This is a genomic window from Pseudomonas sp. NBRC 111124, assembly GCF_001320245.1.
Lineage (GTDB): Bacteria > Pseudomonadota > Gammaproteobacteria > Pseudomonadales > Pseudomonadaceae > Aquipseudomonas.
In genome coordinates, this window is sequence record NZ_BCBA01000013.1 from 173015 (window position 1) to 229790 (window position 56776).

52 protein-coding genes and 1 pseudogene (2 of these 53 cut by a window edge) are annotated in these 56776 nt (G+C 62.6%); 13 read left to right on the forward strand and 40 right to left on the reverse strand.

Annotated features, from left to right (window positions below; all coding sequences use genetic code 11):
• The 32 genes from APH28_RS07405 to APH28_RS07555 form a co-directional block, all read right to left on the reverse strand.
• Positions 1-1241, reverse strand: the 5' portion of a protein-coding gene (locus APH28_RS07405; protein ID WP_060508305.1) for a sigma-54 dependent transcriptional regulator. 136 nt of this gene lie to the left of the window's left edge; the window shows 1241 of its 1377 coding nt (coding positions 1-1241); the start codon lies at positions 1239-1241; the stop codon falls past the left edge of the window.
• Positions 1241-2458 carry a PAS domain-containing sensor histidine kinase gene (locus tag APH28_RS07410; protein WP_060508306.1) on the reverse strand — a complete coding sequence of 406 codons (1218 nt, stop codon included), beginning with the start codon at positions 2456-2458 and terminating at the stop codon, positions 1241-1243. Before APH28_RS07410 ends, APH28_RS07405 begins: the two co-directional genes overlap by 1 nt.
• 202 nt (positions 2459-2660) lie before the next feature.
• Positions 2661-4136 carry a transcriptional regulator FleQ gene (fleQ, locus tag APH28_RS07415; protein WP_060508307.1) on the reverse strand — a complete coding sequence of 492 codons (1476 nt, stop codon included), beginning with the start codon at positions 4134-4136 and terminating at the stop codon, positions 2661-2663.
• Positions 4137-4303: 167 nt separating this feature from the next.
• On the reverse strand, positions 4304-4600 hold the full coding sequence (locus tag APH28_RS07420; protein ID WP_060508308.1) for a flagellar protein FliT: 297 nt from the start codon (positions 4598-4600) through the stop codon (positions 4304-4306).
• A gap of 17 nt (positions 4601-4617) precedes the next feature.
• Positions 4618-5013 carry a flagellar export chaperone FliS gene (gene fliS / locus APH28_RS07425; protein WP_060508309.1) on the reverse strand — a complete coding sequence of 132 codons (396 nt, stop codon included), beginning with the start codon at positions 5011-5013 and terminating at the stop codon, positions 4618-4620.
• Between the two features lie 153 nt (positions 5014-5166).
• A complete protein-coding gene (gene fliD, locus APH28_RS07430) occupies positions 5167-6573 on the reverse strand; it encodes a flagellar filament capping protein FliD (protein ID WP_060508310.1) in 1407 nt (468 codons plus the stop codon).
• An 80-nt stretch (positions 6574-6653) separates the two neighbouring features.
• The gene (locus APH28_RS07435; RefSeq protein WP_060508311.1) at positions 6654-7031 is read right to left on the reverse strand and encodes a flagellar protein FlaG; all 378 of its coding nucleotides are present in this window, start codon (positions 7029-7031) and stop codon (positions 6654-6656) included.
• A gap of 72 nt (positions 7032-7103) precedes the next feature.
• Complete coding sequence (locus APH28_RS07440) at positions 7104-7955, reverse strand: flagellin domain-containing protein (protein WP_060508372.1); 852 nt, start codon at positions 7953-7955, stop codon at positions 7104-7106.
• A 106-nt stretch (positions 7956-8061) separates the two neighbouring features.
• A complete protein-coding gene (locus tag APH28_RS28570; RefSeq protein WP_156340870.1) occupies positions 8062-8199 on the reverse strand; it encodes a hypothetical protein in 138 nt (45 codons plus the stop codon).
• A 7-nt stretch (positions 8200-8206) separates the two neighbouring features.
• Positions 8207-9142: a ketoacyl-ACP synthase III gene (locus tag APH28_RS07445; RefSeq protein WP_060508312.1), complete on the reverse strand. Its 936-nt coding sequence runs from the start codon at positions 9140-9142 to the stop codon at positions 8207-8209.
• A gap of 261 nt (positions 9143-9403) precedes the next feature.
• Positions 9404-12328 carry a TIGR00180 family glycosyltransferase gene (locus tag APH28_RS07450; protein ID WP_082432272.1) on the reverse strand — a complete coding sequence of 975 codons (2925 nt, stop codon included), beginning with the start codon at positions 12326-12328 and terminating at the stop codon, positions 9404-9406.
• Between the two features lie 37 nt (positions 12329-12365).
• On the reverse strand, positions 12366-13103 hold the full coding sequence (locus tag APH28_RS07455) for a cephalosporin hydroxylase family protein (protein ID WP_060508313.1): 738 nt from the start codon (positions 13101-13103) through the stop codon (positions 12366-12368).
• 33 nt (positions 13104-13136) lie between these two features.
• On the reverse strand, positions 13137-14015 hold the full coding sequence (locus tag APH28_RS07460) for an NAD(P)-dependent oxidoreductase (protein WP_060508314.1): 879 nt from the start codon (positions 14013-14015) through the stop codon (positions 13137-13139).
• Positions 14012-15238: a class I SAM-dependent methyltransferase gene (locus tag APH28_RS07465; RefSeq protein WP_060508315.1), complete on the reverse strand. Its 1227-nt coding sequence runs from the start codon at positions 15236-15238 to the stop codon at positions 14012-14014. Before APH28_RS07465 ends, APH28_RS07460 begins: the two co-directional genes overlap by 4 nt.
• Positions 15235-15795, reverse strand: coding sequence for a dTDP-4-dehydrorhamnose 3,5-epimerase family protein (locus APH28_RS07470; RefSeq protein WP_060508316.1), 561 nt, complete (start codon positions 15793-15795; stop codon positions 15235-15237). The genes APH28_RS07465 and APH28_RS07470 overlap by 4 nt, the downstream gene beginning before the upstream one ends.
• Positions 15792-16874: a CDP-glucose 4,6-dehydratase gene (gene rfbG, locus APH28_RS07475; RefSeq protein ID WP_060508317.1), complete on the reverse strand. Its 1083-nt coding sequence runs from the start codon at positions 16872-16874 to the stop codon at positions 15792-15794. The genes APH28_RS07470 and rfbG overlap by 4 nt, the downstream gene beginning before the upstream one ends.
• Positions 16856-17629: a glucose-1-phosphate cytidylyltransferase gene (gene rfbF, locus APH28_RS07480; RefSeq protein WP_060508318.1), complete on the reverse strand. Its 774-nt coding sequence runs from the start codon at positions 17627-17629 to the stop codon at positions 16856-16858. The genes rfbG and rfbF overlap by 19 nt, the downstream gene beginning before the upstream one ends.
• Before the next feature lie 139 nt (positions 17630-17768).
• Positions 17769-21335 (reverse strand): glycosyltransferase, encoded by a 3567-nt coding sequence (locus APH28_RS07485; protein ID WP_060508319.1) that lies wholly within the window; start codon positions 21333-21335, stop codon positions 17769-17771.
• Positions 21336-21409: 74 nt separating this feature from the next.
• The gene (locus tag APH28_RS07490; protein ID WP_060508320.1) at positions 21410-22981 is read right to left on the reverse strand and encodes a flagellar hook-associated protein 3; all 1572 of its coding nucleotides are present in this window, start codon (positions 22979-22981) and stop codon (positions 21410-21412) included.
• Between the two features lie 13 nt (positions 22982-22994).
• Positions 22995-25043, reverse strand: a complete 2049-nt coding sequence (gene flgK / locus APH28_RS07495) for a flagellar hook-associated protein FlgK (protein WP_060508321.1) — start codon at positions 25041-25043, stop codon at positions 22995-22997.
• Positions 25044-25055: 12 nt separating this feature from the next.
• Entirely contained in the window at positions 25056-26222 is a 1167-nt protein-coding gene (flgJ, locus tag APH28_RS07500) for a flagellar assembly peptidoglycan hydrolase FlgJ (protein WP_060508322.1), read from the reverse strand.
• Between the two features lie 11 nt (positions 26223-26233).
• Positions 26234-27343, reverse strand: coding sequence for a flagellar basal body P-ring protein FlgI (locus tag APH28_RS07505; protein ID WP_060508374.1), 1110 nt, complete (start codon positions 27341-27343; stop codon positions 26234-26236).
• Between the two features lie 12 nt (positions 27344-27355).
• Positions 27356-28051: a flagellar basal body L-ring protein FlgH gene (gene flgH / locus APH28_RS07510; RefSeq protein ID WP_060508323.1), complete on the reverse strand. Its 696-nt coding sequence runs from the start codon at positions 28049-28051 to the stop codon at positions 27356-27358.
• 60 nt (positions 28052-28111) lie between these two features.
• Complete coding sequence (flgG, locus tag APH28_RS07515) at positions 28112-28897, reverse strand: flagellar basal-body rod protein FlgG (RefSeq protein WP_027921148.1); 786 nt, start codon at positions 28895-28897, stop codon at positions 28112-28114.
• Between the two features lie 47 nt (positions 28898-28944).
• Positions 28945-29685 carry a flagellar basal-body rod protein FlgF gene (gene flgF, locus APH28_RS07520; protein WP_060508324.1) on the reverse strand — a complete coding sequence of 247 codons (741 nt, stop codon included), beginning with the start codon at positions 29683-29685 and terminating at the stop codon, positions 28945-28947.
• A gap of 179 nt (positions 29686-29864) precedes the next feature.
• Positions 29865-30050 (reverse strand): hypothetical protein, encoded by a 186-nt coding sequence (locus APH28_RS07525; protein ID WP_060508325.1) that lies wholly within the window; start codon positions 30048-30050, stop codon positions 29865-29867.
• A gap of 138 nt (positions 30051-30188) precedes the next feature.
• Entirely contained in the window at positions 30189-31535 is a 1347-nt protein-coding gene (flgE, locus tag APH28_RS07530) for a flagellar hook protein FlgE (RefSeq protein ID WP_060508326.1), read from the reverse strand.
• Positions 31536-31562: 27 nt separating this feature from the next.
• A complete protein-coding gene (gene flgD / locus APH28_RS07535; RefSeq protein WP_060508327.1) occupies positions 31563-32276 on the reverse strand; it encodes a flagellar hook assembly protein FlgD in 714 nt (237 codons plus the stop codon).
• A 15-nt stretch (positions 32277-32291) separates the two neighbouring features.
• Complete coding sequence (gene flgC, locus APH28_RS07540) at positions 32292-32735, reverse strand: flagellar basal body rod protein FlgC (RefSeq protein WP_060508328.1); 444 nt, start codon at positions 32733-32735, stop codon at positions 32292-32294.
• A gap of 3 nt (positions 32736-32738) precedes the next feature.
• Entirely contained in the window at positions 32739-33146 is a 408-nt protein-coding gene (flgB, locus tag APH28_RS07545) for a flagellar basal body rod protein FlgB (protein ID WP_060508329.1), read from the reverse strand.
• Positions 33147-33396: 250 nt separating this feature from the next.
• Entirely contained in the window at positions 33397-34224 is an 828-nt protein-coding gene (cheR, locus tag APH28_RS07550) for a protein-glutamate O-methyltransferase CheR (protein ID WP_060508330.1), read from the reverse strand.
• A gap of 51 nt (positions 34225-34275) precedes the next feature.
• Entirely contained in the window at positions 34276-35205 is a 930-nt protein-coding gene (locus APH28_RS07555) for a chemotaxis protein CheV (protein ID WP_060508331.1), read from the reverse strand.
• A 78-nt stretch (positions 35206-35283) separates the two neighbouring features.
• On the opposite strand from APH28_RS07555, the gene flgA reads away from it, so the two are divergent.
• The 4 genes from flgA (at position 35284) to APH28_RS07575 (ending at position 37845) form a co-directional block, all read left to right on the forward strand.
• Positions 35284-36036: a flagellar basal body P-ring formation chaperone FlgA gene (gene flgA, locus APH28_RS07560; RefSeq protein WP_060508332.1), complete on the forward strand. Its 753-nt coding sequence runs from the start codon at positions 35284-35286 to the stop codon at positions 36034-36036.
• 152 nt (positions 36037-36188) lie between these two features.
• Positions 36189-36503 carry a flagellar biosynthesis anti-sigma factor FlgM gene (gene flgM, locus APH28_RS07565; protein ID WP_060508333.1) on the forward strand — a complete coding sequence of 105 codons (315 nt, stop codon included), beginning with the start codon at positions 36189-36191 and terminating at the stop codon, positions 36501-36503.
• A gap of 50 nt (positions 36504-36553) precedes the next feature.
• Positions 36554-37021, forward strand: a complete 468-nt coding sequence (locus tag APH28_RS07570) for a flagella synthesis protein FlgN (RefSeq protein ID WP_060508334.1) — start codon at positions 36554-36556, stop codon at positions 37019-37021.
• An 80-nt stretch (positions 37022-37101) separates the two neighbouring features.
• Positions 37102-37845 carry a flagellar brake protein gene (locus tag APH28_RS07575; protein ID WP_060508335.1) on the forward strand — a complete coding sequence of 248 codons (744 nt, stop codon included), beginning with the start codon at positions 37102-37104 and terminating at the stop codon, positions 37843-37845.
• A 166-nt stretch (positions 37846-38011) separates the two neighbouring features.
• Here the strand turns inward: APH28_RS07575 and APH28_RS07580 are convergent, their stop codons facing one another.
• The 3 genes from APH28_RS07580 to bkdR form a co-directional block, all read right to left on the reverse strand.
• Positions 38012-39355, reverse strand: a complete 1344-nt coding sequence (locus APH28_RS07580) for an MFS transporter (protein ID WP_060508336.1) — start codon at positions 39353-39355, stop codon at positions 38012-38014.
• A 130-nt stretch (positions 39356-39485) separates the two neighbouring features.
• The gene (locus APH28_RS07585; protein ID WP_177334237.1) at positions 39486-40727 is read right to left on the reverse strand and encodes a glutamine synthetase family protein; all 1242 of its coding nucleotides are present in this window, start codon (positions 40725-40727) and stop codon (positions 39486-39488) included.
• A gap of 190 nt (positions 40728-40917) precedes the next feature.
• Positions 40918-41403, reverse strand: a complete 486-nt coding sequence (bkdR, locus tag APH28_RS07590) for a Bkd operon transcriptional regulator BkdR (protein ID WP_060508338.1) — start codon at positions 41401-41403, stop codon at positions 40918-40920.
• A gap of 198 nt (positions 41404-41601) precedes the next feature.
• Here bkdR and APH28_RS07595 point away from each other — a divergent pair, with 198 nt between their 5' ends.
• The 4 genes from APH28_RS07595 to lpdA are packed head-to-tail and all read left to right on the forward strand — an operon-like array spanning position 41602 to position 46554.
• Positions 41602-42834, forward strand: a complete 1233-nt coding sequence (locus tag APH28_RS07595; RefSeq protein ID WP_060508339.1) for a 3-methyl-2-oxobutanoate dehydrogenase (2-methylpropanoyl-transferring) subunit alpha — start codon at positions 41602-41604, stop codon at positions 42832-42834.
• A gap of 1 nt (position 42835) precedes the next feature.
• Positions 42836-43894, forward strand: coding sequence for an alpha-ketoacid dehydrogenase subunit beta (locus tag APH28_RS07600; RefSeq protein ID WP_060508340.1), 1059 nt, complete (start codon positions 42836-42838; stop codon positions 43892-43894).
• Positions 43895-45172: a dihydrolipoamide acetyltransferase family protein gene (locus tag APH28_RS07605; RefSeq protein WP_060508341.1), complete on the forward strand. Its 1278-nt coding sequence runs from the start codon at positions 43895-43897 to the stop codon at positions 45170-45172.
• Positions 45173-45174: 2 nt separating this feature from the next.
• A complete protein-coding gene (gene lpdA, locus APH28_RS07610) occupies positions 45175-46554 on the forward strand; it encodes a dihydrolipoyl dehydrogenase (protein WP_060508342.1) in 1380 nt (459 codons plus the stop codon).
• A 190-nt stretch (positions 46555-46744) separates the two neighbouring features.
• Here the strand turns inward: lpdA and APH28_RS07615 are convergent, their stop codons facing one another.
• Positions 46745-47743 carry a sensor domain-containing diguanylate cyclase gene (locus APH28_RS07615; protein ID WP_060508343.1) on the reverse strand — a complete coding sequence of 333 codons (999 nt, stop codon included), beginning with the start codon at positions 47741-47743 and terminating at the stop codon, positions 46745-46747.
• Between the two features lie 248 nt (positions 47744-47991).
• Between APH28_RS07615 and APH28_RS07620 the strand changes: the two genes are divergently transcribed.
• The gene (locus APH28_RS07620) at positions 47992-48711 is read left to right on the forward strand and encodes an AzlC family ABC transporter permease (RefSeq protein WP_060508344.1); all 720 of its coding nucleotides are present in this window, start codon (positions 47992-47994) and stop codon (positions 48709-48711) included.
• Positions 48708-49034: an AzlD domain-containing protein gene (locus APH28_RS07625; RefSeq protein WP_060508345.1), complete on the forward strand. Its 327-nt coding sequence runs from the start codon at positions 48708-48710 to the stop codon at positions 49032-49034. Before APH28_RS07620 ends, APH28_RS07625 begins: the two co-directional genes overlap by 4 nt.
• Here APH28_RS07625 and APH28_RS07630 read toward each other — a convergent pair.
• The gene (locus APH28_RS07630) at positions 49031-50872 is read right to left on the reverse strand and encodes a diguanylate cyclase domain-containing protein (RefSeq protein WP_177334234.1); all 1842 of its coding nucleotides are present in this window, start codon (positions 50870-50872) and stop codon (positions 49031-49033) included. The two genes, APH28_RS07625 and APH28_RS07630, sit on opposite strands and share 4 nt — an antisense overlap.
• 133 nt (positions 50873-51005) lie before the next feature.
• Here APH28_RS07630 and APH28_RS07635 point away from each other — a divergent pair, with 133 nt between their 5' ends.
• The 3 genes from APH28_RS07635 to APH28_RS07645 all read left to right on the forward strand — a co-directional run bounded on the left by APH28_RS07635 (position 51006) and on the right by APH28_RS07645 (position 53201).
• Entirely contained in the window at positions 51006-51962 is a 957-nt protein-coding gene (locus APH28_RS07635; RefSeq protein WP_060508347.1) for an endonuclease, read from the forward strand.
• Positions 51963-52110: 148 nt separating this feature from the next.
• Positions 52111-52878, forward strand: coding sequence for a 5'/3'-nucleotidase SurE (gene surE, locus APH28_RS07640; protein WP_060508348.1), 768 nt, complete (start codon positions 52111-52113; stop codon positions 52876-52878).
• 128 nt (positions 52879-53006) lie between these two features.
• Complete coding sequence (locus tag APH28_RS07645; RefSeq protein ID WP_060508349.1) at positions 53007-53201, forward strand: hypothetical protein; 195 nt, start codon at positions 53007-53009, stop codon at positions 53199-53201.
• A gap of 170 nt (positions 53202-53371) precedes the next feature.
• Here APH28_RS07645 and APH28_RS07650 read toward each other — a convergent pair whose 3' ends face one another.
• The 3 genes and pseudogenes from APH28_RS07650 to APH28_RS07655 form a co-directional block, all read right to left on the reverse strand.
• On the reverse strand, positions 53372-53767 hold the full coding sequence (locus APH28_RS07650) for an Imm50 family immunity protein (RefSeq protein WP_060508350.1): 396 nt from the start codon (positions 53765-53767) through the stop codon (positions 53372-53374).
• 10 nt (positions 53768-53777) lie between these two features.
• Positions 53778-54050 carry an HNH/endonuclease VII fold putative polymorphic toxin gene (locus APH28_RS28985; protein ID WP_371263069.1) on the reverse strand — a complete coding sequence of 91 codons (273 nt, stop codon included), beginning with the start codon at positions 54048-54050 and terminating at the stop codon, positions 53778-53780.
• A gap of 75 nt (positions 54051-54125) precedes the next feature.
• Positions 54126-56776, reverse strand: a pseudogene (locus tag APH28_RS07655) (RHS repeat-associated core domain-containing protein) (its annotated part continues 1185 nt past the right edge of the window); the annotation flags it as partial.

Consider the following 56776-nt stretch of genomic DNA (forward strand, 5'->3'; position numbering starts at 1 on the left):
ATGATCATCTGGAATTCATGGCGACGCATGTCATCACCCAGGCCACCCGAATCCACCGCCACCTCGGCAGGTGATGGCGAAACAATGGCTGTCGTTCCAGCCGACAATGGAATGGCGCCCGCCAGACAAAAATCCGCCGCCTCGATCACCCCGCCCTGCTGCAGGATCAACGCCCGCTGCAAGGCGTTGTCCAGCTCGCGCACGTTGCCCGGCCAGGCATGCGCCTGCAGGCAGGCGCATGCCTCGGCAGACAGCCGTACCGGCGCATGCTTCATCTTCGCCACGTGGCGCGCCAGCAGGCGCTCGGCCAGCGGCAGGATATCGCCACTGCGCTCGCGCAGCGGTTGCCAGGCCAGCGGGAACACCGAAAGGCGGTAGTACAGGTCTTCGCGGAAGCGCCCCGCCGCCACTTCGCCCGCCATGTCGCGGTTGCTGGTGGCCAGCACCCGGATGTCCAAGGCGATCGGCTTGCGCCCCCCGACCCGCTCCACCTCGCGCTCCTGCAGCACGCGCAGCAGCTTGGCCTGCAGCCCCAGGGGCATTTCGGAGATTTCGTCGAGCAGCAAGGTGCCGCCCTCGGCCTGTTCGAACTTGCCAGCCTGGGCGGCAATGGCACCGGTGAAGGCACCCTTCTCGTGACCGAACAGCGTGGCCTCGAGCATGTTGTCCGGGATCGCTGCACAGTTGATGGCCACGAAGGGTTGCGCCGCCCGCGGCGACTGCTGGTGGATATAGCGCGCCAGCACCTCCTTGCCGGTACCCGACTCACCAGAAATGAGCACGGTCGAATCGCTGCGCGCCACACGCGCAGCCAGCTCCAGCAACTGCCGGCTGGCGGCCTCGCAGGCCACCGGCCCTTCAGGGTCGGTCGCCGCCAGGCGCCCGGCGGCATGGCGCTCGACCAGGCTAAGCAAGGCCTTGGGTTCGAACGGCTTGACCAGGTAATCCACCGCCCCTTGGCGCATGGCCTCCACGGCACGCTCGACGGCCGCGTGGGCAGTCATCAGCAACACCGGCAACTGGGGATGATGACGACGCAGCTGCGCCAGCAACTGATGACCATCCATGCCCGGCATGTTCACGTCGCTGACCACCAGGCTGTAGGCCTCGCCCGCCACGGCCTCCAGCGCCTCCTCGGCACTGCCGACCGCATCGAAGGCGAAGCCACCGATTTCCAGGGTATCGCCCAGCGCCTGGCGCAATACGCGGTCATCCTCGACCAGCAGCACCTTGATTGCCATCACACGACCTCCGTTGCCTGCCCGTCGATCAACGGCAACTCAACTTTTACACAGGTGCCACGCCCGACCTTCGAGCGCAGCTGCAGCTTGCCCTGGTGCGCACGCACCACAGCCTTGACCACCGCCAGCCCAAGCCCGGTTCCAGTGGCTTTGGTAGTCACGAACGGTTCGCCCAGACGCCCCAGCAATTCGGCATCGATGCCACTGCCCGCATCGCTGATATTCAGGTGCAAGGTACGTTCACGGCGGAACAGGTGCACCTTCAGCCGCGCCGGGCTGTCACTGGCCTGCAAGGCGTTCTCGACCACGTTGAGCAAGGCGCCGACCAGGGTGTCGCGATTGCACAGCAACTCGCCCAGATGACTGTCGCACTGCCAGCGCACAGCATGCCCTTGCACGTGGGGCTGAGCCGCTTGCTGCAGCGCCTGGAACAGCGCCTTGGGGGTCAAACGATCACCCAGCGGCAGTTCACCACGGGCAAACACCAGCATGTCACGCACCTGGTGCTCCAGCTCATGCAGGCGCTCTTTGAGGCTGCCGGCGAAGCGCTGGCGGGTTTCTGGCGCGAGCTCACGCTCGCCATCAGCCAGGTGACTGGCATAGAGCATGGCCGCCGACAGCGGCGTACGGATCTGGTGCGCCAGCGAGGTGACCATGCGCCCGAGCGAAGACAAGCGCTCGTGCCGGGCCAGCTGGTCTTGCAGACGGCGGGTTTCAGTCAGGTCGTTGAGCAGCACCAGCTGGCCGGGCTCGGCATCCAGCGAGCGGGTGGCGATGGACAGGCGACGGCCGTCGCGTAATGAGACCTCATGGCCGTCGTCCTTGCGCGGGGCGAAGCTGCGCGCGATCACCTGGCGCCATAGCTGACCAACCACAGGCTCGCCGAGCAATTCACAGGCGGCCGGGTTGGCTTCACGCACCAGGCCCTGGTCGTCGATCACAATCACCCCGCCTGGCAGCAGGTCGAGCAGGTTCTGCAGGCGGTTGGCCAGGCGCTCCTTTTCGTTCAGCTCGGCCATGCGCTGCGCGCCGACCACCGCCAGCTCGCCTTTGAGCTCGCTGACACGGGCTTCGAGCATGCTGTAGGACTGGTTGAGCTGGGAGGACACCTGATTGAACAGGGCGAATGCCTGCTCCAGCCCCTGTCGACTCTCCTGTTCGACCGGGGTACGCCCCTGCGGATCAGGGACTCGGGAAAAGTGGGCGGCCTGGGGCATCGTGCTCTCTCGCATGGCTGACCGTCATAAAAACGGTGTGGTGCCAGCGGTGTAGCAATAGCCGTGCCGGGGAAGGGGATTTGCGTCTACAGGCCAGGCCTCTTCGCGGGCAAGCCCGCTCCCACAGGGACTCCACAATGTTCGCCTTTGTGGTGATCCTGTGGGAGCAGGCTTGCCCGCGAAGAGGCCGGCACAGGCGCAATCAGTCTTCCACCTGATCCTCGCCGCCCTGGCGGCTCATGCCGTACTTGCGCATCTTCTCGACCAGGGTGGTCCGGCGGATACGCAAACGTTCAGCCGCGCGAGCAACGATACCGTTGGCATCGTCCAGCGCCTGCTGGATCAGGCCCTGCTCAAGGCTACCGAGGTAGTCCTTCAGGTCCAGGCCTTCTGGCGGCAACATCGCAGGGTTGCTGAAGTTCGGCGTGTGGCCGTTGATCGCCACGCGCTCTTCGAGGTCGCTGCGCAGGCTGTCGACCAGCTGCTCGTCCTCGTCATCGATGTAGCGGAACTTCTTCGGCAGCTCCGACACTCCGATCACCCCGTACGGGTGCATGATCGCCATGCGCTCGACCAGGTTGGCCAACTCGCGGACGTTGCCCGGCCAGCCGTGGCGGCACAGCGACATGATCGCGGCCGAATTGAAGCGGATCGAACCGCGCTTCTCGTGCTCCATGCGCGAGATCAGCTCGTTCATCAGCAGCGGGATGTCTTCCACGCGCTCGCGCAGTGGCGCCATCTCGATGGGGAACACATTGAGGCGGTAGTACAGGTCTTCGCGGAACGTCCCGTCCTCGATCATGGTTTCGAGGTTCTTGTGGGTCGCGGCGATGATGCGCACGTCGATGCTCTGGGTCTTGTTGCTGCCCACGCGCTCGAAGGTGCGTTCCTGCAGCACACGCAGCAGCTTGACCTGCATCGGCAGCGGCATGTCGCCAATTTCGTCGAGGAACAAGGTACCGCCGTTGGCCAGCTCGAAACGCCCGGCACGGCTGGTGATCGCCCCGGTGAACGCGCCCTTTTCATGGCCGAACAGCTCGCTCTCGAGCAACTCGGCCGGGATCGCCCCGCAGTTGACCGGCACGAACGGCGCTTCGCGGCGCTTGGAATGGTAGTGCAGGTTGCGCGCAACCACTTCCTTGCCGGTGCCGGACTCGCCGAGGATCAGCACGCTGGCGTCGGTATCGGCCACCTGCTGCATCATCTGCCGCACATGCTGGATGGCACGGCTGGTGCCGACCAGGCTGCGGAAGAGGTTGGGCTCGCGCTGACGACCGCGCTCGCGGGCCTGGTCGTACATCTCGCGGTAGACCTGGGCACGGTGCAGCGAATCGAGCAGCTGGCTGTAGCTCGGCGGCATCTCGAGGTTGGACAGCACCCGACGCCTCAGCTCATCCGGGAAGTCCGCAGAAGAAATTTCGCCAATCAGCAGAACCGGAAGGAACTCATCCCACCCAGCCACTGTCTTAAGCAACCCAAGCACACTGCCTGGGGCATTGACGGTACCGATCAGCACGCAGAGCACTTCACGACTCGAAGACAGGTTCCCTACTGCCTGCTGCCAATCCTGGCTGGAGCATGGGAGGTTATCTTCGCCGAGAAAGTTCAGGACCACCGCCAGATCGCGGCGGCGGGCGCTGTCGTCATCGATCAGGAGAATCTTGGTTTCACGCCACATGCAATAGCAACTTCCCTAGTCATATCGGCGCCCTTGTCAGGGCATGCTCGACATCTCCGACTGAATGGTCAGTGTTCGGACGTCTGAAATTCGAAAACAGCCACTAGTAAAGTCAAAAAAAACCATGCAGTCAAATTAATGGCGCACGCTTTTCTGTACATCTGTGGTCAGCTGAACAGATGGTATACCTTAGCGGCGTTTTTCGCCTGACGGATTTGTGTCATCTCGTCGACTATCGATTGACGCTCGCCACTTGCAATGTCGATTAATTGCCGATAAACGACCAGTAACTGCTCCAGACTGTCGCGAACATCGGCTTCTTGCCCCTGCGCTTCGCCCAGCACATCGTCGATGCGCAGGCGGCAATCGAGATCCAGTTCTCCCACTGCATCCCAGTCGCGTTTCTCCAAGGCCGTCAGCAACAGCTGACGCGTCTGTTCGATCCGGGCGATTACATCGCTCATGACACCCTCCTCTTGGCTCAGGAAGCCGACGTTTGGTCGCCGATGGCGTCCCAACCTTCCTTGACGGTAATCAGCAGGCGCGCAACTTCGTCAATGATCGCCGGGTCGCTCTTTGCGTTGGCCTCGATCAGGCGGCGGCTCATGTAGGTGTACAGGCTGTCCAGCTCGGCCAGGCTGTCAGCGTGGTTTTCCAGGTCCAGGCCTTCGCGCAGGCCACCGATGATGTCGATGGCCTTGCCGATCAAAATACCCTTCTGGGCGACATCGTTGCGCGCGATGGCACCTTTGGCCTGGGCCATGCGATCGAGTCCGCCTTGCATGAGCATCTGTACCAGGCGGTGCGGGCTGGCTTCGGATGTCTGGGCCACGCCGTTGACTTTCTGGTATTGCCGAAGGGCCAACATCGGGTTCATGGATCTACCTCGTTGCAGCGAAAAAGGTTGCTTGTACCCTGTGTATCGCCGAGACGTCAAAAAACTTTAGCGGCAAAACGAAAAAGCCCGGCGCGTTTGCTCACGCTGCCGGGCTTTTGTCGCTTTCTTTGCTTCTACGCGCCGCGATGCCTGTCAGGAGTTTTTCGCCTGGGCATTGAGGGCATCAAACACCGACTTGATCTGATTGGCCTGGGCGTTGAGCTTGGCCACCGCCGTATCCATTGCCACAAATTTCTTGGTCAGCGACTCGGTCAGCGACTCCGTGCGACGGTCCAGCGCCAACTGCTGGTCAGCCAGACTCTTGGCCACCTTGTCCAGGCTGGCTTTGCGCGTGGCAAGGCTGCCATTGGTAGAGTTGTAGGGGTCGATGGCCTTGTTCATGCGTTCGAAGATGCCGTTGGTGCCGGTAAACAGCACCTGCACCTCCGAACCCAGTTTCTTGTCACTCATTGCAGCCGTGAACTTGGTGGAGTTGAACTCCAGGGTGCCGTCCTTGGTGGTATTGATACCCAGCTGACTCAGCGTGGTCAGTTGACTGCCCGCACCCACTTCCGAGAGCACCTTGCGGATATCGTTTACCAGCGAGCGAGTCGTAGGGTCGTTGGTCAGCGGGCCGAGCACCAGGTTGTCGTTACTATCCTTGGAGGTCGACGTCAGCGAAGTGATCGACTTTTGCAAGGTGTTATAGGCGTCCACGAACGACTGGATCGACTTCTGCAGGCCGTCGTTATCCGCCGACACCGTGACGCTGGTACCCGTGGTGCTGCCCACAGGCGAAGTGCCGGTGAGTTCCAGGGTCATGCCGCTGATGGCATTGTCGATGGTGTTCTTGGCGCTGGTGACCTTCAGGCCATCGATAGTCAGCTCGGCGTCCTGGGCCAGGCCGGTGATGTAGCCGGCGCCGCCAGCCGTCATCTTGGTCGTACCGTCGATTTCCAGTTCCGCAATGCCGCTGAGCGAAAGGTCGCTGCCGGCGCCGGTGGTGGTCGAACTGAGCACCAGGCGGGCACCACCCTCACCATTGACGATGTTGGCCGAGATACCCTGGACGCCGAGCTCCTTGTTGATCTGGTCGCGCACGCTTTCCAGGGTAGCACCACTGGCGATGTCGAGCTTCCAGGTATTGCCACCCTGGCTGACGCTGAGCTGGCCGGCGCTGATGGCCGAGCTCGACCCTCCGGCAAACGACTGGCTGGCTACCTTCGAGCCGGTTGCCAGCTTGTTGACCATGATGTCATAGGTGCCTGCCACCGCGGTGTTGCCTGCGGTCACCTTGACCACCGATTCGTTGGCCGACTTCGCCGCGTAGGCATTGAACGACGGCTTGGTCGAATCGTTGAGTTTCTTCATGGCGTCCTGAAACGCCGTGAGGGCACTGCGCAGCGAGCCCACACCGGAAATCATGGCGGTATTGTTGCTGGTCTGCCGGGTAATCTGCGCCTTTTTGGCGGCAGTGTCGGCGGAGACCAATGCATTGACCATGTCGGTGATGTTAAGACCAGTACCTTGACCGATACTGGAAACCAGTGTGCTCGCCATAGCGTTATCCCTCTATCTGAATCGTCAATCCTGCTTCGCAAGACTGACATGAATCCTGCCTTGATGGCACTCGCCGCCGATCAGACCTTGGCGTCGAACAAAAGACTGCTTGCATCGTTCAGGCTATGGGCTATTCGCAGCGCCTCTTCCGATGGCAATTGGCGAATCAACTCTCCCGTCGCGCTGGCGATGACCTTCACCACGACCTGGCCGGACTGTTCATCCGTGGAAAATTCCAGGTTGCGCTTGCTTTCGCTGAGAAATTTCTCGATCTGCGAAACAGCGTTCTTCACCTTTTCGGCTTCATTTGACTGTTCGGCAGCGGTCACCTTCTTCGGTTCCACTGTCGTACTGCTGCTTGGCTTTTCGGCCGACTGGGCAGCAACCGGCTTGTCGGCGACCGGGGCGGTCGGTCGAGCAGTCGGGTAGGACAGGTTGTTATTGACGCTCATGTCCATGACTTACCACCTCGCAATGAAAAGACGGGGAAGCGCCTCATTGTGCACTCCCCCGCCGGTCACCATCAGCGATTACTGAAGCAGCTTCAGTACAGCGGATGGCAGCTGGTTGGCCTGGGCCAGAACCGAAGTCGAAGCTTGCTGCAGAGTCTGCTGCTTGGTCAGCTGGGCAGTTTCAGCGGCGAAGTCGGTATCCTGTACACGGCTACGAGCGGCTTCGGCGTTTTCGTTGATGTTTTGCAGGTTGTTGACGGTCGAAGTCAGACGGTTCTGCGAAGCACCCAGGTCAGCACGGGTGGTGTTGATGGTTTGCAGAGCTTTGTCGATCGCGTCCAGAGCAGCGTTCATGCTGGCTTCGGCTTCGGCGGAAGTCGAACCGGTGATGGCGATGGTAGCCGAGTCAACGCTCAGGGTAGCAGCGTCGAAACCGCTGTCCAGGCTGATGCTGATCTGGTTGCTGGCACCGGAGTTGGAACCGACCTGGAAGGTCAGAACGCCAGCGGTACCGTCCAGCAGGTTCTTGCCGTTGAGCTGGGTGGAGTTAGCGATACGGCTCAGTTCGTCCGACATCTGCGCGAACTCTTTGTTCAGCGCGTCGCGGTCGTCCTTGCTGTTGGTGTCGTTACGCGACTGAACTGCCAGTTCACGCATACGCTGCAGGATGTTGGTCTGCTCTTGCATTGCGCCTTCAGCGGTCTGGGCAACCGAGATACCGTCGTTGGCGTTTTTGATAGCCATGGTCTGACCACGGATCTGCGAGGTCATGCGGGTAGCGATCTGCAGGCCGGCGGCGTCGTCTTTGGCGCTGTTGATTTTCAGGCCGGAGGACAGACGGGTCATCGAGGTGCTCAGAGCATCGGAAGCACGGTTCAGGTTTTTCTGAACGCCCAGAGAGGTGGTGTTGGTGTTAACAGTCAAAGCCATGACGAATTCCTCGTTGGATTGGGTACTACGGCTTCCGGCCTTGGCAATTCGCCGGGTGTGGCACAGAGAACCTTCGTAATAGTTATCTTCGTCAGGGCGGGTTTCTTTAGCGGATTTTCGAAAATTTTTGCTGGCATCCTGCCAGCCCAATGAAATCAAGGTGTTGACGCCAGAATACAGGCGGCAGCGGCCGATCGACAGAAACAAAAACGCCGCCTGGAAACGGCGGCGTCTGTTTCAGCATGACCTGCTCAGTCAACGCGCTCGATAATGGCCGAACCCCAAGACAGGCCCACACCAAAGCCGCTCAGGGCCACACGCTTGTGCTGGGAGTTCAGCACGTGCTTTTCCAGCAGCAGCGGAATGCTCGACGACACGGTGTTGCCGGTCTCGACCATATCCTTGACGAACTTCTGCTTGTGCTCACCTTCGATGAAGCGCGCCGACACGGCGTCAACGATCGCTGCGCTGCCCTGGTGCAGGCAATACAGGTCGATGTCGCCAGCCTGCAGCTCGCTGGCTTCAAGCAACTGTTGCAGGTGCGCCGGCACCTTTACCAACGCGAAGTTGTAGACCTGGCGCCCGTTCATGAAGAACTTGCCATCGGTGGTACGCAGATGCTCGGCACCGGCACCGTCGCTGCCAAACAGCGACTTGCCCAGCTGCCAGGCTGCACCCTCGCCCATCCACGTGGCAGTGGCGGCATCGCCGAACAGCATTGTGGTATTGCGATCTTCTGGATCGACGATCTTCGAATACGGATCGGCGGTGATCAGCAGGCCATTCTTCAAGCCTGCAGCTTCCATGAAGCCTTTCATGGCATACAAGCCATACACGTAGCCCGAGCAGCCCAGGGAAATATCGAAAGCAGCAATCGCGGTAGGCAGGCCAAGCTTGTGCTGGACGATAGCCGCAGTGTGCGGCAGCCCCTCGGCGTCACCGTTCTGGGTGACCACGATCACCGCATCGATGCTTGCCGGGTCCAGCGATGGATTGGCGGCGAACAGGTTTTTCGCGGCCTCTACGCAGAGGTCGGAGGTTTCCTGAGCGGCTTCCTTGCGCGGCAAGAAGGTCGAACCGATCTTGCCGAAGATGAAATCCTGGTCCTTGCCGAATTTCGCGCCCTGGGCGTAGTTGTCCACGCCTTCAGTCGGCACGTAACTGGCGATGCTTTTAATGCCAATCATATGGCTTCCCAATTCAGTAACAGCGAAATACCCGCCTGGGCCAAACGGCAAAACGCCAAGCGATACGGTTGATCCCGATCCCTGGCGGCTTGTCCGGGGGCGACACGGCGGTTCCCGGTTTCGACAATATACAGTGAAGATGCGCGTTATGACTCCCAAGTCACGCGCTTTTTGTCGAATCGACCGAGACTGTTCATCACCCACAAAAAAGCCATGACCACCCAAGGGCGGCCATGGCTCGGTAAAACCGTGAAGCCAGTATCAGGCGATCAATGCCTGCCACTCGACACGACCCGCCTCATCAAGGCTGAAGAGCTGGCCTTCACGGCTGTGGCTGGCGTTATAGCAGGGGTCCTGAGCCAGCGCCTGAGCCCAGCGCTCACGCATCACTGCGCAAGCCATGGCATCTTCACTGACCTGGCCATGGCGCAGTGCTTGAGCCTGCGGCGTCCACACCACCAGCAAGCCGGCAGCAGCTGCCTGCAGACACAAGTCGACCTGCGCCGCGCGCACCGTTGGCGCCTGCTCATCGAGGCCACCGGCTGCCCGCAGCAACTCGGCACGCAGCATGATGCAACCGGACACCGCCGCCACCCCATGCTCGACTTGCAGACGCTGCATGTAACCCGCGGCATCCTTGGCTTCACCAGCAAACGCGGCACGCACGCCGGCGTCACCCGCCAGCACCAAGCCAGCTTCGACAACCTTGCCCTGGGGACTCAGCAATTTCCCCCCTACCACCCCGACCTCCGGTCGCTGAGCCTGGTTAAGCAACCCTTCGAGCCAGTTGGCGTTGAGCACTTCGGCTGCGCTGTCAAGCATTACCAGGTATTCCCCACGTGCTTCGCGGCTGGCCAGGTTGAGCATGGCTACTGGCGCCAGCGCCTGCTCGCTGCGGATCACCCGCACCCGACTGCCAGCTGCCTGCAGGCTGCCCAACCAGTCGCGCAACTCGGGCGAACGGCTGGCGTTGTCGGCGATGAGGATCTCCTGATTCTGGTAGCGGGTGCGCTGGATCACACTGACCATGCACGCCTGCAACTCATCGAAGTTGTCCTGGCAGTGCAGCAGGATCGATACCATCGGGCGCTCCGCGTGGCGGTAATCGATCTGCAACGTGCCGGGGCAGGCAGAACCGACCGCCGCGCTGTAGCCGCGTTGCGTGACATGCAGGGCCAGCACGGCGCGCTCCTGGTCGTGACTTTCGTTGCCTGGCGCTGCGCAGATCAGCAACGGTTCGGCGAGGTGGGCGAAGCCCGACGTGCCGGCCTGGCCGATCAGGCGCAGCAACAGGTCGAACTCCAGTGCCAGCGGATAACGCGCATCGAACCCGCCTGCCTCCAGCCACAAGTCGCGGTGCACCAGCCAATGGCGCGCCATCTGGCCCGGTACACTCTGCAGCAGGTCAAGGTTCACGCCCGGGCGCAGCACTTCGCGCAGCGAACCGTCGCCCTGGGCCTGCAACTCGTCCATGGCCACCGCGCGCACACCGTCCACGCCCAACAACTCCAGGCCGGCACGCAGCAGGCCGGTGCTGGTAAAGCGATCACCGCTCTCGGCCAGCATCACCCAGTCAGTGCCCAACTGGCTGGCGGCCGCGTTCATGCGTTGAACGTAATCCTGCCGGGTGACCTTGACGAAATGCACGGTCTGCTGCGCGCGGGTGACGGCCGGCGGCTCACCGGTGGTCAGCACCACGACTTTGAAGGCACGCGCATGGCCATTCATCAGGCTATCGAAGGTAACCTGCAGCTTGGCCATATCGGCGTCAAGATCGAGCAAGAGGATGCCAAAGGTTGGGCCACCCTGATGTTGCGCGAGGCGCTCGAAGGCCCGGCGAGCCTGTTCGGCATCCGGTTCACGGGCCTGCAACCAGTTGAGCAGGCGACCCGATGGCAAGCTGTCGAGCAGCGCCTGGCTGTCGTAACATGGCACCGACTCAAGCCGCTGCAACCAGCTGCGCAGCGGTGCGGCCTCGGCTTCGTCGCCGGCCTCCTCCAGCGAGGCGATCAGGCGCTGCACGACCGTGCGGTTGAACGGACTCAAGGTCAATGCTTCCCACAAACGACTGCGCTGGGTCCGCGCATCATCATTGCCGTTGACCTGCATCAACTGCCACTGGCGCAGCAGGATCGGCTCCAGCTCGATCAACTGCTGACGGCCTGCCGGCATGGTGTGGATCAGCAGTTCGAGTTCGGCCAGCAGGTCGAACATCGGCTTGTTGTAGAACGGCAACTCGACGAACTGATGCTCGCCAAAGATCCGCCTCGGCGTCGCTTCTGGCAGTTTCCAGTGCGAGCGAACAATCACGCAGCCCTGCAGCGCGCGGCCGCTGATCAGGCCCTCGGTCATGGCCTGGAAGCTTTCCAGAGCGATACGTTTGACCTCGTCTGGCCCCCGCACGCTCAGCGCCGTCGGGATCGAGGCGAGAAATTCGGCAAAGGCTTCACGGTCCTGGCGCGACTTGGCGTCCTGCAGGGCGAGCACCGTGAGCACGTTGGTTCCGTGCTCGGAGCCGCCATAGTTGACCTCACGCACCGCGTAAGGGATCGGCAGGATCCGCGCCTTGGCATTGGCCAGCAGGTAGAACGTGTGACCGATTTCCTGCCACTCGAAGTTGGTGCCCGGCGGCAGCAGGCCGTACCACTGCTGCAGCAGGCCGGTACGAGTGACCGCATAGAACGGCGGCAGGAACTGGCCCATGAACTCGATCAGACGCTGCTCGGGTGCGGCGCAATAATCTTCCTGGACGATATTGTCGCGCTTGTAGAAGTCCACCTGGGTCCCGCGTCCCAGGTACATCATGCCGTAGCCATGGCACACGCCATAGTCGGGGTGCTGTTCGAGGAACTCCACCGAGCGGGTCAGGCCGTCATGCAGCAGGAAATCATCGACCGCCGCGAAGGTCATGAACGGCGTGCGTACCTCGTTGACCCCATAGGTCAGCTTGTCCTGCAACCCCGCGTAGGAAAACTGCGGCAGGTGGCGGTAATCGACCTGCGGGAATTCTTCGACGATCGCCTGGTCCGCCTGGAGCGACGAATCCAGCACCAGGATAGTCGCCGGGTAATTGCGATAGAAGTACAAGGCCCGGCGCAAAAACGCTGGGCGGTTGTGGGTGATCACCACCAGGGTGAGGCGGTCCTTGAGCGACGCATCGCTCGGATGCTGTGGATGAGCCTGCATAGGTATTCCTGCGCGTAGTCCGGCGGGGGTCGTGGGTTCAGCGCACGCGGCGCAAGTAGCCATCACGCGCCACGGTGATCAGCAGCTTGTCGTGAATGGCGGCATCGATGACGAAATCTTCAGTTTCCTTGAGGTAGGCCCACACCGCCGTGCGCGGATTATCGCCGACACCCCAAGGGCGGTCTGGGAAGGCGTCCGCTGGCATGTCCTCGACCACGGTATCCATCACCACGCAGTAGCTGCCCGGCGAAACCATCGGTGCGTAGGCACGCAGTTCGGCGAGCACATGCTCGTGGGTGTGGTTGGAATCGAGCACGACGATGACCTTCTTGCCCTCGGCCCGCGCGCGCACCTGCTCGACCACGGCGGGATCGATGCTGGAGCCTTCGATCATGCTGATGCGCTTGTACATCGGGTGGCTTTCGATGGCCTCACGGTTGTGCGGGCGGATGTCACGATCGATGCCCAGCACTTCACCGTGGCCAACCAGCTCCATCATCGACGCGTAATAGATGATCGAGCCACCGTGGGCGATGCCGCACTCGATGATCAAGTCAGGCTTGTGCGCCCAGATCAGCTCCTGCATGGCGACCATGTCCTGGGGCAGCTGGATGATCGGGCGCCCCATCCAGCTGAAATGGTAGGTGTACTTGTGCTTGGCCGATTCGTTGTAGAAGGTCTGCGCCAACTCGCACAGGGCTGTGTTGTTGCCCTGGTCGCGGATCTCGGCCTGGCATTCTTCGGCGAAGGCCTGTTGTGCTGTCTTGTCGCTCATGGGGTGCCTCTTGAAAGTGTTGGCCCGGCGGCTCTAGCGGCGCACGGGCTGGGCAGTGGATTGCAGCAGGTGTTGCAAACGGTCGGTCACGGCCCAGAACGCCATTGGCTCGTGGGTCGGATACGGGTAGTGGCCAAGGTTCAGGTGCAGCTCGGCGCCGCGCTCGCGCAGGCGTTGCTCGACCAGGCTGCGCACCGCGACGGGCCGACCACTGGCGCAATTGACCACACCGGAAAATTCAGGATGCTGCAGCAGCGCAGCCAGTTGGCGCGCAGCGTCGGTAATCGACTGGAAATCGCGCAGTTGCTCGCCAGCGGACATGTCGAAGGTGGCCGCGCCGGCGTCGATGGCGCGGTCGAGCGCGGCCAACAGGCTGTTGGGGTTCTGCCCTTCGCCATGCAAGTAGAACAGCCGCGCCCATTGCAGGGTAAACGGCTGATGCAGCTGAAGCGCCTGAAGGAACTGGTGCAGGCTGTGCTTGGCCAAGCCATAGGGGTTGGCCGGGCGGGCTGCACACTGCTCGTCCAGCGGGCCACTCTGCATGCCGTACTCGAAGCAGGTGCCGGTCACCAACACCTGGCGTACGCCGGACTCGACCGCGTGCTTGATAAAGCGATAGTCGGCCATCAGGTTCTGCTCCAGGTGAAACAGCGCCTGGTAGTTGGGCAGCCCCGGCCAGGCCAGGTGGGCAACGGCATCAACGCCGTCGACCCAGCTCGCGACCTGCTCTGCACCGGCCTGCTGCAGGTCGCCGGCAACGAACTGCACCTGATCGAACCACGGCAGGGTGCGCGCACGCTGCTCATCACGGGCCAGTGCGCGCACGCTGCAACCCCGGGCCAGCAGCTCGGCCACCAGGTGGCGACCGACAAAGCCCGTGGCGCCGGTCACCAGCACATGCAGGGCGGTCATAACACCGTCAGCTCAGGCACGGCGATGACGAACTGCCCGCCCCATTCGCGGATACCAGCTTGCTGTTCGCTGACCTCACGCAGCAGGTTCCACGGCAGTACCAGCACGTAGTCCGGCTGCTCCTCGGCCAGGCGCCCAGGCGCCACCACCGGGATACGGCTGCCGGGCAGGAACTTGCCCTGCTTGTGCGGGTTGGCGTCGGCCACCCAGGCCAGCAGGTCGGCCCTGACCCCGGCATAGTTGAGCAAGGTGTTGCCCTTGGCCGCAGCGCCATACCCGACCACGCGCTTCCCGGCAGCCTTGGCGTCGAGCAAGAAGCGCAACAGCTGCAACTTGATGCGCTCGGCGGCCGGGGCCAAGGTCGAGTAGAAACCGGCGCTGCGCACACCCACATCCTCTTCCAGCGCCAGCAGGCTGGCGACCGTAGGCTCGATCGCCCGGCGCTGGCCATCGGCGCGCTGCACGAACACCCGTAGCGAACCGCCATGGGTCGGCAGCTCCTGCACGTCGAAGATTTCCAGGCCGTTGCGCTGACAGAGAATCTGCACCGCAGTCAGCGAGAGGTAGGAATAGTGCTCGTGGTACAAGGTGTCGAACTGGTGCTCGGCGATCAGCGACAGCAAGTGGGGGAACTCGAAGGTGGCAACCCCCGCCGGCTTGAGCAAGGTAGCGAAACCACCGAGGAAATCATTGATGTCCGGCACATGGGCGAGCACGTTGTTGGCCGCCATCAGGTCAGCGCCCCAGCCTTCGCCGAGCAACTGCGCGGCCACTTGGCGACCGAAGAATACCTCACGGATATCCAGGCCCTTGTCCCGCGCTGCATCGGCAGTGCTGCGGGTCGGCTCGACGCCCAGGCAAGGGATACCGCGCGCCGCCACGTACTGCAGCAGGTAACCATCGTTGGCGGCGATTTCCACCACACGGCTGTCGGTATTCAACGCAAACCGCTCGACCATGCTCGCCACGTAGGCCTGGGCATGGGCCAGCCAAGAGCTGGAAAAGGAGCTGAAATAGGCATAGTCGGCGTCGAACAGCTGCTCGGCGCGGGTGTAATCCTCGGTCTGCACCAGCCAGCACTGGTCGCATACCCCCACTTTCAGCGGCACCCACTGCTCGGCCTCGGCCAGTTGTTCGGGGCGCAGGTAAGCGTTGGAGGGCGGCGAGGTGCCCAGATCGATCAACGGCAGGTGCAGGGCGCTGCCACAACCACGGCAATTCATACGGTCACTCCGGTAAAGCGGTCGTCCAGCCAAGGATGCATCGCATCCCGGGCCGAGAGGTTGATCACGGGCAACGGCCAGGCAATGGCCAGGCGCGGGTCGAGCACCGAAAGCCCGCCCTCGTGCTCCGGGGCGTAGTCGGCGCTGTGCAGGTAAAGCAGCTCGGCATCCTCGCTCAAGGCCTGGAAGCCGTGGGCGAAACCGGCAGGCACCAGCAGGCTGCTGCCCTCCCCGGCCTTGAGGTGTTCGGCGTGCCATTGCAGAAAAGTCGGCGACCCGGTGCGCAGGTCGACCACCACATCCCATACCTCACCGCGCAGGCAAGTGATGTACTTGCTCTCCGGCTGCGGCCCGGCTTGGTAGTGCAGGCCTCTCACGCTGCCACGCTCGCGGGTCAGCGAGCGATTGATCTGCCGGATGTGGAACGGCGCGCCGAAATGCTCCAGGCTGTCTTCACAGTACAACCGGGCAAAGGCGCCCCGGTCATCCTCGACACGGCGGTGCTCGATGCGAGCCAGGCCCGCCAGCGGCAAGGGGTGCAGGGCGTACTGGCTCACAGCGACTCCCGGTACAGGCTCAGCTGGGTCAGGCTGACCGCGCGCATGTCCATGCCTTTACGCCAGGCCAGGTGCCAACCCAGGGTCTGTGCGAGGCATTCGTTGAGCGTCCAGCGCGGGCGCCAGCCGAGCAGTTGGCGTGCGCGCGCGCTGTCCAGGCGCAACAGCCCGGCTTCGTGCAGCTCGCTCTTCTGAAATTCGACACCCGGCGCCTGGGGCCATTGACCGGCCAGCAGCTGGACCACTTCGCCGACGCTGCACATGTCGTCATCGCCAGGGCCGAAGTTCCACGCACCGGCGTAGCGCTGGCCCTGTTCGTACAGGCCGGCGGCCAGCAGCAGGTAACCTGCCAGCGGCTCCAGGGCGTGCTGCCACGGGCGCACCGCCTGGGGGAAGCGCAAGGTCACCGGCTCACCTGCCGACCACGCCTTGAGCACATCGGGGATCAGCCGCTCAGGGGAGAAGTCGCCGCCGCCGAGCACGTTACCGGCACGCGCAGTGGCCAGGCTCAGGCCATGCTCGGCATGCCGCTCGGCTGGGAAGAACGAGGCCGCGTACGACTGCGCGAGGATTTCGCAGCAGGCCTTGCTGCTGCTGTAGGGGTCGTGCCCGCCGAGCGCCTCGTTCTCGCGGTACGGCCAGGACCACTCCTGGTTGGCGTAGACCTTGTCGGTGGTGACCACCACGCAGGCGCGCACGCCGCCGACCTGGCGAATGGCCTCGAGCAGGTTGAGGGTGCCCATGACGTTGGTCGAGTAGGTGCCCAACGGGTCGCGATAACCTTCGCGCACCAGCGGCTGTGCCGCCAGGTGCAGGACGATTTCCGGCTGCACTTCGGCGACCAGTTCCAGCAGCACGCCGAGGTCGCGCACGTCGCCACGGCGGTCATCGATGCCCTCACCCACCCGCGCCAGTTCGAACAAGCTCGGCTCGGTGGACGGATCGAGGGCGAAGCCGGTGACCTGCGCGCCCATGCTTTGCAGCCAGAGCACCAGCCAGCTGCCTTTGAAACCCGTGTGGCCGGTGACCAGAACGCGCTTGCCAGCCCAGAACGCCGGGCTCAGCCCCATTGCTTCCATGGGGCCTCCCCGCTGCTCCACAGTTGCTCCAAGTGGTTCTTGTCGCGCAGGGTGTCCATTGGATGCCAGAAACCATCATGCTCGAACGACATCAACTGGCCTTCATCCGCCAAGGTGATCAGCGGCTCGTTTTCCCACGGCATGGCGTCGTCAGCGATGTACCCAATGACTTTGGGCGACAGCACGAAGAAACCGCCATTGATCCAGCCACCATCACCGCGCGGCTTCTCACTGAACCCCCGGACCAGGTTGCCTTCGCGCTTCAAGGCGCCGTAGCGCCCAGGGGGCTGTACGGCAGTGACCGTGGCCAGCTTGCCGTGGCCGCGATGAAAGTCCACCAACGCACCAATGTTCAGGTCCGACACGCCGTCGCCGTAGGTGAAGCAGAACGCTTGTTCGTCTTCCACGTACTTGGCGACACGACGCAGGCGGCCACCGGTCATGGTTTCATCACCGGTATCCACCAGCGTCACGCGCCATGGCTCGCTGTAGTTCTGGTGCACGTCCATGCGGTTGGCGCGCATGTCGAAGGTGACGTCGGAGGTGTGCAGGAAGTAGTTGGCGAAGAAATCCTTGATCGCGTAGCCCTTGTAGCCCAGGCAGATCACGAAGTCATGGATGCCATGCGCCGAGTACTGCTTCATGATGTGCCAAAGAATTGGCTTGCCACCGATTTCGATCATGGGTTTGGGCTTGAGGTGCGACTCTTCGCTGATCCGCGTGCCGAGCCCACCCGCCAGAATGACTGCCTTCATCGATTTCCTCATGCACTACACGCCCCCGGCACCGCCAGGGCGAAGGATTTATGGCGATATCGAGGTTCACTGCAGGAAATGCGCCAATCTGCACAAATGACTGGGGCCGCATTGCGGCCCCAGTCTCATCAAGCGGACTTCAGTCAGCCAACCAGCCCCACTCCCAATGCCGCAGGTTGTCATCACGCAGCACGAAATCGCGCATCACCGCCTCGCGCAGCTCATCGCCCATGCGGTAGCTGGCGGCCGGGTCCGCCAGGTGCGAGCGGATCGCCTGCAACCACTCCTCGGTACTGTTCCCGTACACCCGGGTACACGGCAGGTAGCCGCGGTAGGCCTCGGTGTCGGTGCAGATGGTCGGGTAGCCGCAGGCGCCATATTCCAGCAGCCGCAGGTTGCTCTTGCAGTCGTTGAAGATGTGGAACTCCAGCGGTGCCAGGGCAAGGTCGAGGTTCAGGCTGGCCAGCTTGGCCGGGTAAAGCGCCAGCGGTACGCCCGGGTGGTACTCGTGGATGTACGGCTTGAGCGCCTCCGGGCACATGCCGAAGAACACCCATTCCACTTCGTCAGCCAGTTCGCGCACCACCTGGGCGATGATTTCCAGGTCGCCACTGTGGCTGGTGCCACCCCCCCAGCCGACCCGCGGCTTGCTGGACGTGCCGCGGCGGCTGACCGGCAGGCCGGTCCACAGGTGCGGGGCGAGCATGTTCGGCACCACACGGATGTCGCTGTGCATGTCCGCCAAGGCATTGGCCAGCGCCTGGGTAGTCACCACCAGGCGGTCGCACAGGCTGATACCGCGGCGCAGGTGCTGCTCGATGTCGGCCGGTTTGTTGCGCGCATGGGTGTTTTTCTTCGGCGCACTGAGCACATAGTCGTCGATCTCGAAGACACGCCGGGCGTTTGAGAACCGCGCGATACGCTCGATATCACGCACCGAGTCATCGTTGTGGCGCAGCTGCAGGATGATCACGTCCGGATCCATCCGCGCCAACTGGACCACGGTCGGCGACTCGTAGGCCACCCGACCGACCACGCGCCCTGCGGCCTCCAGTTGCTTGAACGGTTGCTCGACGCGGTAGTGACCGACGGCACTGTCATTGATCGGCAGCCCTAATACCGACGGCAATGCGCGGGCGCACAGCGGGTTCCAGCTGCCGCGCAGACTCGGTTCGAGGCTGAAGTCAGCGGTGGCCAGGCCCAGGTTGGGGTTGTAGGCAGGATCGCGGATCACCTTGCTCAGCCAGCGCTCGCAGAAGACCTTCTGCTGTTCGAGCAGAGCATCCTGATCGAGGCCATCGCGCACGGCCGGCACTTCGCGCTTGAGCAGCACGGCGTAAGGCGTACCGACCACCAGGTAACCCTGACTACCGGCGCGCAGGCACAGGTCGAGCTCAGCCATGCCCTGGCTCAGTGGTTGCGCGCCCAGCCCACCCAGTTCGTCGAACACCGCTTTGCGCACCAGCAGGCAATCGCCGCCGACGGCGCTCCAGTCCTGAACCACCTGCAAGCGCTGCAAATAGCCGCGCGACTCGGCGGCCTCACCGGCAAAGGCCAGGCCCGCCACGCTTGAGACACCCAGCACCCTGCCTGCCTCGACCACCCGCCCCTGAGCATCGATCAGCTTGGCACCGACCACCGCCACTTCAGGGCGCTGGGCATGTTGCAGCAACTCGCCCAGCCACTGGCCGTCAAACACCTGCACGCTGGCATCGAGCAGCAGCAGGTAGTCACCGCGCGCCTGGCTGGCGGCAGCGTCAATCAACTGACTGCGCGCATCGCCGAGTGCGCGGACCACGCGCAGCATGCCCACACCCAGTTCACCCATGGCCTGCAGCCAGGCTGCCATGTCTGCTCCGACCTCGCGCCCGGCGACCATCAGCACTTCGTAATGGCTATAGACCGTGCGCTCGATCACCCCCTCGACACAGGCCTGCAGGCTGGCCAGGTCGTTACCGACCGGTACGATGATCGACACCAGCGGGCTGTCGCCATGCAGGTAGTCGACCCGATTGAGCAGCGCCAGGTCGTCGTGGCGGATGTCGTGCGCCACGCCCAGGCGGTGCAGGTGCGCGGCCAGCACCGGCGCGCTCTGGGCAATGACATCGGGCTGCGACAACCACTGGGCGAAGCTGAACGCCGACTGCACCTGAATCTCGGCGATGTGCTCGATCACCTGAGGGCCACGGGTCTCGACCAGGCGCCAGAGCAGGTCATGGGGAGCCAGTTCGGTGAAACCGCTGTCGAAGCCGCCAAGGTCGAGAATCGCCTCACGGGAAAAAGCCAGGGTGCGGCCGACATAGGGGTAGCTGCGCAGCAGGTCGAGGTTGAAGTCAGGCTTGAAGACCGGCTCGCCCGGCTGCTCGTCAATCCAGGCGCCTTCGTCGCTGTAGGCGCAAGCCAGGCCGGGGAATACGGCCGCACGCTCGGCCAGCAGCAGTACCGCTGACTCGCCCAGACGGTCGCCGGCGCGCAACAGGTAGATCCAGTCGGCATCGTGCAGCGACGCCAGGAGCTGGTTCAACTGTTGAGGCCAGTCGCTTTGCAGCGGCTGGTGCATCAGGGGAATCTGGCTGGCCGGGACGTCATCGCCCAGCACGACACAGGCATGCACCGGGTACAGTTGCGCGGCCAGGCTGTCGAGGGTCCGTTGCAGGGCAAGGGCATCACCGTCGACATCCAGCACCACCGGCACGATGCGCGGCTGCTGCGGCCAGGCGGCGATGGCCTGCGGCAGCAGGCCGCGCTGCACGTCACTGAAGCGGCGCGCCGCCAGCCACTGCTGATACAGCTCGGCGTAGCTCTCGCAGTCACTGCCGACCCGGCCGCCCAGGCGGGTCTGCCAGTTGCTGATGATCCTCGCCACGCATAATTCCTGCCACTGGCGCGGTTGCTCCTGCGCCTCGGTCAGCGGGACATAGCGCACCCAGCCGCTGGCCGGTGCCGCTTCACCGCTGCGTGCGGCGAGCATCTGCATCATCCAGCGCCATTCCTGCGGCGCCCCTTGCACCACCGCCTCCTGCTTGCTCAGGCGCTGCGGATGCAGGCGCTCGATAAGGCCGGGCTCACTGAGCATGATCATGTTGCCACGGCGCATCAGGCAGGCGAACAGCGCCAGGTCCAGCAGCGCGACAAAGCTCAGGCCATCGCCGGTCAGCGCCTGCAGCCATTGCAGAGCCTGATCGCGGCGCATCAGCGCTGCCGAGAAATTGCCGAGGAAGTTCACCGGGCGGCCGTCGAGCATCGCCAGCATGTCTTCGCCCTTGAACAGGCTGTCGACGTTGGCGAAGCGCGCATTGGCAATACGCATCGGCAGGATGAAATTATTCTCGTCGCACAATACACGCTGCGACAGCACCAGGCCGACTTCCTCATGCCTGTGCAGAGCCTCAGCCTGGTGCGCCACACACTGCGGGAACAACCGGTCGTCGTCGCACAGCACCTTGACCAGCTCGCCACGGGCCAGCTCCACGGCCCGCAGCAGGTTGCCGACAAAGCCCAGGTGCCGGGCATTGCGTACATAGCGCACACGCGGCTCATCCACGAGCGCGTTAACGGTCGCCTCGATCTCCTCGCTTTCGCTGTCATCGCAGACCAGTACCTCCAGTGCATCGTAGGTCTGGCCTAGTGCGCTTTGCAGGGCCATGGCAAAGAACCGCGGGCGGTAGGCGGGGATGACGATACTGACGAGAGGCTTTTCGTTCACGTTGACGACCTTGCAAAAAAAAGTGCGCCGCACCTGACGGTGACGGCGCACGATTGGCTACGCACGCAGCGTTATCAGATGTAGTTGACCAGCGACAGGCCGGCGACCTTGGCGTATGCCTGCAGCGAGGCTTGCAGCATGTTGGTCTGCATGGTCAGGCGGATCATCACCTCGGCCGGATCGCTTTCGCGGATCGAACTCTGGGTCTTGGTGTTTTCCGCGCTCAGCGCCGAGTTGGTCTCGGCCTGCACGTCCAGCGCCTGGCCACGGCCACCGATCGAGGCAATCGACGAAGTCACCTGGTTGGTAGCACTGCCGATGTTGCCGATGGCTGAGTCCAGCGCCGCCTTGAAGTTTTGCGCGGCCGCTGGATCGCCGTCGATCGGAGTGTTCAGTGCGGCACGCAGCTGGCCGATGGTGTCGAGGATGTTCTGGGTCTGGTGAGTGTCGACCTTGACCGCGAACGAGTCGCCGGCACTTGGCGTGCCCGACAGATCGAACTGCACGCCCATCGCCGTGGCTGTGCTACCGCTCAGGGTACCGCTGGAGATCGGCTTGCTGTTGGCGCTGACCGGGGCGGTATACAACTCGAAATCGGTGGCGCTGGTGAACTTGAGCACCGCGCCTTCCGGGAAGGCGGCCTTGTAGGCGGCCTGGTCGACCACGCTGGCACCGGTGACCTGGGCCGAAGAGGTGTTGCCCGGGCTGCGGGTGCCGCTGATCTGGTCAGCCTTGGAGGTCAGGCTGAATTTATGACCGGCAATGGCGGCATCCGGGTCGGCGGAGTCACCGGCCTTGAAGCTGACTTCCAGACGCAGGTCGACACCGCGGAAGGTGATCTGGGTGTTTTCGCCGTTGGGGTCGAACTTGCCGCCTTGGGTCGCCTCAAGGGTCACATCGGTGCCACTGGCGTCGGTGATCTTGAATTCGGTACTGCTGGTGAATTCGATGCTGTAGGGCTCGCCACTGCGGAAACGGTCATTGTAGGTGGCGTTGCCGGAGACCTGGCCGTTGGACAGGCTGACGCGGCCGTCATCGGTCGCCGGCGCGGTCAGCGTGGTCTGGCTGCGGCTGGTGTTCAGCGCCTGCTCGAAAGCATCGTAGCCGGTCTCGTTGGCAGCCAGGCTCAGCATGTCGCCCACTTGCAGTTTCAGCTGCGACTGGTCGCCCTGGTAGGTGTAGGTACCATCAGCGTTGCGCACGTAGGGCTGGGTATCACCCTTGGAGCCGGAGAAGATGTACTTGCCGTTCTCGTCTTTGCTGTTCATCAAACTGAACAGTTGCTGCTCCAGCGAGTCCAGCTCAGCGGCGTTGGCCTTGCGATCAGCGTCGGTAAAGCCGGCGTTACCGGAGCTGACTGCCAGTTCGTTGACCCGCTGCAGAATGGTGCCGATCGCGTTCAGGGTGCTTTCGGCCGTGCCCAGGGCATTGCGCACGTTGGTGGTGTTGCCGTTGTACTGGGCGATCAGGTTCTGTTGCTGCTCAAGCTGCAGCAGGCGCGCGGCGCCCACCGGGTCGTCCTTGGCCGAACGCACGCGGATGTTGTCACTGGCGTCCTGCTGGCTCTTCGCCGCATTGGCGAAGTTCTTCTGATAATTGGACTGGGTGGTGTTATAGAACTGCGAAGTAGAGATGCGTACGCTCACGATCTACGGCTCCTTAAAGACTGTTGATCAGGGTGGCGAAGGTTTCCTGGGCCGCCTTGATGATCTGCGACGACGCGGTGTAGTACTGCTGGAACTTGATCAGGTTGCCGGTTTCTTCATCGATCGACACCCCGGACAACCCATTGCGCCCCTCCACGGCCGAGGTGTGCAGCGCGTTGGTGGCGTCGCTGTCCATCTGTGCCTGCCCGGCCTTGCCACCCACGTTGGACACAAGCTTGGCATAGGCATCGGTGAAGCTGATGCCCTTGCCGTCGGCACCGACTTCGACGGTGCCCTTGGTCTGCAGGTCCAGCACCGACTGGGCGTTGCGATTGTCGGCCGAACCCGAAGCGGTCATTGCCACGGTGAAGCTGTCACCGTTCTTCGGCGCGCCGGAAACGGTCATCTCGAAGCTGAAGGTCTTCTGCGTGGCGCCATCCATGATCGGGTTGCCGCTGGCATCGACCATCGGCACCGACAGCTGCAGCTTGTTGTCCTGGCCCGGCACGATGGTGCCGCTGCCAATGGCGTTGCCCTTGGAGTCGTACATCGTGTACGCCTGGGGCGAGGCTGTGTCATCACCAAACACCAGCTTGACCGGCGTCGAATACTTGATGCCGGTCTGCAGGTCGGCACGCTGGGCTGCATCGTAGATATCCAGCTCGGACGTCAGGGTCGGCTGGGTGATGGCGCCGGTGCCCTTGTTGCCCGAGGCACTGGTCCCGGTCAAAGGCGCGGCCATGGCCAGGCGCTTGGGATCGGTCAGGGTCGCTTCGATGTTGGCAGCAGCGTTGCGCGTCGGCGTGACCTTGAAGCTGTCACCCGCGCTCAGGGCGCCACCGTTGAGTGCCAGGCTGAAGCCATCGATGACCGGCGCCGGGTCATCGTCCAGGCTGTAGGTGCCCATGTCGGTACCATCGGGCAACTTGCGCACGGTGTACTGTTTGTCGCTGGTGAAGGTCACCTGGTAATCGCTGGTGGTCAGCTTGCCGGTGTCCTTGATGGTGACATCAAGGTTGCCGGAACCCGCGCTGTTGCCCGCCTTGGCGATACTGCGCTGGCTGATGGCCGCGGCACTGTTGATGTCGGCAAACATCGCCGCCCCAAACTCGCCGTTCTTGTCGATCCCCTGGGCCAGCTGGCTGTTGATGGCATCGGCCACCACCAGGGCCACACGGCCGAGCTCATTCATCGCAGGGTCGAGGGTTTCCTTGCGGTAGCGGATCAGGCCCCCCAGCTCACCACCGGTGGTGCTGTTGGTGATGTCCATCTTGGTCGAGCCGCGATTGAGGATCAGGCTCATGCGGGTCGGGTCGGTGGCGCTCGGTTCGACACCAATGGTCTGGGTGGTATTGCCCAGCACCAGGGCCTGGCCGTTTTTCAGGTAGATGTCGTAGTTGCCGTTCTTCTGCTCGACCACGTCGGCACCGATCAGCGCCGACAACTCGCGCACCGCGCCATCGCGCTGGTCGAGCAGGTCGTTGGGCTGGCCGTTGACGGCGGTCATCTTGGAGATCTGGCCGTTGAGGTCGGCAATCGACTTGGTCAACGCATTGACCTTGTCGGCTATCGACGCCATGTTGGAATTGATGTCGCTGTTCTGCTGGTTGAACTGCGCCGACAGGGTGTTGAAACGCTTGGCCAGGGACTGGGCACTGGTCAGCAGCAACTGGCGCGAAGCATCTTCGGTCGGCTTCGCCGAGGCGTCCTGCAGCGCGGTGAAAAAACTCTGCAGCGCAGCGGTGATGCCGGTGTCGCTACTCGACAGGGCGGTGTCCAGCGGGGTGATCTGATTCAGGTACGAGGTGGCGTCGCTGCTCAGCGAGGTGGTGGTACGCAGCTGGTTCTCGAGGAACGCGTTGTACACCCGGCGCACGTCGGCCAGGGTGGTGCCGGAGCCAATGAACACTTGGCCGACCTGTTGGCCGCCCTTGGTCTTCTGCACGTTCTGCTGGCGCGAGTAGCTCTCGACATCGGCGTTGGCGATGTTGTTACCGAGGGTGTACATCCCCGACTGCGCGGCGCCAAGCCCCGACATGCCAATATTGATCAGACTCGCCATGGTTCCATACCCTTAAAGTTTCGTTGTGGTACCGAGCATTGCGTAGCTCTCGTACGACTTCATCTGTCTTGCGATCTGCGAGATCTTGCTGGCGTAGTTCGGGTCGGTGGCGTACCCGGCCTTTTGCAGTTCTCGCACGAATTGTTCTGGGTTATCGGCCGACTTCACCGCATCTTGATAGCGCGAATTGCTCTGCAGCAGGCTTACCAGGTCGTGGAAGCTGTCCTGGTACGAATCGTAGGAACGGAACGCCGCCGTCTCCTTGACGAACTGACCGTCGCGGAACTCGCTGGTGATCGCCCGCGCCGAATCGCCTTGCCAGTTACTGCTGGCCTTGATGCCGAACAGGTTGTGGCTGCTGCTGCCGTCGCTGTTGCGCATGACCGACTTGCCCCAGCCGGTTTCCAGGGCGGCCTGGGCCACCAGGTAACGTGGGTCGACGCCGATGCGCTTGGCGGCCTGCTCGGCCATCGGCAGCATGGTGGCGACGAATTCGTCGCTGTCGGCAAAGGCCTTCTTCGGCGCCAGCGGCGGCTGCGCCACGGCACGGCCAGTGATGCGCAGGCCGTTGTCCGGGATGGCGATGGTCTTGGCCACCTGTTGCCCGTCACGGGCCGGCACGGTAGCGGTATGGGTGGCCGCAGCGGGGCCGGTGGCCGAGGGCACGATGCCGGCCAGCAGGCGGTCTGTGAGCTTGCCCGGCAGCGCCAGGCGCCGCGAGTTGAGCGCGGCGACGTCGTTGCGCGCGGCCGTGGCCTGGGTGGCCTGCACCGGGTCGGCCACCTTGTTGCCCCACAGCGTCGGGGCGTTGCCATCGACACGCGGAAACGGGCTGGTGTTGGCCGGGGTGCTCTTGTTCTTCGACAGCTGGCGCACCAGCACGTCCTGCAGGCCGATACCGCCACCCTCGCGGGACATGCTCACGGCCAGCTGCTGGTCGTACATGTCGCGGTACTGCTTGACCGTCTCGCTGTTCATCGGGTTGTCGTCGGCCAGCACGTCACTGGCCTTGCGCGAGGCCTTGAGCATCTCGCTGATGAACAGCGACTCGAACTCCTGGGCCACCTTGCGCACGTTGGCGTCGCTGTCGCGGTCGCCGTGCTTGAGCGAGCTCAGGCGGTTGAGGTCGGTGTAGGCACCGCTGTCGGCGTGGCTGGAGACCAGACTTTTCGAATTCATCCGTGGCGTCCTCAGATCACGATCAGGTCGGCCTGCAAGGCGCCGGCCTGTTTCAGTGCTTCGAGGATGGCCATCAGGTCGCCCGGTGCCGCGCCGACCTGGTTCACCGCGCGGACGATCTCATCCAGCGTGGTCCCCGGGCCGAACTTGAACATCGGCTTGGCTTCCTGTTCGGCATTGACCCGCGAACGCGGCACCACCGCCGTCTGGCCATTGGAGAACGGCCCCGGCTGGCTGACGATCGGGTCTTCGGTAATGGTCACAGTCAGGCTGCCGTGGGTCACCGCCGCCGGCGAGACCTTGACGTTCTGGCCGATGACGATGGTGCCGGTGCGCGAGTTGATGATGACCTTGGCCACCGCCTGGCCCGGGTCGATCTCGAGATTCTCGAGGATCGACAGGTAGTCGACGCGCTGGCTTGGGTCCATCGGCGCGGTAACGCGCACCGAGCCGCCGTCCACGGCCTGGGCCACACCTGGGCCGAGCAGGTCGTTGACCTTGTCGACAATGCGCTTGGCGGTGGTGAAGTCCGGGCGATTGAGGTTCAGGGTCAGGCTATTGCCCTGGTTGAAGCCGCTCGGCACGGCGCGCTCGACCGATGCACCACCAGGAATACGGCCTGCCGACGGAACGTTGACGGTGATCTTCGAGCCGTCACGGCCTTCGGCATCGAAGCCGCCCACCACCAGGTTACCTTGGGCGATGGCGTAGACGTTGCCGTCGATACCCTTGAGCGGGGTCATCAACAGGCTGCCGCCACGCAGGCTTTTGGAGTTGCCGATCGACGAAACGGTGATGTCCACCACCTGGCCCGGCTTGGCGAACGCCGGCAGGTCGGCATGCACCGATACCGCGGCGACGTTCTTCAGCTGCACGTTGCCAGAGCCGGCCGGCACCTTGATGCCGAACTGCGACAGCATGTTGTTGAAGGTCTGCAGGGTGAACGGCGTCTGGGTGGTCTGGTCACCCGTACCGTTCAGGCCCACTACCAGGCCATAGCCGATCAACTGGTTGGAACGCACGCCGGAGATACTGGCAATGTCCTTCAGGCGCTCGGCTTGGGCACCGAACGCGCAGGACAGGAGCAGGGTCACGGCAATCAGCTGCCTAACGTTGAACATGTTCATCCGTACTCAGAAGGGCCAAAGCGGGCTCATGAAGAAGCGGTCCAGCCAGCCGGGCTGACTGGCATCGGCGAACGAACCGGTACCCGAATAGGTGATGCGCGCATCGGCCACGCGGGTGGACGGCACGGTGTTGTCGGTGGCGATGTCGTCGGCGCGGATCAGGCCGGCGATACGTACCAGCTCTTCACCGGTGTTCAGGGTCATCCACTTTTCGCCGCGTACGGCGATGATGCCGTTGGGCAGCACCTCGGCCACGGTGACGGTGATCGAACCGGTCAGGGTGTTGCCCTGGGTGGCCTTGCTGTCGCCCTTGGTGGTGCGGTCGCCGCTGTAACCCGCTTCCAGCGACAGGTCACCACCGCCGAACGGGTTGTTGGTGTTCGGCGAGGAACCGAACAGCGAGGTCAGGCCAATGTCCGCCTTGCTGTTCTTCTGGATCTGCGAACCTGCGTTCTTGCTCGCCGAGGTGCGCTCGTTGAGGGTGATGGTGATGATGTCACCCACCCGGAACGCCTTGCGGTCGGTGTACAGGCCCTGCTCGAAACCGGCCTGGTAGATCGAACCGTTGTTGGCTGCCGCCGGCAGCGGGGTGCGCGGCAGAACCGGCGCGTAATACGGGTCGTTCGGCTTGGGCGTCGGCGCGACGCAACCTGCCAATACAACCGCCCCCCCCAGGGCGAACACAGACAACAGACGTTTCATGACACTGACCTCACGGTGTAACGGGAACAGAACCTGCACTAGGTTTGCAGCTGCCGGGTGTTAAAGCTGTTGAGTGACGAACGACAGCATCTGGTCGGCGGTGGAGATGACCTTGGAGTTCATCTCGTAGGCGCGCTGGGTGGTGATCATGTTCACCAGCTCTTCCACGGTGCTGACGTTGGAGTTTTCCAAGGTCTGCTGCAGGGTGGTGCCGAAGCCGTTCAGGCCCGGGGTACCGACCTGCGGCGCGCCGCTGGCGGCGGTTTCCAGGAACAGGTTGTCACCGATTGCCTGCAGGCCGGCCGGGTTGATGAAGTCGGCGGTCTGCAGGTTGCCGATCACCTGTGCGGCCGGGTTGCCGGCGGTGGTGATCGAGACGGTGCCGTCCTGGCCGACGGTGAAGGTCTGGGCATCGTTCGGCACCACGATCGCCGGCTCCAGGGCAAAGCCCTGGGCGGTGACGATCTGGCCATCGGAGTTCAGGTGGAAGGTACCGTCACGGGTGTACGAAACGGTGCCGTCCGGCTGCAGCACCTGGAAGAAGCCACGGCCGTTGACCGCCATGTCCAGCGGGTTTTCGGTGGTCTGCAGGCTGCCGGTCTGGAAGTTTTTCTGGGTGCCGACAATGCGCACACCGGTACCGACCTGCAGGCCCGATGGCAGCTCGCTGTCCTGGGTCGACTGCGCGCCTGGCTGACGCTTGATCTGGTACAGCAGGTCGGCGAACTCGGCGCGATCGCGCTTGAAGCCGGTGGTCGAGACGTTGGCCAGGTTGTTGGAAATGACGGTCAGGTTGGTGTCCTGGGCGGACAGGCCGGTTTTAGCGACCCAAAGAGCCGGAAGCATCAGTATTCTCCTCGTGCGCCTGTTTTACGGCACCCGTTCAAAGTTGGTTAGCCGATTTGCAAGACGCGCGCCATGGCTTCATCGCCTTCCTTGGCCGCGTTCATCATTTTTACGTGCAGCTCGAACTGGCGGGACAACGCCAGTACCGAAGTCATTTCTTCCACCGCGTTGACGTTGCTGCCTTCGAGGAAGCCCGACACCACCCGCACATTGACGTCGGCGGCAGCCGGTTGGCCGTTCTGGGTGTGGATCAACCCGTCCAGGCCTTTGGTCATGCTCTTGATGTCCGGGTTGACCAGCTTGATGCGGTCGACCTCGGCCATCACCCGCGGGTCTTCACCCATCGAGCGGATGCTGATGGTGCCGTCGGCACCGACCTCGACTTTCTGCTCGGGCGGAATGGCGATCGGGCCACCGTTGCCGATCACCGGCATGCCGTTGCCGGCACGCAGCACGCCAAGGGCGTCGATGTTCAGGCTGCCGGTGCGCACATAGGCTTCGCTGCCATCAGGCGCCTGCACAGCGATGAAGCCCTGCCCGGCTACTGCGACGTCCAGGTCACGCCCGGTCTCGACCATCGGCCCTTCGCTGAAGTCGGTGGCCGGGCGTTCGGTCATGGCAAACGCCCGCGACGGAAAGCTGTCACCGAACACCGGCATCGAGCGCGCCTGCTCCAGGTCGCGCTGAAAGCCATTGGTGGAAACGTTCGCCAGGTTGTTGGCATGGGCCTTCTGCGCCAGCGCGTTCTGGCTGGCGCCGGTCATGGCCACGTAAAGCATCTTGTCCACAGTCATCCTCCGCTGCACTGACGAGCGTTTGCCGCTTGCCGTTGCTGTGCAGGCTCTAAAGCAAGTTCCGAACCAACTTTTCGAATTCATGAAAAAGCCCGTGAATACGGGCGTTTTCGGGGTGTTGCCATTGAGATGCCGCCGGTTATCCGGCGCCGGATTGCCGCTGGCGGCAAACATCAAGGCTCGCGGCAACCACCATTGCTGAAAGGACCGGCGAATTTCTTCCAGCCCTCCCCCGGCGGCCATTGCGAACACACCAGCCGGCCATCCGCCTGGCTCTCCCAGCGCCACCAGGGCGCGGTGCCGGCCTGAGCCTGGTACAGGCAGAATGCGGCGATCACCATGACGACCAGCTTTTTCATGAACCCTCCAGATCGCCGGGGCTGCCTCGCAGCCCTTTCGCGACACAAGGCCGCTCCTACATGGAACTGCGCAATCCTGTAGGAGCGGCCTTGTGTCGCGAAAGGGCCGCAAAGCGGGCCCGGCGATTCAAGAAAACATCAGGTCATCTGGATGATGGTCTGCATGATGGTGCTTTCGGTGGAGATGGTCTTGGCGTTCGCCTGGTAGTTGCTCTGCGCCTTGATCAGCTCGACCAGTTCCTGGGTCAGGTTGACGTTGGAGTTCTCCAGCGAGTTGGACTCGACGCTGCCCAGAGTACCGGTCTTAGGCGCATCGATACCCGGGATGCCCGAAGAGTAGGTCTCGGTCCAGCGAGTACCGCCAACCTGCTGCAGGCCTTGGTCATTGGCAAAGCTGGCCAGCGCCACCTGGCCAATGGCACGCGACTGCTGGTTGCTGAAGCTGGCGAACATCACACCCGTGGAGTCGATGCTCAGGCTCGACAGGATGCCGGTGGCATAACCGTCCTGGGACTGCGACATGCGCGCGGTCTCGGTGTTGTAGGACGTGGTGCTGTTCATCGCCAGGCGCATGCCGGCGGTGTTTTCGGTGGACCCATTGGCTGCCCAGTTGCCACTGGCATCCTGCGACGCCGGGATCCAGCCCTTGAGGGTGAAGGTGTTGTTGGTCACGCTCCACTCGGCACCGGCCGGAACACCGGTGGTGTCGGTGGTCATCGAAGCCACGCTACCGTCGCTGTTGAAGGTCACGGTGCCGGTCAATGGGGTGGTGCTGCTCGGGTCCATGGGATTGCGACCGTCGACCAGGGTGTACATGGTCCACTCATTGGTGTCGGTCTTGCGGTAGTACTGCTCCATGGTGTGCTCGTTACCCTGACTGTCGTAGACCTTGGTCGGGAACGACTTGGTGTACGACGTTTCGTCAGACGGATCGAAAACGATGTCACCGGCAACCGGCGGCGTCGACGGCAGCGGGATCGATGCAGCCGAGGAGTTCAGGTTGATGCCCTGGTCGATCAGGCTGGTGGCTTTGGGCTGCAGCGCCGAGGTGTCGATCTGCAGGTCGGTCAGCACACCTTTCTTGATGTTGCCGTTGCTGTCGGCAGCATAGCCTTGCAGGCGCAGGCCATCGGAGGTGACGACGTAGTTGTCCTTGCTGGTCTGGAAGGCGCCGGCACGGGTGTAGACCATCGAGCCGTTGTCAGACAGCACGAAGTAACCCTGACCCTGGATGCCCATGTCCAGCACGTTGCCGGTGTTGTTCACGTCACCCTGGGTGAACTGCTGGGAAACTGCAGCCAGGCGCACACCGTTGCCGACCTGGTTCTTGCCCACGCCCAAACGGTTGGCACCGGCGTAGACGTCGGCGAACTCGGCACGCGACGATTTGAAACCGGTGGTGTTGACGTTGGCGATGTTGTTGCCGGTAACGTCCAGCTGCTTGTTGGCTGCGTACAGACCGCTAAGGCCGATATTGAAAGACATGCTGTTGCTCCTTGTGCCGTTCTGGCCTTAGATACCGATGGTTTGTACGTCGGACAGGGAAACCTTGCCGACCCCGGCGAGGTTGAGCACCATCTCGCCCGTGGTGTTGAAGCTGACGCTGGTGACCTTGGCCGGCAGCAGGGTGTTCATCTGCACCGCCTTGCCATCCACCGTGGTGCTGGCAGTGAAGGTGTAGGTGCCCGGGTCGACCTTGGCGCCGCTCGCGTTGGTGCCATCCCAGATGAAGTCGGCATAGCCGGCTTTCTGCTCGCCCACTTCAATGGTCTTGACGGTGTTGCCGTCCTTGTCCTTGACAGTGATCTTCGCCCCGTCGATGGCCTGCGGCACGACGAACTGGCCATTGAAGCTGTCGGCGGTGTCGACCACAGCCTTGTCGTTCTGCACGATCACCGAGCGACCGACCAGCGACGACGCCTGCAGCGCCTGGGACGAGGCCATGGCACTGGTGATGTTGGTGACCGACTCGTTCAGCGAGGTAATGCCTTCGAGGCTGCTGAACTGGGCCAACTGCGCCACGAACTCGCCGTTGTCCTGCGGGTCGAGCGGGTTCTGGTGCTGCATCTGGGTAACCAGCAGCTGCAGGAACGCATCCTTGCCCAGCGAACTGTTGCCGGTCTGCGACGCGGTATCGGTGGTGGTCTTCTTGGTGGTACCGGTGCTGACACCGGACGCCGAGAGGACGTCATTGAGGTTTACACCGCTGGTGGTATCGATGGCCATGGTCCGGCTTCCTTATCACTGACCCAGGGTCAGCACTTTCTGCATCATGTTCTTGGCGGTGTTCATCAGCTCGGCGTTGGTCTGGAACGCACGGCTGGCGGAGATCATGTCAGCCATCTCCTCGACCACGTTGACGTTCGGGTAGTAGACGTAGCCGTCCTTGTTCGCTGCCGGGTGATTGGGCTCGTAGCGCGCCTCCAGATTGCTCTGGTCTTCGACGATGCCCTTGACCTGCACGCCCTGCCCCGCTTCGCCCTGGTCTTCGAACAGCGACTGGCTGACGCCGCCTTGCGCGTTCTGGAAGGTGGTTGCGAACACTGGGTGGCGCGCACGGTAGGTCTGGTCGATGCTCGACGACACGGTCTCGGCGTTGGCGATGTTCGAGGCGACGGTGTTGAGGCGGGTGTTCTGCGCGCTCATGCCACTGCCGGCAATGTTGAAAACACTGGAAAGGGACATGGATTACTCTCCGCGCAGGGCTGAAACCAGCCCTTTGAATTTACTGTTGAGCAAGGTGAAGCTGGCCTGGAAGCCGATGGCGTTCTCGGTGTAGTTCGATTGCTCGATCTGCGCATCCACGGTGTTCTGGTCGATCGACGGCTGGGTCGGCACGCGGTACTGCGTGGTGTCATCAGCCATCGCCAGGCCTTCGGCCTCGATGTGGCGGCTGTTGGTGCGGTCCATGGCGAAGCGGCCGCTTTGCTGCTTCTGGCTCTCGGCGGCGAGCACCGAAGAGAAATCCATGTCACGCGCCTTGTAATTAGGCGTGTCGGCGTTGGCGATGTTGTTGGCCAGCACTTCGGCGCGCTGGGCGCGGAAGCCCAAAGCCTTTTCGTGAATGCCAAGCGCCTTGTCGAAACTGATGCTCATGTCGGGGAAACCTTCGAAGGTTGGCCGGAATTTCGTTGAGCAAGGTATAGCAAGGGCTGTGCCAGAATCCTGAAACCCCGGAAACACTGGGCTGCAACGCGGGCGGGTGATGGCGTGATGCCAGAAAAGCGGCAAAGTGCTTCCGCCTGGCGAAGGGAAAGCGGCAATTGCCGGGCGGCAAAAGCGGCAAAACAAAAAATTGACGTCAGCTAACAGAAAGGCCGGCAACTTGCGTTGCCGGCCTTTCTGATTACTTGGCCTGGTAGATGATCCCCGGGCTGCACTGGACCATCTGGTAGTGGTCCGGCAACCCGTTCAGCGCTTCCGAGGCGCCGAGGAACAGGTAGCCCCCGGGTTTCAGGGTGCTGTGGATCCGCAGCAGAATGTCCTTCTTCACCTGCGCCGAGAAGTAGATCAGCACATTGCGGCAGAACACGATGTCGAACTTGCCCAGGCTCGCGTAGCTGTCGAGCAGGTTGAACGACCGGAACTCGACACGGCTGCGGATCGCCGGCTTGACGGCCCAACGCCCTGGAGCCTTGACGTCGAAGTAGCGCTGCAGGCGCTCCTGGGACAGGCCACGGGCAATCGCCAGGCTGTCGTACTCACCGGTCTTGCAGTTGGTCAGCATCGAACCGGACAGGTCGGTGGCAACGATCTGCGCGCCCATTTTCAACTGGCCGAGGTTGCTGCGCTCGAACTCGTCGATGGCCATCGAGATCGAATAAGGCTCCTGCCCCGACGAGCACGCCGCCGACCACATGCGCAGGCGCTGGCCCGGGTTGTTCTTGATGAACTCGGGGATGACCTTGTTCTTCAGCACTTCGAACGGGTAGGTATCCCGAAACCACAGGGTCTCGTTGGTGGTCATCGCATCCACCACCAGCTCGCGCAAGCCGCCCCGCGGCTGGGTCTGGATGCGTTGCACCAGCTCGCCCAGGCTCTTGATGCCCTGTTGTTCCATCAGCTTGTTGAGACGGCTGGAAACCAGGTACTGCTTATTCTCGCCCAGCAGGATGCCACAGGCTTTTTCCAGGAAGACCCTGAACTGTTCGAACTCCAAATTACCCGTAGACACTACTGCCGCCTCTTTTCAATCATGGGTGCCGGGAGCATGCCCCCGGCTGCTTCAATGCGCTGCCTTGATCCGGTCGACCACGCGCTGAGCCAGGTCGTCCGGCTTGAACTTGGCCAGGAAATCATCAGCCCCGACCTTCTTGACCATCGCCTGGTTGAATACCCCGGACAACGAAGTATGCAGGCAGATGTGCAATTTTTGCATACGCGGGTCGCTGCGGATCTCTGCGGTAAGCGTATAGCCGTCCATTTCCGGCATTTCAATGTCGGAGATCATCATCAGGAACTCTTCTTCAGGCTTCTTGCCCTCGTCCACCAGCTTGCGCAGGTAGTCCAGGGCCTGACGGCCATCGTTGAGCGCCACCACCTCCACACCCACCGTCTGCAGGCAGCGGCTGACCTGCTTGCGCGCCACCGACGAATCATCGACGGTCAGCACGCGCAACAGCGTAGCCTTGTCCTGCACCTCGGCATCGACCACGCCAGCGGACACCGACTCGGACGACGGCGCCACTTCGGCCAGCACCTTCTCCACGTCGATGATCTCGACCATGCGGTTGTCGACCCGGGTAACGGCTGTCAGGTAGTGATCGCGCCCCGTACCCTTGGGTGGCGGATGAATCTCTTCCCAGTTCATGTTGACGATGCGCTCGACCGAGTGCACCAGAAAGCCCTGGGTCTTGGTGTTGTACTCGGTGATGATCACGAAGCTGTTGCGCGTTTCTTCCTGCAACCCTGGCAGGCCGGTGGCCATCGACAGGTCGAGGATCGGGATGGTCGCTCCGCGAATGTTGGCCACGCCTCGCACCACCGCGTGCGACCTGGGCAGCACGGTCAGCTCCGGGCACTGCAGCACTTCGCGAACCTTGAACACGTTGATGCCGTAAAGCTGCGCCCCGTTGAGACGGAACAGCAGCAATTCCAGGCGATTCTGCCCAACCAGCTGCGTGCGCTGGTTGACTGAATCCATTACCCCCGCCATGCCTGACTCCTTATGCGTTCTGCCTTTTTGGTGCTACGTGGTCACCAAGTCGGCACGGGCTTTGCTTTTTTGAGCGCCATGTACACGAAAACGACAAATTTCCGACGACTGACACACCTGCTGAGCGGCGCGCTCGCCGTGCTGTGCCTGCTGGCACCCGGCGTTCGCACGCTGGCGGACGCGGTTACCTTGCCTGAACAGCTTATCGGTGTCACCCAAGGGTTTCTTGAATTCAGCGTCGAGGACTACCTGGCCACCACCCAGACGCCAGGGCGCTACGAGATCCAGGTCAACCCGCTCGACCCGCGCCTGCGCATGCCGCTGTGCAGCCAGCAGTTGGACGCCTCGCTGGAAAGCCCGGCGCAACCGCTAGGCCGGGTCACCGTGCGGGTACGCTGCGACGGCAGCGCGCCGTGGACCATCTTCGTGCCGGCAACGGTGAAGCTGTTCCGCGACGTGGTAGTAGTGACCCGCCCGCTCAAGCGTGACAACGTCGTTGGCGAGGGCGACGTGGCCCTGCGCGAGCGAGACGTCGGCACGCTGACCCAGGGCTTTCTCACCGACCTCGACCAGGCAGTGGGCATGAAGATGGTGCGACCGACGGTGCTCGACCAGGTGCTGACCGCGCAGCACCTGGAGCAAGCCGAAGTGGTGCGCAAAGGCGATCATGTGGTGATCACTGCACGCAGCGGCTCGTTGAGCGTGCGCATGCCGGGCGAAGCCTTGGCCAAGGGCGGCCAGGGCGAACAGATCCGGGTGCGCAACCTCAATTCGCAGCGGGTAGTAAAAGCCCGGGTCACAGGCCCCGGCCAGGTCGAGGTCGCCATGTAGATTGCGCTGGCGGTGAGGAACCGCTTTTCCTAAACTGTGTCAGAACACGGGTTCGCGAGCTTGCTGACAGGCGGCTATGCATTTGTGCCTAAAGTTTCTTTCGGGTTGGCCGAAAACAAGGCAAGCGTCCAAATACCCAGAGGTTTCTGATCATGGTCATCGACTTCAGTCGTCTGAATAACTCTCCGTCCGTCACGGGCGGCGTTCGTGGCAATGCCACCTCCGGCAACGCCGAGAAAACCGGCGAAACCCAAGAAGCGCCTAAAAGCGCCAGCGCCAGCGGAGAAGCAGTACACCTCAGCCAAGAGGCCCAGCAGTTGCAAAAGGTCAGCGACAAGCTGCGCGACCAGCCCGTTGTCAACAGTGCCCGCGTGGCGCAGTTGAAGCAGGCGATCGCAGACGGCAGCTACCAGGTCGATGCCGGCCGGGTCGCCAGCAAACTGCTCGATTTCGAAGCCCAGCGCTAACCGTTCGGCGCGCTGACTTCACGGACGCTACGTAAAGCCAAGAGTTAGCCATGCACGACATCACTTTGCTGCAACTGATCGAAGACGACATCGCCCCGACCCAGGAACTGCTCGACCTCCTCCAGCAGGAGTCGGTGGCCCTGCACGGCCGCGACATGGCGCCGCTGGAGGGCATCCTCGCCCGCAAGCAGTCGCTGATCGTCCTGCTCGAGCAGCAAGGCATGCGCCGCAACAACCTGCTCACCAGCCTTGGCCTCAGCGCCAATCGCGCCGGGGTGCAGGCATTGGCGGCGCAGTCGGACAACGGCGAGCTGATCCTGCAGCAGCTCGATGTGCTGACCCAGCTGATGGACGCCTGCCAGAAGGTCAACGAGACCAATGGCCGGATCATCCAGGTGCAGCAACACGTCACGGCCAACCAGATCAGAATCCTCCAGGGTGGCGAAGCACCGTCGCTCTACGACAGCCGTGGCGCCACTTCACCACTTGCCAAGCCCCGGGCGCTCAGCCAAGTGTGATTATTTCTATCAAGGCACGGAACATACTGGCAAAATGCCGTTACTTGCGTGTGTCGTTTTTGCCTGGAGATTGAAAACCCGTGTTCAATGAAGCCGATGCCCCGCAACCGCCGAAGGTGCTGAACACGCCCTTGGAGATCGCGGCCAACCTGCGCCAGCTACAAGAGAGCCATGATCCGCTGATCATCACCTTCCATGAGCGCAGCCAGCGGTTCCAGAGCTACGTGGTGCACGTGGACCGTGACAGCAATACCCTGGCGCTGGACGAAATGATCCCGCGCGATGGCGAAAAATTCATCGAGAACGGCGAACCGTTCCGCGTCGAAGGCTTCCACGATGGCGTGCGCATCGCCTGGGAATGCAATCACGAGCTGAAAATCAGCGAAGTCGACGGTCACCGCTGCTACCGCGGCGCGATGCCGGAAGAGATGACCTACCACCAGCGCCGCAATGCCTTCCGCGCCGCGCTGAAGCTGTCGCAACTGGTCGACATCCTGCTCGACGGCAGCTACCTCAAGGGTAACGGTGCCCTGCGCGGCAAGCTGCTGGACATCTCGGCCACCGGCTGCAAACTGCGCTTCGAAGGTAACGTTGAAGACCGCCTGCAATTGGGCCAGGTCTACGAGCGCTTCAAGGCCAGTAACCCGCTGGGCCTGGTCGATACCATGGTCGAGCTGCGCCACCTGCATTATGAAGAGCGGATCAATACCACCTTCGCCGGCGTGCGCTTCCATAACCTCAATGGCCAGGCCCAGCGCAAGATCGAGAGTTTTGTCTACCAGCTGCAGCGTGAAGCGCGGCGGTTTGACAAGGACGACTATTGATCGGCCATTGAATGCAGAACGCCACCCATCGGGTGGCGTTTTTGTTTGTGGTTAACCTGTGTCGGCCTCTTCGCGGGCTCGCCCGCTCCCACAGGGACCGCACCGCTCTCGAAACCTCTGCAGTACCTGTGGGAGCGGGCAAGCCCGCGAAGAGGCCGGCACAAACTCACACTGACTTGCTGACCTCATCCTCAGGCCGAGCCTCGGCAACCGGCTCAGCCGTCTGATCATCCTCGGTATCCTCAGCCGCCACCGGTGCCTGCATCACCTCCTGCACGGTCTGCTCATCCACCCGCGGGTCGAGCGCCGCCGACAATGGCGAACCGGCAGCCGGCATGGCCACGTGGCCCAGCGGCGCGTCCTGAACCTGGTGCAGCCCGGTAACCGCCTTCGGCCGAATGCGCCACACCAGCACCAAGGCAAAGAACGCGAAGAACGCATAGAGCATCTGCGCCCCCAGTGCCTTCATCAGCACCCCCGCTGCTAGCGGCCCGATACAGGCACCCACGCCATAGGTGACCAGCAGCATGGCGGTCAGTGACACCCGCCGCTCGCTCTCGACGTGGTCATTGGAAAACGCCACCGCCAGTGGGTACAGGCAGAACTGCAGCAGCGAAATCACGAAACCGATGCCGAACAACGCTTCCAGCGGCACGCTCGGCAAAAACGCCAGTGGCGCCGAAGCCACTGCCAGGCCCACCGCGACGCTGCGGATCAGCACCGCACGGTCATAACGGTCGGACAACCAGCCCAGCGGCCACTGCACCAGCAGCCCGGCAAAGATGCAGCAACCCATGAACAGACCGATCTGCTCGGTCGACATGCCTTGGCTGGAAGCGTACAGCGGCGCCAGGCCGTAGAACGAACCGACGATCAAACCCGAGCCGAGCACCGTGCTGAGCGACTGCGGCACCCGCTTGATGAAGAACTTCGGCTCCATCGGTGCCGGGCGCAAGGGCGCCGGGTGGATGCGCCGGGTCATGGCCACCGGCACCAGGCACAGGGCGAAGCACATGGCCACCAGCATCAGCAGTTCCGGGCCCAGTTGCGGGTGCACCACCAGGATCAGCTGGCCGAGCACCAGGCCCAGGTAGGAAGCGATCATGTAGCCACTGAACACCGCGCCCCGGTACTTGGCCTCGGCCTGCTCGTTGAGCCAGCTTTCGATGACCATGTACTGGCACATCATCCCCAGGCCGACGATCATCCGCAGCCCGACCCACACCGGCAGCCAGCTGGTCATGCCATGCCCCAGCACCGCCGCGCAGACGATGCCGGCGCAGGTGGCGTATGCCCGGATGTGCCCGACCCGACCGATCAACCGGTGGCCAATCTTGCCGCCCAGCGCCAGGCCGAAGTAGTTGGCGGCCATCAAGGCACCGACCCACAGGCTGTCGACATGATCGGCCGCCAGGCGCAGCGCCAGGTAGGTACTGAGCAGGCCGGAGCCGATCAACATCATCAAGGCGGCGAAATACAACGACTGAAAGGGCTTCCAGATGTTTCGCATACGTCCTGTCAAACTCCCTGGTCAGGTGGCGTTGGCTTGCTGGCAAGCATAAAAGCAAAATGGCCATGGCGCAGTCCCCTGCCAGACAAATAGCCAGACAGGGGCGCGTCCAGTACCGGTTATGTCGCGATCAGGCCTGTGCCGCCAACACACGGCGCTCCCAGGGGGTGATCTCGTTGAAGAAGTCCGTCAGCTCGAGCGTCTTGCTGGCAATGTAGCCTTCGATGAACTCGCTACCGAACAGTTCCCGCGCCAGGGCGCTGCGCTTGAGGCGTTCGAGCGCGGCATGCAGGGTACACGGCAGGCTCAGGTGTTCCGGCACCTCGAACTCGCCTTGGATCGCCGGGGTTGGCTGCAGGCGCTGGTCGATGCCATGCAGCCCGGCGGCCAGGCTGGCAGCGATGGCCAGGTAGGGGTTGGCATCGGCACCTGGCAGGCGGTTTTCGACCCGCCGCGCCACCGGGGCACTGGCGGGAATGCGCAGGCCGGCCGCACGGTTGTCCTCGGACCAGCAGGCATTGTTCGGCGAAGCGTAGGGGTGGCATAGCCGCTGGTAGGAGTTGACGTTGGGCGCGAACAGCGCGGTGAAATCGGCCATGCACGCCTGCTGGCCACCGATGAAGTGGTAGAAGGTCTCGGTCGGCTGGCCCTGCTCGTCGCTGAACACGTTACGCCCGCTGGCGATCTCCACCAGGCTCTGGTGAATGTGCATGGAGCTGCCTGGGGTATGCGCCAGTGGCTTGGCCATGCACACCACGCTCAGGCCATGTTTGAGCGCCACCTCCTTGAGCAGGTGCTTGAACAGGAAGGTCTGGTCGGCCAGCAACAGCGGGTCGCCGTGCAGCAGATTGATCTCGAACTGGCTCACGCCCATTTCGTGCATGAAGGTGTCGCGGGGCAGGCCCAAAGCCGCCATGCACTGGTATACCTCCTGGAAGAACGGGCGCAGGCCGTTGTTGGAACTGACACTGAATGCCGAATGGCCCAGCTCCCGGCGGCCGTCCTTGCCAACAGGTGGCAGGAAGGCTTGCTGCGGATCGGTGTTGGGGGCGAAGACAAAGAACTCCAGCTCGGTCGCCACCACAGGCGCCAGGCCCAGCGCGGCGTAGCGGGCGATCACCGCCTTGAGCTGGCCCCGCGTCGACAGCCCCGAGGGCCGGCCATCGAGCTCGTTGGCGTCGCAGATGGCCAGCGCCAGGCCTTCTTCGCTCCAGGGCAGACGATGAATCTGCGAGGGCTCCGCCACCAGCGCCAGGTCACCGTCGTCGCTGCCATAAAAGCGCGCCGGCGGGTAGCCGCCCATGATGCATTGCAACAGCACCCCGCGGGCCATCTGCAGGCGGCGGCCTTCGAGGAAGCCCTCGGCGGTCATCACCTTGCCGCGGGGCACGCCGTTGAGGTCGGGGGTGACGCATTCGATCTGGTCGATGCCCTGGAGGTGCTCGGTCAGCGAGCGATGGGCGGCGGTGGTCATGACGCTTGTCCTTGTTGTTATAGGCTGGCAACAACATAGGCTCGGGGTGTTTAAAATATCAAGCACCCTCTGTATTGCCTGTGCCGGCCTATTCGCGCAAGGTCATGCCATTTGCAGGCAACGGCAACGCGGTCTTGTACCTCACCTGCTTGAGCGCAAAGCTTGATCGGATGTTGGCCACCCCCGGCAACCGCGTCAGGTAATCGAGAAAGCGCTCCAGCGCCTGGATGCTCGGCAACAGCACCCGCAGCAGGTAATCCGGGTCGCCGGTCATCAGGTAGCACTCCATCACCTCGGGCCGTTCGGCGATCTCTTCCTCGAAGCGGTGCAACGCCTGCTCGACCTGCTTTTCCAGGCTGACATGGATGAACACGTTCACATCCAGCCCCAGCACCTCCGGCGACAGCAAGGTCACCTGCTGGCGGATCACCCCCAACTCTTCCATCGCCTTGACCCGGTTGAAACACGGCGTCGGCGACAGGTTCACCGAACGCGCCAGATCCGCGTTGGTGATACGGGCGTTGTCCTGAAGGCTGTTGAGAATGCCGATATCGGTACGATCGAGCTTGCGCATGAGACAAATTCACCGGTTTTTTTGTGTTTATCCGGAATGTTTATCTTCCCTGTCAGACAAAGGCAATCAACTTGAGAGAAAAATTCTCCTGCCCTCCCTCTAAGATGTAAATGACGCTGACCTACCAGTCACAAGCCGGTACTCAGCGGCGGCCGCTTCAGAGCTCACAAAAACAAAACCCGAGCGAGCGTAAAAAGCATGAACGAGTACGCCCCCCTGCGTTTGCATGTGCCCGAGCCCACCGGCCGGCCAGGCTGCCAGACCGATTTTTCCTACCTGCGCCTGAACGACGCCGGTAAGGTCCGTAAACCACCTATCGATGTCGACGCTGCCGACACTGCCGACCTGTCCTATAGCCTGGTCCGCGTGCTCGACGAGCACGGCAATGCCCAAGGCCCATGGGCTGAGGACATCGACCCGCACGTCCTGCGCCAAGGCATGCGCGCGATGCTTAAGACGCGCATCTTCGACAGCCGCATGGTAGTCGCCCAGCGCCAGAAAAAGATGTCCTTCTACATGCAGAGCCTGGGCGAGGAAGCCATCGGCAGCGCCCAGGCGCTAGCGCTCAACCGCAGCGACATGTGCTTCCCCACCTACCGCCAGCAGAGCATCCTCATGGCCCGCGACGTGTCGCTGGTGGAGATGATCTGCCAGCTGCTGTCCAACGAGCGCGACCCGCTCAAAGGCCGCCAGCTGCCGATCATGTATTCGGTGCGCGAAGCCGGTTTCTTCACCATCAGTGGCAACCTTGCAACCCAGTTCGTGCAGGCGGTCGGCTGGGCCATGGCCTCGGCGATCAAGGGCGATACCAAGATCGCCTCGGCCTGGATCGGTGACGGCGCCACTGCCGAATCGGACTTCCACACCGCCCTCACTTTTGCCCACGTCTACCGCGCCCCGGTGATCCTCAACGTGGTCAACAACCAATGGGCGATCTCGACCTTCCAGGCCATCGCCGGTGGCGAGCAGACCACCTTCGCCGGCCGTGGCGTGGGGTGCGGCATCGCCTCGCTGCGGGTCGACGGCAACGACTTCGTCGCCGTGTACGCCGCCTCGCGCTGGGCCGCCGAACGCGCCCGCCGCGGCCTGGGCCCGTCGCTGATCGAGTGGGTCACCTACCGCGCCGGCCCGCACTCGACGTCGGACGACCCGTCCAAGTACCGCCCGGCCGATGACTGGAGCCACTTCCCGCTGGGCGACCCGATTGCCCGCCTGAAGCAGCACCTGATCAAGATCGGCCACTGGTCCGAAGAAGAACACCAGGCCACCACTGCCGAATTCGAAGCCGCGGTCATCGCCGCGCAGAAGGAAGCGGAACAGTACGGCACCCTGGCCAACGGCCACATCCCGAGCGCGGCCTCGATGTTCGAGGACGTGTACAAGGAAATGCCTGACCACCTGCGCCGTCAGCGCCAGGAACTGGGGGTCTGAGATGAACGATCACAACAACAGCATCAACCCGGAAACCGCCATGGCCACCAGCACACTGACCATGATCCAGGCCCTTCGCTCGGCCATGGATGTCATGCTTGAGCGCGACGACGACGTGGTGGTCTACGGCCAGGACGTCGGCTACTTCGGCGGCGTGTTCCGTTGCACCGAAGGCTTGCAGACCAAGTACGGCAAGTCGCGGGTGTTCGACGCCCCGATCTCTGAAAGCGGCATCGTCGGCACCGCCGTGGGCATGGGCGCCTACGGCCTGCGCCCGGTGGTGGAAATCCAGTTCGCCGACTACTTCTACCCGGCCTCCGACCAGATCGTCTCGGAAATGGCCCGCCTGCGCTACCGCTCGGCCGGTGAGTTCATCTCCCCGCTGACCCTGCGCATGCCCTGCGGCGGCGGCATCTACGGCGGCCAGACCCACAGCCAGAGCCCTGAGGCGATGTTCACCCAGGTCTGCGGCCTGCGCACGGTCATGCCGTCCAACCCGTATGACGCCAAGGGCCTGCTGATCGCCTCGATCGAATGCGATGACCCGGTGATCTTCCTCGAGCCCAAGCGCCTGTACAACGGCCCGTTCGACGGCCACCACGACCGGCCTGTCACCCCCTGGTCGAAACACCCGCAAAGCGCCGTGCCGGACGGCTACTACACCGTGCCGCTGGACAAGGCAGCCATCACCCGCCCAGGCAACGATGTCACCGTGCTGACCTACGGCACCACGGTCTACGTGGCCCAGGTGGCCGCCGAGGAGACCGGCGTCGACGCCGAAGTCATCGACCTGCGCAGCCTCTGGCCGCTGGACCTGGAGACCATCGTCGCGTCGGTGAAAAAGACCGGCCGCTGCGTGGTCGTGCATGAAGCCACCCGCACCTGCGGCTTCGGCGCCGAACTGGTAGCGCTGGTGCAGGAGCACTGCTTCCACCACCTCGAGGCACCGATCGAGCGCGTCACCGGCTGGGACACCCCCTACCCCCACGCACAGGAATGGGCTTACTTCCCAGGCCCTTCGCGGGTAGGCGCGGCATTGAAACGGGTCATGGAGGTCTGAATGGGCACGCACGTCATCAAGATGCCGGACATTGGCGAAGGCATCGCGCAGGTCGAGTTGGTGGAATGGTTCGTCAAGGTCGGCGACGTGATCGCCGAAGACCAGGTAGTGGCCGATGTCATGACCGACAAGGCCACCGTGGAAATCCCTTCGCCGGTCAGCGGCAAGGTGCTGGCCCTGGGTGGCCAGCCAGGTGAAGTAATGGCCGTCGGCAGCGAGCTGATCCGCATCGAAGTGGAAGGCAGCGGCAACCATGTGGATGTGCCGCAGGCCAAACCTGTGGAAGCGCACAGCGCGCCTGTTACGCCTGCTGCACCCAAGCCAGAAGCGAAAGCGCCGCAGCCGGTGGCCTACCAGGCACCCGAGCAACACGTCGAAGCACCGATCGTGCCGCGCCAGCCAGGCGACAAGCCGCTGGCTTCGCCGGCGGTGCGCAAGCGTGCCCTGGATGCCGGCATCGAACTGCGCTACGTGCATGGCAGCGGCCCGGCCGGGCGCATCCTGCACGAAGACCTCGACGCCTTCATGAGCAAGCCGCACAGCGCTGCCGGTCAGGCGCCGAGTGGCTATGCCAAGCGCACCGACAGCGAACAGGTGCAGGTGATCGGCCTGCGCCGCAAGATCGCCCAGCGCATGCAGGACGCCAAACGCCGTGTCGCGCACTTCAGCTACGTGGAGGAAATCGACGTCACCGCCGTCGAGGCCCTGCGCCAGCAGCTCAATGCCAAGTACGGCAACACGCGTGGCAAGCTGACCCTGCTGCCCTTCCTGGTCCGTGCCCTAGTCGTCGCCCTGCGCGACTTCCCACAGATCAACGCCACCTACGACGACGAAGCCCAGGTCATCACCCGCCACGGCGCGGTGCATGTGGGCATCGCCACCCAGGGTGACAACGGCCTGATGGTGCCGGTGCTGCGCCATGCCGAGGCCGCCAGCCTGTGGGCCAATGCCGGCGAGATTTCGCGCCTGGCCAATGCCGCACGGACCAACAAGGCCAGCCGTGAAGAACTGAGTGGCTCGACCATTACCCTGACCAGCCTTGGCGCCTTGGGCGGCATCGTCAGCACCCCGGTGGTCAACACCCCGGAAGTGGCGATCGTCGGCGTCAACCGCATCGTCGAGCGCCCGGTGGTGATCGACGGCCAGATCGTCGTGCGCAAGATGATGAACCTGTCCAGCTCGTTCGACCACCGGGTGGTCGATGGCATGGATGCCGCGCAGTTCATCCAGGCCGTGCGTGGCCTGCTCGAGCAACCTGCCTGTTTGTTCCTGGAGTGAGCATGTCCCAGACCCTAGACACCACCCTGCTGATCATCGGCGGCGGCCCCGGCGGCTACGTCGCCGCCATCCGCGCCGGGCAACTGGGTATTCCCACGGTGCTCGTAGAGGGCCAGGCCCTCGGCGGCACCTGCCTGAACATCGGCTGCATCCCGTCCAAGGCGCTGATCCATGTCGCCGAGCAGTTCCACCAGACCGCACGCTTTGCCGGGCAGTCGCCACTGGGCATCAGCGTCGATACCCCGCGCCTGGACATCGGCCAGAGCGTGGCCTGGAAGGACGGCATCGTCGACCGACTGACCACCGGCGTGGCCGCCTTGCTGAAAAAGCATGGGGTCAAGGTGATTCACGGCTGGGCGAAGGTCCTCGACGGCAAACAGGTCGAGGTCGACGGCCAGCGCATTCAGTGCGAGCACCTGCTGCTGGCCACGGGCTCGAACAGCGTCGAACTGCCGATGCTGCCGCTCGGCGGGCCGGTCATTTCCTCCACCGAGGCCCTGGCGCCCAAGGCCCTGCCCAAGCACCTGGTGGTGGTGGGCGGCGGTTACATCGGGCTGGAGCTGGGCATCGCCTACCGCAAGCTGGGCGCGCAGGTCAGCGTGGTGGAAGCGCGCGAACGCATTCTGCCCACCTATGACAGCGAACTGACCGCACCCGTGGCCGAATCGCTGAAAAAGCTGGGCATCGCCCTGCACCTGGGCCACAGCGTCGAAGGCTACGAGAGCGGCTGCCTGCTGGCCAGCGATGGCCAGGGCGGGCAACTGCGCCTGGAGGCCGACCGGGTGCTGGTGGCCGTGGGCCGCCGGCCACGTACCCAAGGCTTCAACCTCGAATGCCTGGACCTGAAGATGAACGGCGCGGCCATCGCCATCGACGAGCGCTGCCAGACCAGCATGCGCAACGTATGGGCCATCGGTGACGTGGCGGGCGAGCCGATGCTTGCTCACCGCGCCATGGCGCAGGGCGAGATGGTGGCCGAAATCATCGCTGGCAAGACCCGGCGTTTCGAACCCGCAGCGATTGCCGCAGTGTGCTTTACCGACCCGGAAGTCGTGGTAGCGGGCAAAACGCCCGAGCAAGCCAGCCAGCAAGGGCTGGACTGCATCGTTGCGCAGTTCCCGTTCGCCGCCAATGGCCGGGCCATGAGCCTGGAATCGAAAAGCGGTTTCGTGCGGGTGGTGGCGCGGCGTGACAACCACCTGATCGTGGGTTGGCAGGCGGTTGGCGTGGCGGTATCGGAACTGTCCACGGCGTTTGCCCAGTCGCTGGAAATGGGCGCGCGGCTGGAAGATGTGGCCGGCACCATCCACGCTCACCCGACGCTGGGCGAAGCGGTACAGGAAGCGGCGCTACGCGCGCTGGGCCACGCACTGCATATCTGACACTGAAGCGGCCAAGGCCGAGTTTGGCCCGCTGCGCCCTTGGCGCCGCGGGTCTTTTTTCATCCAGCCACTGCACGAACGCTGTGGGAGCGGGCTTGCCCGCGAACACCGGCGCAGCCGGTGCCATCCATCGCGGTGCCTGCTTCGCGGGCACGCCCGCTCCCACAGGGATTGCCACATTGACGGCGATTCACTCGCAAATCGTGTTCTTGCCCGCATCCTTGGCCCGGTACAAGGCCTTGTCGGCCCGGGCCAACAGCTCTTCCTGGCCTTCCCCTTGCTGCCACTGCACCACGCCATAACTCAGGGTCAGCCGGCATTCACCCACCGGTTCAAGCCGCTCCATCACCCGACGCAACTGCGCCGCAAGGTCGAGCGCCTCGCCCAGGGTCGTCTGCGGCAGCACCATGACGAATTCATCGCCGCCCCAGCGCGCCAGCAGGTCGAGTTCGCGCAGGCTGATGCTCAGGTTCTCGACGACGCGGATCAACGCGGCATCGCCACGGGCGTGGCCATAGCGATCATTGATCGGCTTGAAATCGTCCAAGTCCATGGCGATCAATGCCAGCGGCTGGCGGAACCGCTTGGCCCGCTCGCACTCCTGCTGCAAGGTCTTCTCCAGCCGGTAGCGATTGGCAATGCGCGTCAGCGCGTCGCGCTCGGCCAGGATGCGGTTTTCGTCGAGCTGGCGCTGCAGCTGCTGGTTGACCCACGACAGCTCGCGGGTGCGCTCGGCCACCTGGGCTTCCAGCGAGTGGTTCTTCTGCTCCAGCTGCGCCACAAGGCGCTTGCCTGCATCGATATTGCGGTGCGCGCCGAGCATGCGGGCTACCGAGCCATCCTCGTTGCGCGCGATGATATGGGCACTGTCCTCGATCCACAGGTAGCTGCCATCGTGGCAGCGGCAGCGATACTCGATGAGATAGTGTTCGTTGCGCTGGTTGATGTAGGCCTCGAAATGCGCCATTACCCGTGGGTAGTCCTCGGGGTGTATCACGCTTTCCCAGGTGAGCACGGTGTTGGCCTTGGAGTGGCTTTCGTAGCCCAGCATGGCGTACCAGCCGGGGTTGCGATAGACGTAGCCGGTATTGGCATTCCAGTCCCAGATGCCATCGCTGATCAACTCGAACAACGTGGCCAGCTGTTGTTCACTGAAGCCGGCAGGTGCCGGCAGTGCTTCCTGACTCATGGACGCTCTCCCTGGTGTCCAGCAACTGCGCCCGATGAAGGTGCTGCCGACAATGCTTATGTTTGCCGCAAGCGGCAACATGCTGCCGCTGACAGGCAAGCATATGCCTGGCGCTCCACAACCGGAATAGCCCGAACGCCCTATTTCACCCATGGCCGCCACGCGGGGGTTATTTCGCACATCTGCGTTGTTACCAGGCCCGGCAGGTTTTAACCTGAGCGAGCCTGATGAATGTTCAAGGAACGCACATGCACTATAAAAGCGGGATGCACGCATTCACCGAGGGCGTCCGCGCGGTGCTGCCACTGACGACCGGCATGGTGCCGTTCGGTCTGATTACCGGCGTCACCGCCATCGGTATGGGCATGTCGCCGCTCGACGCGATGGGCATGACCCTGCTGTTCTACTCCGGTTCCGCGCAAATGGTGGTTCTGCAACTGATGCAGAGCGGCGCGCTGCCGCTGACCATGGTGGTCACCGCCCTGGTGATCAACCTGCGCTTCCTGATGTACAGCGCCGCCCTGGCGCCGCACCTGAGCGACCTGCCGCGGCGCAAGACCTGGTCGCTGTCCTACCTGCTTTCCGACCAGTCGTTTGCCCTGTGCAGCCTGAAGTTCGGTGTCGACGGCCTCGGCCGATTCGCCTTCCCCTATTACCTGGGGACCGCCTTGCCGATGTGGTTCGGCTGGAACCTGGCGGTGCTGGCCGGCGTGTACCTGGGTACTGGCATCCCGGAGTCCTGGTCGCTGGGCTTTGCCATTCCGCTGTCGTTTCTGGCACTGCTGGTACCGGGCATCCGTAACCCGGCAATGCTGGGCGCGGCGGTAGTCGGCGGCGCGCTGGCGGTACTGGCCCACGACCTGCCTTACAACCTGAGCCTGCTGGTCGCCTCGCTGGGCGGGGTGATCAGCGGGTTGACCATCGAACAACTGCGCAAGGGCGCACACGCGGCAGCGGAGGCGCCATGATCGACTTGAACCCCTGGATCACTTTCGCTTTGATTGGTCTGGGCACCTTTGCCATACGGCTGTCGTTCATCGAGTTTTACGGCGCGTTGCGCATTCCGCCGACACTGCGCCGTGCGCTGGTGTATGTACCGGCCAGCGTGTTGGCGGCGCTGGTGCTGCCGGCTGTGGTATTCAAGGCGGGCCAGCCTGGGATCGACTGGGGTAATCCGCAGATACCGGCCGCGATCATCGCCGGGCTGGTTGCCTGGCGCACGCGCAGCACGCTGCTGACCCTGGCGGTCGGCATGGGCGTGTTATGGGCACTGCAACACTGGGGCTTCTAGCGGTCGGGCACCATACTGAAGCGGTTACGGCCACCCCGCTTGGCCTCGTACATGGCCCTGTCGGCCAGCGCCAGGGCATCTTCGCCAGTTTGCGGGTGATGCCCGGAATGGTTGAGGTAGACGCCGATACTGGCGCCAACGGCCACCTCAACGCCTTCCACCGCGATCGGAGCCGACAGCACGTCGCAAAGCTTGCTCGCGATCTCTCGCGCCGACGCCTGGTTGGTCACGGCCTGGGCGATGACCACGAACTCGTCACCGGCCAGCCTGGCCACCGTATCATCGGCGCGCATGGTAGCTAGCATGCGCCCCGCGGCAGCCTGCAGCACAGCATCGCCCGCTTCGTGGCCATGCTGGTCGTTGACTTGCTTGAAACCATCCAAATCGATGAAGAACAAGGCAAACGCTGCTCGCTGTTTCAAGGCGAAGTCCAGCTCGTCGTGCAACGCCGCGCGGTTGGGCAGCCCAGTCAGCGGGTCGAGCGTGGCCTGGTCGAGCAGGGTCTTTTCCTTGCGCTTGCGTTCGGTCACGTCCAGCGACATGACGAAAAAGCCCTCGACCTTGCCGTTGCGGATATCGGGCACATAGGACGCGTGCCAGATCCGGGGGTCGTCGAGGCTGTAACGCACGTTGTCAGCTTCCACCCGCTCCCCGGCCAAGGCCTTCTGAAAGTAAGGCTCCAGCTGCTGGTAGACGTCTGCCGGCAGCACATCCTGCACCTTGCGGCCTTTGAGCTGGGTGGGCTCGACGCCGAAAATCTGCCGGTACACGGCATTGTTGAAGCGGTATTCGAGGTGGGTGCCGATGTGCGCGATCAGCACCGGGAGATTGTCGGCGATGGCCTGCAGGGTTTCCTGGCTGCGGGCCAGCTCTTCGGTGCGCTGCGCCACTTGCTGCTCCAGGGTCGCCTGGTAGCGCCGCAGTTGCTGCTGGCGGCGCTTGCGCTCGCTGATATCACGTACGAACACCACCATCTGCTCGGTGACGCCACGCTCATTGCGCAGCGCTGACACACTCAGCTCACTCCACAGGGCAGCGTTGTCGCGGCTGATCAGCCGCACCTCGATAAGCAGCGAATCTTGCTCGCCGGCAACGATCTGCTGCCAAGGGCCGTCCAGCTGGGCCAGATCCTGCGGGTCGATCAGTTCCGCCAAGCGGGTCAGCACCAGCAATTCCTTGGCCTTGCCCAGCAACTGGCAGAATTCCCGATTGGGCTCGAGGATGCGACCGTCAAGGCCCACCAGCGCCTTGCTCGTCGGGCTGTTGTCGAACACCCGGTGAAAACGCGCCTCGGAAGACACCAGGGCGCCCTGCTCCGCCTGCTGCACCGCGCTGCCCGAGTCGATGGCCAGGCTGCGGTGCAGCATCTCGCGCTCGACGATCCGCGCCAGGTCGCGCAGGTGCGCCAGTTCGGTTTCCGACACCTGGCGGGGCCGGGTGTCCAGCACACAGAGCGTGCCCACGGTCAGCTCGCCGGCAAAGCGCAGCGGCACACCGGCGTAGAAGCGGATGCCTGGCCCCCCGGTCACCAGCGGGTTGTTTTCGAAACGCGGATCGGCGGCGGCATCCGGGATCACCAGGACATCTTCGGCATGCAGAGCATGGGCACAGAACGCCACATCGCGCGTGGTCTCGGCAACATCGATGCCTTGGCGCGACTTGAACCACTGGCGGTTCATGTCGATCAGCGACACCAGGGCCATGGGCACCGCGAGCAACACACTGGCCAACCGGGTGATGCGATCGAAGGTTTCCTCGGCCGGGGTATCCAGGATGTTCAAGCTTTCCAGGAAACACAGGCGGGCTGCCTCGTTGAGAGGTGACGGGGCAATTTGCATGATATTTCGCTCGATAAAATCCTGACCCGCAAACGATAGCGCCGCAGCGCTCAAGCGCAAGCCTTTCATCTCTCTTCTATCAAAGCGTTCAAGCCGTATAATCGCGTTTTTTTGTAAGCCTAAGACGTATTTCATGAAGAAACTGCTTTGCGCCGTCGCCCTCGCTTTCGCCGCCATCCCCGCCGCCTTCGCCACCCCGCCCGCCACCTTCACCGAAGCCAAGGTGGTTGCCAAACAGAAGATCTACCTCGACCAGGGCAACAGCGCGATGGGCGAGCTGTACTGTGGCTGCAAGTGGACTTGGGTCGGCAAGTCCGGCGGCCGGGTCGACCTCAAGTCCTGTGGTTATGAAACCCGCAAGCTGCAGACCCGCGCCGAGCGTACCGAGTGGGAGCATATCGTCCCGGCCTGGACCTTCGGCCACCAGCGCCAGTGCTGGCAGAACGGCGGGCGCGAGCAGTGTGTGGACAGCGACCCGACCTTCCGTTCGATGGAAGCCGACCTGTTCAACCTCTACCCGTCCGTGGGCGAAGTGAACGGTGACCGCAGCAATTTCAATTACGGCATGGTTTCCGGCGTTGCGCCGCAGTACGGTCAGTGCACAACCAAGATCGACTTCCAGCAGAAAACCGCCGAACCGCGCGACGAGGTGAAGGGGCTGGTGGCGCGCACCACGTTCTACATGTTTGATCGCTACAAGCTGAGCATGTCGCGCCAGCAGCAGCAGGTGCTGATGGCCTGGGACAAGCAGCACCCAGTGACGACCTGGGAGAAGCAGCGTGACCAGCGGATTGCCGCGATCATGGGGCACAACAACCCGTTCGTGACCGGTGAGCGCAAGTGGGCGCTGGGGTATACGCCGCAGGGTGCTGCCGTGGTGCCGGCTACCGCGGTAAAAGCGGCGGCCAAGCCGACCCTGGCCAGTACCGCAGCAAGCGGTGCGGTGGTCGGTAACCGCAACAGCCATGTGTATCACCTGGGCAGCGGCTGCCCGGGGTACAGCCAGGTTTCGCAGAAGAACCAAGTGGCGTTTGGCAGTGAGGCCGAGGCGCAGGCGGCGGGGTATCGCAAGGCGGGGAATTGCAAGTAACAGAGTGAGGGTTGTGTGAGGGCTGGCAAGTGTTCGCCTTCACATCTTTTGCGCCTGTAAGCCATCACACCTCCCTCCCGCCAAACAAACCGAAGAAACCGGTCTAGTCTCAGCTGTCGGAACCCATCACAAGGATCAACCGACAGCCATGACTCAGCAAAAGCTTGGAAGGATTCTGGTCACCAATGACGACGGCATCGACGCCCCCGGGCTGAAAGTCCTGGAGCAGGTAGCCGCACAACTGGCCGATGAGGTGTGGGTGGTTGCCCCGCGTGCAGACCAGAGCGGCACCTCGCACTCGCTCAGCTTGCATGCACCGCTGCGGGTAAGCGAGCACGGTGAAAGACGCTTCGCAGTCTCCGGTACGCCCGGTGATTGCGTGGTGATGGCTGTCCAGCATCTGCTCAAGGATGCCCGGCCAGACCTCATCCTCTCCGGGGTCAACCGCGGCGCGAATCTGGGCATGGAAACGGTGTTCTCCGGCACGGTCGGCGCGGCCATGACCGGCATGCTGCTGGGCATCCGCTCGATTGCCCTGAGCCAAGCCTACAGTGACCGGGCGAACGTGCCCTGGGACAACGCGCTGACCCATGCGCCCAAGGTGCTTCAGGCACTGCTGAACCAGGATTGGCCGTGCGATGCCTGCCTGAATGTGAATTTCCCCAACTGCGACCCGCAGGCCACGCTGGCGCTGAAGGTGACGCGGCAAGGCGCCGGGCCGCTGAACAGCATGTCCGTGCGCAAGGAGGTTGATCCTCGCGGGTTCGATTACCACTGGATCAGGCTGAACAATGCGAGGGAGGTCGATCAGCCTGGTACGGAAATGGCTGAGCTGGCGGCAGGTCATATCACGGTTACACCGCTGCAGTTCGAAAGGACACATATGGCGGCGTTTAATGATGCGGTGTTGAAGTGATGCTGTTTGAGATTGGGTAGGCTAACAGGTGCTGCACCTGTCATGGCGAACACATGGTGGCCCTGACGCTATCCTTCGCCCTACCCCTTCAAGCCCCACCTGTAAGACATTTCCGAACCTGAAACCAAATGCTTCAAGAACAGCATGCTTGGGAATTATCCTACACGGAGCTCGTGCGCGGGGTCATCGAAGCCATCGACGAACACTGCCGTGCCCACGCCGGTGAACCCGGCCTGAACATGCTCGGCAACGCCATGCATGCCAGCGAGATTTTGCCCACCCAACGCAAAACAAAAAATATCTCCAACCTGAATTTTCTTTAAGCTTGTTTTGATTTTTTCGCCCCAATCATAAAACCTGGTCGATTTCATCCATAAACTCATATAACCACAGCAGCTTTCTTATTGAAATTGCTTTCGAAACTAGCTTGGCGCGCAGCAGCCCCTCGTTAACCCCGAACCGCTTGCCGTCATTAGTTGATTTAATGACCCATTCAACCTTTTGCATAAGCAGAGATTGACTCTAAATCAAAAAAACTTGCCTCCGCCGTCAACTTCAATCTATCACTATCAATACTCAAAGTAACCAAATCATCCTTAAAGCCAATATCAAGATCAGTTACATACACCGTATCAATCCACCCCGAGATACTTACAGACCTTAAGTCCAGCAGTGAAAGCACAACCTGAACCGTATTAAAGCCTTGGACATCCCATTTTTTAGGAGGCTTCGAAGGGTAATCATTAAGATTGAATTTAATGGACAATTTAGGCCCATCCCTATGAAGAAGCAAGCTATGTACATCAACACCCCTCAAAGATGGAGCCTCATCCTTGTAGATGGATTTTATAGCCTGCGCATTAACTAACAAGTCAAACCAATGAACCATACTTTACACCTTAAAATAAATAATGCTCGAGAGCTCCAGCGAGCTTCCCATTACGAGTATCACTTATAGGCCTTATATTAATGTGCGCCCCTTGATTACCTGGAGTTCCATACGGACCGTAAATATGACCAGGCCAATGATCTTGAATAACGACACTTTCTTCCCCATGCCTAACGAAGGTATACTCTCTGGTTTTCAACGGAAGATGATCTCTTCCAAGAATAGGCTTCCCACTTCTGTCAGTCAAACTCACCATTTCAACTTTTGTAGGCGCCTGATTCATTGGCACCCCTGCATCTCTTTTTGCAGCGCGAAAGGCTGCATTTCTTGATGAGAATTTTCCACTTATCGCATCAGGCTGGCAACTACTCAAACCAAGAGGATCGATCCACCCCAGAGAACTCGGCGCATAACTGTAGAGATTTCCCCCCCCAATAGCCCTATCGGATCTTGCGTTACAAATCGTCCGACCTCAGGGTCGTAATACCTAAACGTGTTGTAATGCAGTGCTGTTTCAGCATCAAAGTACTGACCTTGGAAGCGCAGATTTTGCTGGACGTCATTTACAGGTAGCTGCTCTACTTCACCCCATGAGCGATAAGTCGCCTGCCAGACGATGTAGCCATCACGATCCGTCATCTCCAGTGGCGTACCAATCAGGTCGGTGTGGAAGTAGTAGAGTTCCTGCTCTTCTCCCTCTGTCTGGTCAACCCGCGCCAACGGCGCAAAGCTCCCCGGTTCATACAGGTACAAGATGCTCCGCCCAGGCGTCTCCTCACGCAGCATCCTCAAGCCTTGCCAGAGGAAGCGCTTCTGCTCGACTACACCCTTGATCTCAGCCCGCTTGGCCACCCGCCGCCCAAGGCTGTCGTACCGGTACTGCCCGGTACTCTCCAGCTTGCCATTGACCACTGTTTCCGCCCGCACCAGCCGGTTCTCGCCGTCATAGGCGAATGTCTGCAGCTTGCTGTGCCCCGAGCGCTTCTCGATCAGGTTGCCCCAAGGGTCGTAGCGGTACTCTAGATCCCGCCAATGGCTGATCCGGTTGTCCTTGAACTTGGCGAACGTCCGCGCATTGAAGTCCAGCCGGTTGGCCGCCGCGTCATAGCGAAACTCTTCACTGCTTACCAGCGAGCCGGTATCGCGGCTACGCAGCTGACCGTTGGCTTCGTACTCGTACTTGACCTCGCCCCGCAGTTTGTCGAGCGTGCGCACCAGCTCACCCGCCGGGTCGTACTGGTAACGGCGGTGAATCGGGTTATAGGCATGCTCCACCAGCAGCGACGTATTAATGCCTGTGTTGTGCACCTGCGAAAGCTTGTCCGCAGGCAAGGTCGAAGCAAATTGCCAGGCCTTGCGCCCCATCGCATCGTAACCAAAGCAACTGGTGAGCTTGCCCTGAGTCCGGTAGACCTCGCGGTGCAGGTCGTCGCGCTCCATGTCGCTGATCACCTGGCCATCCAGATTCAACTGGTGCAGGTGCCCGCTGCCGTAGTACAGGTGATTGACCTTGCGGCCATCCGGCAGGGTCAGTGTGGTCAGATTGCTGAGCGGGTCATACTCGTAGCACAGCGTCCCATCGGGCGTGATTTCTCTGGTCAGACGCCCCAGCACGTCGTAGGCGTACTCCAGCTTTTCCTCGGTCACCCCAAGTTGTTTGCCGAGTCCAGTCGGTTGCCGCTCGATGCTCAGCAACCGGTCACCCTCGTCATATGCGAAAGTCTGTCGCGCATCGCGGTTGATCTTGGCAACCAGTCGGCCAATGGCATCACGCTCGAACAGCGTATGCCGTTCCGGGCGCTCGGCGTTTTCGCCGTAGCCAATCTCATCCAGCCGGACCAGATGACCACCAACGTTGTAGCTGAAGCGCCGGGTCAGGTTATCCACCCGCACCTCCTCGCTCAGCCGATCCGAGGCGTCGTAGGCAAAGCTGTACGTCGCGTTGTTCTCGTTGACCAGCGCGGTCAGGCGAATCGCCTGGTCATACTCGTAGCGAATCATTCCCCCTTTCGGATCCCGGCGGTTGCTCGGCAAACCACGTGAGGTGCGCAGCAAACGGGTGGTATGGCCCTTGCCATCGGTGTAATCAAGCACCTGGCCAAGGGTGTTGTAAGTGAAGGTTTCCTTGCTGCCATCCGGGTGCCTGATGCGCAGCACTTCACCGTCCGGTTTGCGCTCCAGCGAGGTGGTCTGGTTGAGCGCATCGGTCACCGCCACCAGATGCTGACGCTCGTCATAGCGGTAGTAAGTGCTCTTACCCGAGCAGTCCTGATAGCGCTCGATCTGGGCCTTGGCATTCCACCACAGGTATTTGGACTTGTAGGTCGCATCGATGATGGTGTGCGGCAGGCCGTCATCGCTGTTGAGGTACTCGGTCATCTGGCCGAGGGCATCGAACTCGGCGAGCAGGTTGCCCATGTCGTCGTAACGTGCGCGCCAAGTGCTGCCATCCGGGTAGGTGACCTTGGTCACCAAGGTTGTCAGGTGGTGATGCTCGTACTGGATCTTGCGGCCCAGCGGGTCGGTTTCTTCGAGCAGGCGGGAGAATTCGTCGTACTTGAAGGTCAGGCGATTGCCGTCTGGCAGGTCGAGGCCGACCATATTGCCCTGCTCGTCCAGTTCGACGGCGTAGCGCTCGCCACCGTAGTCGCGGCTGGCGATGACGCGGTGGTCGTCGTTGTACTGCACTTCCAGTTCGCGGCCGAGTACGTCGGTGGCCCAGCTGGTACGGGCGTCGAGGTCGTAGCGGAAATGGTAGTGCTCGCCATCGCTGGTCCAATGCTCGACCACCCGTGGTTTGCCATCCAGAGTTTCCCAGCGGTAGTGGCAGCCCAGGCCGAGAGCGTTGCTGTGGGTCACCATCAGGCCTTCGGCGTAGCTGAAGCTGCGCACGGTGTCGCCGTTGCGGTTGATCACCTTGGTCAGCTGGCCGTGTTCGTCGTAACGGTACTGGGTGAGCGTTTCGACGGACTGGTTGTCGACCACGCGCTTGATGTCCGTCAGGCGGCC

What these genes read in the sequence shown, in the direction of transcription:
- APH28_RS07650 (WP_060508350.1), bottom strand. Translation starts at nt 53,767, where the DNA reads ATGGTTCATTGGTTTGACTTGTTAGTTAATGCGCAGGCTATAAAATCC.
- fliS (WP_060508309.1), bottom strand. Translation starts at nt 5,013, where the DNA reads ATGAACCCGATGTTGGCCCTTCGGCAATACCAGAAAGTCAACGGCGTG.
- bkdR (WP_060508338.1), bottom strand. Translation starts at nt 41,403, where the DNA reads ATGCGCAAGCTCGATCGTACCGATATCGGCATTCTCAACAGCCTTCAG.
- APH28_RS28985 (WP_371263069.1), bottom strand. Translation starts at nt 54,050, where the DNA reads ATGAATCAGGCGCCTACAAAAGTTGAAATGGTGAGTTTGACTGACAGA.
- flgG (WP_027921148.1), bottom strand. Translation starts at nt 28,897, where the DNA reads ATGCTTCCGGCTCTTTGGGTCGCTAAAACCGGCCTGTCCGCCCAGGAC.
- APH28_RS07615 (WP_060508343.1), bottom strand. Translation starts at nt 47,743, where the DNA reads ATGAGTCAGGAAGCACTGCCGGCACCTGCCGGCTTCAGTGAACAACAG.
- APH28_RS07600 (WP_060508340.1), top strand. Translation starts at nt 42,836, where the DNA reads ATGAACGATCACAACAACAGCATCAACCCGGAAACCGCCATGGCCACC.
- APH28_RS28570 (WP_156340870.1), bottom strand. Translation starts at nt 8,199, where the DNA reads ATGCTGAAACAGACGCCGCCGTTTCCAGGCGGCGTTTTTGTTTCTGTC.
- APH28_RS07525 (WP_060508325.1), bottom strand. Translation starts at nt 30,050, where the DNA reads ATGAAAAAGCTGGTCGTCATGGTGATCGCCGCATTCTGCCTGTACCAG.
- APH28_RS07625 (WP_060508345.1), top strand. Translation starts at nt 48,708, where the DNA reads ATGATCGACTTGAACCCCTGGATCACTTTCGCTTTGATTGGTCTGGGC.
- APH28_RS07460 (WP_060508314.1), bottom strand. Translation starts at nt 14,015, where the DNA reads ATGACCGCCCTGCATGTGCTGGTGACCGGCGCCACGGGCTTTGTCGGT.
- flgB (WP_060508329.1), bottom strand. Translation starts at nt 33,146, where the DNA reads ATGAGCATCAGTTTCGACAAGGCGCTTGGCATTCACGAAAAGGCTTTG.
- APH28_RS07555 (WP_060508331.1), bottom strand. Translation starts at nt 35,205, where the DNA reads ATGGCGGGGGTAATGGATTCAGTCAACCAGCGCACGCAGCTGGTTGGG.
- APH28_RS07605 (WP_060508341.1), top strand. Translation starts at nt 43,895, where the DNA reads ATGGGCACGCACGTCATCAAGATGCCGGACATTGGCGAAGGCATCGCG.
- APH28_RS07630 (WP_177334234.1), bottom strand. Translation starts at nt 50,872, where the DNA reads ATGCAAATTGCCCCGTCACCTCTCAACGAGGCAGCCCGCCTGTGTTTC.
- APH28_RS07595 (WP_060508339.1), top strand. Translation starts at nt 41,602, where the DNA reads ATGAACGAGTACGCCCCCCTGCGTTTGCATGTGCCCGAGCCCACCGGC.
- fliD (WP_060508310.1), bottom strand. Translation starts at nt 6,573, where the DNA reads ATGGCGAGCACACTGGTTTCCAGTATCGGTCAAGGTACTGGTCTTAAC.
- flgH (WP_060508323.1), bottom strand. Translation starts at nt 28,051, where the DNA reads ATGAAACGTCTGTTGTCTGTGTTCGCCCTGGGGGGGGCGGTTGTATTG.
- APH28_RS07465 (WP_060508315.1), bottom strand. Translation starts at nt 15,238, where the DNA reads ATGAATTGCCGTGGTTGTGGCAGCGCCCTGCACCTGCCGTTGATCGAT.
- APH28_RS07580 (WP_060508336.1), bottom strand. Translation starts at nt 39,355, where the DNA reads ATGCGAAACATCTGGAAGCCCTTTCAGTCGTTGTATTTCGCCGCCTTG.
- APH28_RS07455 (WP_060508313.1), bottom strand. Translation starts at nt 13,103, where the DNA reads ATGAGCGACAAGACAGCACAACAGGCCTTCGCCGAAGAATGCCAGGCC.
- APH28_RS07505 (WP_060508374.1), bottom strand. Translation starts at nt 27,343, where the DNA reads ATGTTCAACGTTAGGCAGCTGATTGCCGTGACCCTGCTCCTGTCCTGC.
- APH28_RS07435 (WP_060508311.1), bottom strand. Translation starts at nt 7,031, where the DNA reads ATGGACATGAGCGTCAATAACAACCTGTCCTACCCGACTGCTCGACCG.
- APH28_RS07570 (WP_060508334.1), top strand. Translation starts at nt 36,554, where the DNA reads ATGCACGACATCACTTTGCTGCAACTGATCGAAGACGACATCGCCCCG.
- APH28_RS07445 (WP_060508312.1), bottom strand. Translation starts at nt 9,142, where the DNA reads ATGATTGGCATTAAAAGCATCGCCAGTTACGTGCCGACTGAAGGCGTG.
- surE (WP_060508348.1), top strand. Translation starts at nt 52,111, where the DNA reads ATGACTCAGCAAAAGCTTGGAAGGATTCTGGTCACCAATGACGACGGC.
- flgA (WP_060508332.1), top strand. Translation starts at nt 35,284, where the DNA reads ATGTACACGAAAACGACAAATTTCCGACGACTGACACACCTGCTGAGC.
- APH28_RS07635 (WP_060508347.1), top strand. Translation starts at nt 51,006, where the DNA reads ATGAAGAAACTGCTTTGCGCCGTCGCCCTCGCTTTCGCCGCCATCCCC.
- APH28_RS07440 (WP_060508372.1), bottom strand. Translation starts at nt 7,955, where the DNA reads ATGGCTTTGACTGTTAACACCAACACCACCTCTCTGGGCGTTCAGAAA.
- rfbF (WP_060508318.1), bottom strand. Translation starts at nt 17,629, where the DNA reads ATGAAGGCAGTCATTCTGGCGGGTGGGCTCGGCACGCGGATCAGCGAA.
- APH28_RS07585 (WP_177334237.1), bottom strand. Translation starts at nt 40,727, where the DNA reads ATGACCGCCGAGGGCTTCCTCGAAGGCCGCCGCCTGCAGATGGCCCGC.
- APH28_RS07420 (WP_060508308.1), bottom strand. Translation starts at nt 4,600, where the DNA reads ATGAGCGATGTAATCGCCCGGATCGAACAGACGCGTCAGCTGTTGCTG.
- APH28_RS07410 (WP_060508306.1), bottom strand. Translation starts at nt 2,458, where the DNA reads ATGCCCCAGGCCGCCCACTTTTCCCGAGTCCCTGATCCGCAGGGGCGT.
- flgC (WP_060508328.1), bottom strand. Translation starts at nt 32,735, where the DNA reads ATGTCCCTTTCCAGTGTTTTCAACATTGCCGGCAGTGGCATGAGCGCG.
- flgD (WP_060508327.1), bottom strand. Translation starts at nt 32,276, where the DNA reads ATGGCCATCGATACCACCAGCGGTGTAAACCTCAATGACGTCCTCTCG.
- fleQ (WP_060508307.1), bottom strand. Translation starts at nt 4,136, where the DNA reads ATGTGGCGTGAAACCAAGATTCTCCTGATCGATGACGACAGCGCCCGC.
- APH28_RS07450 (WP_082432272.1), bottom strand. Translation starts at nt 12,328, where the DNA reads ATGCAGGCTCATCCACAGCATCCGAGCGATGCGTCGCTCAAGGACCGC.
- flgJ (WP_060508322.1), bottom strand. Translation starts at nt 26,222, where the DNA reads ATGAATTCGAAAAGTCTGGTCTCCAGCCACGCCGACAGCGGTGCCTAC.
- APH28_RS07645 (WP_060508349.1), top strand. Translation starts at nt 53,007, where the DNA reads ATGCTTCAAGAACAGCATGCTTGGGAATTATCCTACACGGAGCTCGTG.
- rfbG (WP_060508317.1), bottom strand. Translation starts at nt 16,874, where the DNA reads ATGGAAGCAATGGGGCTGAGCCCGGCGTTCTGGGCTGGCAAGCGCGTT.
- lpdA (WP_060508342.1), top strand. Translation starts at nt 45,175, where the DNA reads ATGTCCCAGACCCTAGACACCACCCTGCTGATCATCGGCGGCGGCCCC.
- flgM (WP_060508333.1), top strand. Translation starts at nt 36,189, where the DNA reads ATGGTCATCGACTTCAGTCGTCTGAATAACTCTCCGTCCGTCACGGGC.
- flgK (WP_060508321.1), bottom strand. Translation starts at nt 25,043, where the DNA reads ATGGCGAGTCTGATCAATATTGGCATGTCGGGGCTTGGCGCCGCGCAG.
- flgE (WP_060508326.1), bottom strand. Translation starts at nt 31,535, where the DNA reads ATGTCTTTCAATATCGGCCTTAGCGGTCTGTACGCAGCCAACAAGCAG.
- APH28_RS07620 (WP_060508344.1), top strand. Translation starts at nt 47,992, where the DNA reads ATGCACTATAAAAGCGGGATGCACGCATTCACCGAGGGCGTCCGCGCG.